Origin of the sequence: Cupriavidus sp. KB_39 (genome assembly GCF_052114485.1) — a bacterium.
In the GTDB taxonomy this organism is placed as follows: Bacteria; Pseudomonadota; Gammaproteobacteria; order Burkholderiales; family Burkholderiaceae; genus Cupriavidus.
The window spans coordinates 57,672-115,342 of sequence record NZ_JBFREV010000016.1 but is presented as its reverse complement, the minus strand read 5'-3'; the positions used below and the strand labels follow the sequence as shown (position 1 = coordinate 115,342).

Below are 57,671 nucleotides of genomic sequence, written 5' to 3'. Positions count from 1 at the left end.
CACCACATCGGGCTGCGCGACCCAATGCGCCACCCGCGCGGCAAGCGTCGCCCACAGGCTGAAGGCCATGTCCTTGCTGTCGATCTGGGCCACCTGCTCCGTCTCCACACGGGCCACCTCGCCCAGCGCAGGCACGGCCTGGATCAGCGACGAGACCGGCACGGTGGCCGCGCGGTACTGCGCACTGCTGGCGGGGCTGGCGGACGAGCCTGCGATGGTGCCGCCGGTGGCGAGCACGACGATGCGGGGCAATGACGTAGACATATAGCGAGAAAATCGAGCGAGTGAGCGGGTGGTGCAGGCGATTGTAACTGTGGCACGCCGAGGGCCGCCGCTCTCGCAAACCCGTGTCGCCGGGCGCACTGGAGTCCGCCTGGTGTCGCGCATGCCCCACATTGCCACTGCAAATTGTGCTTGCACTTCACTYGATACTGTATAAAATCACAGCATACTGTTTAAACATACAGTGCTTCGGCACCACGAGAGACCGGCGACCCATGGCGACCCTGACACCCCGGCAACAGCAGATCTTCGACCTGATCCGCAACACGATCCGGCACACCGGCATTCCGCCGACCCGTGCCGAGATCGCGTCCGAATTCGGTTTCTCCTCGCCCAACTCTGCCGAGGAACACCTGCGAGCGCTGGCCCGCAAGGGCGTGATCGAGCTGACGCCAGGCGCGTCGCGCGGCATCCGCCTCAAGGTGGCACGTAGCGATTCGGAGATGACGGACCAGTTCTCGCTGCCGATGGCCGGCGTGATGCAGCTGACGCTGCCGCTCGTGGGCCGCGTGGCCGCAGGCAGCCCGATCCTTGCCGCAGAGCACATCGACCGTCAGTACCAGGTAGACGCCTCGGTATTTGATGATCGACCTGATTACCTGCTGCGCGTGCGGGGCCTGAGCATGCGCGATGCCGGCATCCTCGACGGCGACCTGCTCGCCGTCAGGAAAGCCAGCGAAGCCGCCAACGGCAAGATCGTCGTCGCGCGGATCGGCGACGATGTGACCGTCAAACGCCTGAAGCGGCGCGGCGACATGATCGAGCTGATCGCCGAAAACCCGGATTTCGAGAATATCGTGGTGCAGGCCGGCCGCGAGGAATTTTCGCTGGAAGGCATCGCCGTCGGGCTAATCCGCTCCTCGGGCTTCTGACTTCCGAGACCGGACGGGCGGCCGCCTGTCCTGGTCCCCAGTTTTGCAGTGCCAACGCCGCCCCGTTCTCTCCGGACGACGGGCGTGGACTCCTGCTGTCGCAAACTTCGAGGTGCCGCCATGCTGCCAGTCAACCACACCGCTTCCCGCCGCCCGGTCAAGCCCGTGCCGTTCCGCCAAACCAAGGGCGTGCGCGTCTACCAGGGCGCCCAGCGTCGTACGATGGTCGGCAGCATGGCTGCAATCTGCCGGATGCTGGAACTTGCGGATATGCCCGACAAACTGGACGCATGAACCGCTAGCGGCGGATCCGCGTCGCCCAAATCATTGTAAATAGTGCAGTTGCGAGCCCACCACGTGAAATTAAGAGAACGTTTAATTCGTCGTGAGAGGTGCTTTACACTCGATGGCGCGCATCCGTAGTACTGGCGCATTGGCGCCGATGCGCGAAACCGGAACTTGTCGACCCCGCCGAGTGCCGGTTTTTTTTCGCCCTCCCCGGCTGGATCAGGTACCAGGATACATGCCAGTCATGTTCTTGCGCAGACGGTCCCACAGCATACGCACGCCCCGCACGGTCCCGCTCAGACCCGCCGAGTAGCCAGGGTCGTAGTAGTGAATCAGCAACGACCGGCGCTCGCCAACTTCCACATCAAGGTTGGCATGCTGGAGCACAAAGCCGTTGAAGACATAGACGCTGCCCGGCTCCACCGGCACGCGGTTGCAGCGGCCACGGCGCAGATCCCGTAGCGTCAKCCATTTTCTGATGGGAAACGGCAGATTGCGCTGAATGCCATGACGAAGCTTGCAAAAAACATTGGCCACAGTGGATACCGCCAGCCGTGGCGGGTGATAAACCAGCAGATCACCGTTGCAAACGCCATCGGGGGCGAGCTTCAGCGGAATCAGCAGCGTCAGCAGATGCGAATCGTAGTGGCGGCAATGGCTCTCGTTGCGCGTATACGTGCTGGCACAACGAATCACGTGGAACGCTTCCCAACGCAGCGACTTCTTCAGGAGCGTGGTGGCCATGGCCCGAGTCTCGGCGCACACCGTCTCCTCGAGCTTGCGGAAGGCTTCATTGCGACGTAGTAACTCAGCCATTGCGAATGGCTCGGCACGCTCGGGCTGTTCGCCGAAGGATCGATCGATAGCCGCGTTAATGGCAGCCAAGGTCGGCATCGGRATCACACTGGAAAATGCCGCCAGTGCTACATCAGGGTTGAATCGAATTCGCTCCGCCACGGCATGACCTCGCGCTTCGTATAGGTGATTTGCCTAGATGATATGGATTAGACCATTTGGCCCGCCGTGAAGCGTAGCGAAAATCATTCTCGAAAACTTGTCACTATGTGGGCTGTCGCACATGATCCGGGAACAAAGCCCAGTGCATCCACGCCCCCGACGGTTTTCCGGCACATGGGCCGATCAACGATTATTCTTTGGGTGAAGGATCGACGGACACTGGCTGACGATATAAGGGACGCAATGAGGACAAGCCTGGCGGCATGGCTCCTGGTCATCGCCGCACTGATTTCGGGGCCGGGGGTTGCTGCTGAGTTCGGTAGCAAGGGTGGCCCCGAGCCCGCCAATATCGATCAGATTACCGACCTACTTCGCGAAGAGCCCTACGACCTGGAGCTACTGATCAGCTTTGGGACATCGAAGGGCGGATCGGCTGGCCATATCGCCCTGGGCGTCCGTGACGACACGCTCGGCGACGACATTGTCTACTCGGCAAATTTCTACGCCGACCGCACGCCCAAGCACGAGAATGATTTTTACACCGCCAATCTGATGGCGGGCATCCCAAAGAAGGAATATCTGTTCAAGACGGCCTCCTCCATCGCGGAAACGACGATGTTTGGCCTCGACTATGGCGAGATTTACAAGCGGTCGGTGATCGGTGTGCGGGTCTACGGCGTGCCCACGCAGGAAAAACAGTCGCTGGTCGATTACTTCCGCCGCATCAACGACGAYTACCATCGGCGGGCAACGGACACCGAATATCACAGCGGYACAATCCAATACGATTATTTGCGCCTGAACTGCGCCAAGACCATCGGCGCCGCCTTCAAGTACGGCGCCGGCTACAAGGATTTGACGATAAAGAGCCCCAAAGTCCTATCCGGGCGACGCGTGGTGGCCGCCGCGACCGCGAATATTCCCACGGAGATGGCGATGAAGCTGATCAAGGAATGGGGCAAGCGCGGATACGGTATGGACGTAGTGCTGTACAAGAAGTACGGCAGCTCCACCTATGTGGAACCTCGCGAAGAGGAGAAGGTGGCATTCAAGGACCTGCCCAACCGCTTCCCCTCCGTCCTGTCGCTCGATTTCCGCAGGGAGCAAGGGGCCTATCGCGACTTCGACAATCTCTACGCCATGTACCTGTTCTACAACCTGGGCCGGTTCAGCGTGCGCGTGAATGAGCAGACGCGGTTGCTGGAGGTCGAGAAGGACAAGGAGCCGATGCCCTATCGACAAGCCGCGGAACTGGCCAAGGCCAGCGCCGAATCGGACAGCGAAAAATTTCGTCGCCACGCCGAAGCGCCGGACAACACCCATCTCTACTATTTCTCGGAGGGGAATCAGGACGGGAGTGCTCGCTGAGCGGGTAGCAACGGCSCGCAGAAAAGCAAACGGCCACTTGAGTAAGTGGCCGTTTTGTTAAGCAATTTGGGGTGGCTGATGGGACTCGAACCCACGACGACAGGAATCACAATCCTGGACTCTACCAACTGAGCTACAGCCACCGTAGAGGTTTTGCCAGCTTGCCGCTGGCGCTTCCGCTAACCGGCGTTGCCGTTCAACGAAAAACAAGATTCTACAAGGATCTTCAGAGGATGGCTAGTATTCCGCACAAAAAATTTCAACCGGCCTCGCCTGCCTTATCGACTGCCATGCCACTTCGCTTCGAGCAGCACCGCCTCCTTGATTGCGGCAACAGTCTCGGCCTCGCTCGGGAACAAGCCGAGCAGTCGCCGGGACTTGCCATTGAGCACATCGCGCTGCAATGCTTTACCCGCTTCCACCGAGGTGCCGGCGTGCCAGCAGTACCGCGCAGTCCATTTGCCGTCCTGCAGACGCTCGGCCACCCAGATCAGGCGGAAGTCCTCGAAGACCTCGCCAAATGGCTCTTCCCCATCCACCATGTGCTATCCCCCAAGGCTCGCTTCCGATCCGTCGCGCCGGCCCATGCTCGTGCACGCGCTGCGACGCCGACTACCGGCCAGCCCACTTGCTTTTSCCCCACCGAAACCCTGGTTGCACAGGATTCACAGGCCACATGCCGACTGCCRCGGCATTGATGGCATCGTAACATGACGAAAACGCCGCTTACTACTTTCAGAAATCCAGATGTCTATAGCGTGGGACATCGAACGCCGTTTCGCCAAGTCAAAATGTCTATCGGCTACCGCACGAAAAACGCGGCGGGCCCCACGAACGCAGGGTTCTGGCGCAATTGGTGCTGATAGATACTCTTTCGCGAGGGACATTGACCCCCCTCGACATTCCCGTCAGGCGGCCTTGGTAACCAAGAGTCGCCTGCTTTTTTTGGGGACGCGCAGAATGTGAGGACGAAAAAAAAGAGCCCGCCGTAGCGGACTCTTAAATTAGCGATCTCAATGCCCTGAAGGCAGGATCAATGTAGTCGGCCCGGATCGTGAGCACTATTCGGGCAAACCCAAGGTACGGCGGACAAAAAAAGAGCCCGCACACGGCGGGCCCAATAATCAGTTGAAGAAAGCCCTGTATTCGAGGGCAAGCACAGTGTAAGAAGGTGCCCGCTAAGCGGCGAATTAGGGGAATCCCTTTGCTGGTGCGGGATTCGACGCCACCGACTGCCCAATACACCGCTGCACCCACCCGTCCGGGCACCCTGCATAGAACGATCGTTCGAAATTAGAGTTTTCCTTCGATTCCGGCGGGCGCTCAGGCTGCCTCAAGCAGGTCCGGACGCAGGTGGCTACGCGCTTCTTCGAAGAGCGCGTCCACGGCGATACGGCTACGCGCGGCGTGCATGCGACGTGCATCTGACAGCACACGCCGCCAACCCCGGCCACCGTGAATGCCACGATGCAAGCCCAGCATGTGCCGCGTGACGGCGCCCATGTAAGCGCCTTGCTCCACCAAAGCGCCGATGTAGTCCTGCATCGCCAACTCCACTTCCTGCCGCGCAGAAATAGGCGTGGTCGCGCCATAGAAGCGCGTATCCATTTCCGACAGGAAATACGGTTGGTGATACGCCTCGCGGCCAATCATGACGCCATCCACGTGTTGCAGATGCTCGGCGATCTCGTCGTAGGTCACGATGCCACCATTGATCAGAATCTCGAGTTTCGGAAACTCGCGTTTTAGCTGATAAGCGACCTCATAACGGAGCGGCGGGATTTCGCGATTTTCTTTTGGGCTCAGGCCCTTCAATATCGCGTTGCGCGCATGGACGATAAACGTCTCGCATCCCGCATCAGCGATCGTGCCAACAAAATCGCGGACAAAATCGTAATGCTCGATCGTGTCGATACCGATCCGGTGCTTGACCGTCACCGGAATGGACACCGCATCGCGCATCGCTTTCACGCAATCCGCCACCAGAGTCGGCTCCGCCATCAGGCAAGCGCCAAACGCGCCACGCTGCACGCGCTCCGACGGGCAGCCGCAGTTGAGGTTGATTTCCTTGTAACCCCATTGTTCGCCGAGTTTTGCCGCCTGGGCGAGGTCGGCAGGCTCGCTGCCGCCCAGTTGAAGCGCTACGGGCTGCTCGGCGGCGTCGAAATCCAGGTGGCGCGCCACATCGCCATGAAGAAGCGCGCCCGTCGTCACCATTTCGGTATAGAGCCAGGTGTCCCGGCTCAACGCGCGGTGAAACGTGCGGCAATGGCGATCAGTCCAATCCATCATCGGGGCCACMGAGATGCGGCGGGGATTTACGGTCATGCGGGTCGTGGGATAGCGGATGTAGCCTGGGACGAACCCGGCTATTGGGAGACCCGCAGTATACGTGAGCTGGGCGTGCGTTGCAGGGCGTGGTAAGGGATGCGCCGGCTGCACTCGGCGGGGTGCTGCGTCAAAGAAAACGGCGCCCGAAAGCGCCGTTTGGCTCTTGCTCGTGATGCGGGGGCATCAATGCATGAACAGCCAGATCAGAACCAGCACGAAGGCCGGGACGCCGAGTAGCCACGCGACGATGTACGGCATGGTTTTCCTCCTGAATATCTGTAGTGGGCTTGACTCCACTATAGAAACAGGCACCTGCCGGCGATGTCGGGGCCGCCCCGCTTCGCACTGTAGGACTGGGCTGACCCTGCCTTCCCCACCTGGATCAGCGAGCGGCGTTCTTGTCGATCCAACTGGCAAACGTCGTCAGGTACTTGCTCAGGAAGCCGCGCGTCGATTCGTTCGCAATCCCGCCCTGCGCGTCGAACAGCTTGTCTGCACCGCTGATATAGGCTTCGGGCTGCTGCAAGACCGGGATATTGAGGAATACCAGCGACTGGCGCAGGTGGTGATTGGCGCCGAAGCCACCAATGGCACCCGGCGATGCGCTGATCACGCCGCCCGGCTTGCCGTCCCAGGCGCTCTGCCCATAGGGGCGCGAGCCGACGTCGATGGCGTTCTTGAGGACGCCGGGCACCGAGCGGTTGTACTCGGGCGTGATGAACAGCACCGCATCTGCGCGGCGGATGCGGTCGCGGAACGCCACCCACTCGGCCGGTGGATTGTCGTCGTCGTCCTGGTTGTACATCTGCAGCTGCCGGATATCCACGATATCCAGTTTCAGCTGCGGCGGCGCCAGCGCTGCCAGCGCTTTGGCCAGCTTCAGGTTCAGGGATTCCTTGCGCAGGCTTCCCACCACTACGGCGACATCACGAGGATTGCTCATCACGGGTTCCTTTCACTGTTGACGGTTGAAGTACAACGGATTGCAACGGATGCAGCGAAAATCCGGGCGGGGCATGTTGCCCTGCCCGAGTTGTCTATCGATTCAGTCTATCGACCCAGACCGGCCAGCGGATGTTCCTCGCGCCGCCACGGGCTATCGAAGAATGATCGCACACGTGCCGTGGTCACGTCGTCAAGCCGCRCCGGCTGCCATTTGGGCTGATGGTCCTTGTCCACGGCGAGCGCGCGGATGCCTTCCACCTTCTCGCCAATGCGGAACACGTGGTACATCATGTCCAGTTCCATGCGCAGCTCGTCGTCCAGCGCCATCGACCGCGCACGGCGAATCTGCTCGAGCGTCACGCATAGCATCAGCGGCGAACGGCTGCGCAGCATCGCGGCGGTCTGGGCGGCCCAATCGCCTTCGGCATCGCTGATGGTGGCGAGGATGGCCGGCACCGTCGCGCCCGCGAACGCGGTGTCGATCTGGTCCGACAGCCGCGCGAGGGTGCTGTCGGCCGGCTGGCAGGCCGCTGCGTGCTGGTCCGTGAACCTGGCGATATGTGCCAGCACCGACTCGGGGCTGCTGAACCGGGCCGCCTGCAGCGCCGCTACCATCTCGGCCAGCGCATTGGCGGGCAGGTAGGCATCCGCCAGACGCGCGTACAGCGCATCGGCGGCGTGGATGACCGTGCCGGTCAAGCCCAGGTATTCGCCCAGCCGGCCCGGCGTGCGGGCGAGGAACCAGCCGCCGCCCACGTCTGGGAACAGGCCGATATTGGTCTCGGGCATCGCCATCTTCGTGCGATCCGTGACGATGCGCAGGCGGGCACCTTGCGAAATGCCCATTCCACCGCCCATGACCACGCCGTCCATCAGCGCGATATAGGGCTTCGTGTAGCGGTGAATCAAGTGGTTGAGCGCGTATTCCTCGACGAAGAACTGGTCGAGCAGCGGGTCCTGCGCGTGCCATGCCTTGTGGAACCAGCGGATGTCTCCGCCAGCGCAGAACGCCTTGCCGCCTGCGCCCGCCACCACCACCGCGTGCACCGCCGGATCGGCCTCCCAGCGCGTCAGCGCGTCCGTGATCGCGCGAATCATCTCCAGCGACAGCGCGTTCAGCGCSTGCGGGCGGTTCAGCGTCAGATACGCCACCCCGCCACGCTCCTCGGTCGTCACTTCCACCACTGCCTGCGTCGATCCAAACTCCGTCATGTGTCTCTGCTCCTTTCTTGTTGCCAGCGATTTTACGCCAGCCACATGACGATGCCGGGCCACTTTGCGATTTTCAGAATCGTCTCAACGGACTCGGCTCAGGCCAGCCGGAAGGCGGCCATGAGACCCGTCAGCCGCTGGGCCTGGTCCTGGAGCGACGCCGCCGCGGCAGCCGCTTCCTCGACCAGCGCCGCGTTCTGCTGCGTCATGCCGTCCATATGGGACACCGCCACGTTCACCTGTTCGATGCCGCGCGACTGCTCGTCCGATGCCGCGCTGATGCCGCCGATGATGTCGCTCACGCGTCGTACTTCGTCCACGATGTCCTGCATCGCCCTGCCCGCCCCGTCCACGAGGGAGGTGCCCTCGCGCACGCTGGACACCGACGCGCCGATCAGCCCCCGGATCTCCTTMGACGCCGCCGCGCARCGTTGAGACAAATCTCGAACATCGCCCGCCACGACGGCAAACCCGCGTCCGTGCTCGCCCGCGCGAGCGGCTTCCACAGCGGCATTGAGCGCCAGGATGTTGGTCTGGAACGCGATTTTCTCGATCACCTCGATGATGTCGACGATCTTGTTGGCGCCGGCGTCGATGGCGCGCATGGTGTCCACTACGCGCGAAACCGCCGTGCTGCCGCGCTCGGCCAGCGTCTGGGCGTTGGTCGCCAGCGAGGTGGCGTCGCGTGCGCTATCGGCGTTGTGGCGYACGGTGCTGGTCAGTTGCTCCATGCTCGATGCGGTTTCCTCGAGCGACGCGGCCTGCTGCTCGGTGCGCTGCGACAGGTTGGCGTTGCCGCTGGCGATCTGCGCGCTGGCAGCGGCGATCGAGTCGGCGCCGCCGCGCACCTCGCCCACCATCTCGCGCAACCGCGCCTGCATGCGGCCGAGCATCCCCAGCATGCGACTCGTCTCATTCCTGGCGTGCTCGTCGACCATTACGCCGGCGTCCTCCCGATGCGCGGTGCCGAGATCCCCGTCGGCAATGCGGGCGAAGCGGGCGATGGCCACGTCGAGCGGCCGGACAATGGAGACCCGCAGGCGCCAGGCCACCACGGTGCTGAACACCAGACCCACGGCCAGCACGACGAGCGAGAGCGTCAGCAGCCGACCGTAACGATCTTGAGAACTTTCGTACACGGCCTTGGCGCTCGCCACCTGTAGACGGGCCAGTTCCGTGTTGACGGCCGTGAACTGGATGTCGAGCTTGGGAATCGTGTCCATGACCGCCGTCATCATCGCGTCGCGGTTACCGGCATGGAGCGCGGCAATCATTGGCGCCACGCCCTGCGTGAACAGCGCCTGGCGACGGGCCGACACGGCCTCGGTGGCGCGCGTCTGCTCCTCATTGCGAGGAATCTCAAGATACGATTTCCAGGCCGCGTCCGACTGGCGCGCGAAGTCCTGTGCCGTGGCGGCGCGCGCCTTGGCGTCGGCCGGATCGGTGGCGAACGCGGCCTGGTCCAGCAGCACGCGCACCAGCAACTGGTTGGAGCGCGCTTCGGCCAGATACGTCGCGGCGGCAAGCTGCTGTTGATAGACCTGACGCGTGGCGTCGTTGCTGCGCGACATGCCCAGCCAACCGACGCCGCCGACAATCAGCAGCAACAAATTCGTGACAATCGTGAGGAGCCACAGCCTGGCTCCGATCGTAGTGTTGCGAAACATGGGGGCGACTCTCCGTAACGTGAAAAGCGGCCACTCCTCTCTGGCCGTTCACGCAATGACGGCGCGCCCGCACGAACCTTGATGCATCGCGATGGATAGTCTGTGTTGCAGATTTGTGATGATGTGCGATAGACGACGCGCGCGCGCACGATCGAGCACATGGTGCGTATGGAGGAAGCCCTCCACGCAAAAACCTTGAGAATGTGCACACTTGCGCCATGCACGTCACGCCCCCGCAATCCGCCGGCTTCGATCCCGGCCTGATCCTGATGGCCTTCGCGCCGGTCTTCCTGCTGACTATCGGCTGGGAGRCCTGGTACTGGGCGCGCCGCGACCCCGCCGTCTATAGCTGGCGGGACACGCTATCCAACGCCAGCCTCGCGCTGATGCATCAGGCGTCGGACGCCTTCTTCCTCTGGCTGCTGATCCGCACGGTCTACACGTGGTGCTACGCGCACGGTCTGCGCGCGGTGCCGGAGACCTGGTGGTCGTTCGCGCTGCTGCTGTTACTACAGGATTTTCTTTATTACTGGTTCCACCGGGCCAGCCATCGGGTGCGCTGGCTGTGGGCGTCGCACGTGGCGCACCACTCATCGGAAGGCATGAATTTCTCGACGGCGTTCCGGCAGAGCCTGACCTATCCGATCTCGGGCATGTGGCTGTTCTGGATTCCGCTCGCGTTCATCGGATTTACGCCAGATTGGGTGATYCTGGCCGTCGGCCTGAACCTCGCGTTCCAGTTCTTCGTCCATACGCGGCTGGGCCGGCGCTGGCCGCTCGTTGAGATGGTTCTCAATACGCCGTCGGTACATCGGGTCCACCATGCGAAGAATCCGCAGTACATCGACCGTAACTACGCGGGCGTGCTGACCCTCTGGGATCGCCTGTTCGGCAGCTTCGTGCCCGAGGAGGCCGCGCCYGAATACGGCATCACGCGGCAGATACGCACGCACAACCCGCTGACACTCACCTTCCACGAATGGCGTGACATGTTCCGCGACGCCTGGCACGCCCGAGACCCGCGCTACTTCTGGAAGCCGCCCGAGTGGCGCAGCCCCAAACACGTTGAACCATGAAAAAACCGCGCTCGAGGGCGCGGTTTTTTCTGGGGCAAACCGGTGTTACACGGTGTCGCGCGAAGCACGCTTACGCTCGTGCTCCTTCAGGTGGCGCTTGCGCAGACGAATGCTCTTGGGGGTGATTTCCACGAGTTCGTCATCGGCGATGAATTCCACCGCGTATTCAAGCGACATCTGGATCGGCGGCACCAGGCGCACGGCTTCGTCAGTACCCGAGGCGCGCACGTTGGTCAGCTGCTTGCCCTTGATCGGGTTCACGACGAGGTCGTTGTCCCGGCTATGGATGCCGATGATCATGCCTTCGTACAGCGCATCGCCCGGCTTCACGAACATGCGACCGCGATCCTGCAGCTTCCACAGTGCGTACGCCACGGCGTCGCCGTCGTCCTGCGAGATCAGCACGCCATTGTGACGCTCGCCCAGGCCGCCTTCGCGCACCGGTGCATAGTCGTCGAAAATGTGGCTGATCAGGCCCGTGCCGCGCGTCAGCGTCAGGAACTCGCCCTGGAAGCCGATCAGGCCACGCGCCGGAATACGGTACTCCAGGCGGGTACGGCCCTTGCCGTCCGATGCCATGTCGAGCAGTTCGCCCTTGCGGCGGCCCAGCTCTTCCATGACGCTGCCCTGGTGGCCGTCTTCCACATCCACGGTCAGCAGTTCGTACGGCTCATGCTTCACGCCATCGATTTCCTTGAACACCACGCGCGGGCGCGACACGGCCAGCTCGTAGCCTTCGCGGCGCATGTTTTCCAGCAGGATGGTCAAGTGCAGTTCGCCACGGCCCGACACTTCGAAAATCGTGTCGTCGCCGGTCTCGGCCACGCGCAGGGCCACGTTCGACTTCAGTTCGCGGTCCAGGCGTTCGCGCAACTGGCGGCTGGTCACGAACTTGCCTTCACGGCCGGCCAGCGGCGACGTGTTCACGCAGAAGTTCATGGTCAGCGTGGGCTCGTCCACCTTCAGCATCGGCAGGGCGTCCTGGGCGTCCGGCGCGCACACGGTGCAGCCGATACCCAGTTCCTCAATACCGTTGATCAGCACGATGTCGCCGGCTTCCGCCTCGGGCACGATTTCGCGCTCCAGGCCACGGAACTTCAGCACCTGGTTGATACGACCCTTGATCGGGTTGCCTTCCGGGCCGAACTTGACCACCACGTCCTGCAGCGACTTGGCGCGGCCACGCGAAATGCGGCCCACGCCGATCTTGCCGACGTAGCTCGAGTAGTCGAGCGAGATGATCTGCATCTGCAGCGGACCGTCCGGGTCGTCGTTACGAACCGGCACCTTGGTCAGCACGGTCTCGAACAGCGGCTTCATGTCACCATCGCGCACGTCTTCGGTCAGACCGGCATAGCCGTTCAGCCCCGAGGCGAAGATCACCGGGAAGTCGAGCTGCTCGTCGTTGGCGCCGAGCTTGTCGAACAGGTCGAAGGTCTGGTTGATCACCCAGTCAGGGCGTGCGCCCGGACGGTCGATCTTGTTGATCACGACGATCGGCTTCAGGCCGAGCGCGAGTGCCTTGCGCGTCACGAAACGCGTTTGCGGCATCGGGCCTTCCACGGCATCGACGAGCAGCAGCACGCCGTCGACCATCGACAGCACGCGCTCCACTTCACCGCCGAAGTCGGCGTGGCCCGGGGTGTCCACGATGTTGATGTGCGTGCCGTTGTACTCGACGGCACAGTTCTTCGCGAGGATCGTGATCCCGCGTTCCTTTTCCAGGTCGTTCGAGTCCATCACGCGTTCAACCATTTGCTGGTTTTCACGGAAGGTACCTGCCTGGCGCAGGAGCTGGTCGACCAGGGTGGTCTTGCCATGATCGACGTGGGCGATGATGGCGATGTTACGGATGGCGCGGGTCATTGCGGCGTCCCCTTGACGCGGAGCGTTCGAAAAATTAACCCGACATTCTAGCATGCTGCGGCGCAAAACGCTCTGCTGCGGATCGACCTTCTATGTTAGGCGTCGTTGCGGTTTCTGCAATGACGAATTTCCGTTCTTGCGGATCGTGCGTCACATGCATATATTTGTCACAGCAAAGATTGCGGCGACAAACAATGAGTGAATCTAACACCACTTTTACGACCACTTCCGGCGCAGGGCCTGCCGAGCCGGATCTTTTCGATCCGGCCGTCTACGAGCTTGGCTCCAGCGTTGGTTACCTGCTGGCCCGGGCCAAGAACCTGCTAACGCTCGGCATCGAGCAGGAAGTGAGTGGCCTGGACATCACGCACGCCCAGGCGAGCTGCCTGATCATGTTGTCGATGGGTGGCGCCAGTACCGTCACCGACATCGGCCGCAGCCTGAACACCGATGCCGGATCGATCACCCGCATGTTGAGCCGGCTTGAGAAACGGGGACTTATCGTGCGCACGCGCCGCGACGACGACCGCCGCGTGGTGGACCTGTCGCTGACGCCCGAGGGCACGGCCATCGCCGCCCAACTGCCTGCCGTCTACTGCAACGTGATGCGGCGCCATTTCGTCGGCTTCAGCCAGGCGGAAATCGACGTACTGCGCGGCATGCTGCATCGGGTCATCGACAACGGTGGCGGGCAGGCCGTCGGCACCTGCTGGACTGAGCGCGATGGCGGCTAGCGCACCCCTGCCCCGCCCTTTGCACGTTTTCTCATCACCCGGCGCCACCATCCTGGCGACAGGCTAAATAAGAAGTCAGATCGATATGCAACCCGTTATCTCCTCCGCATCGCGCCGTCTGGGCGCCCTGGCCCTCACGGTCATGGCCGCGGCCGTGCTGGCCGGCTGCGCGGCGTTGGGTGACTCGCACAGCACCCAAAACCTGGCCGAGCCGCAGGCGCTGGCGTCGCCGCAGACCTTTACCAACGATCACGGCCAGTGGCCGTCGCAGGACTGGGTCGACCAGTTCCACGATGCGCAACTCCGCGCGCTGGCCGACGAGGCCGTCAAGGACAATCCGAGCCTGCAGGCCGCGATTGGCCGCGTGGCGGCATCGCGTGCACTGGCCGAAGCCACGCGCGGCGCGCTGTATCCGAGCGTGGACTTCGAAGGCAGCATCGTGCGCCAGCGGTTYTCCGAAACCGACCTGTTCGAAGGCACGCCGCTGGCCGGCTCCTGGCAGAACCAGTCGCGGCTGCAGATGGGCCTGTCGTGGGACCTCGACTTCTGGGGCAAGAACCGCGATGCGCTGGAAGCTGCGCTCTCCGACGACCGCGCCATGGAGGCCGAGAGTCAGGCCGCGCGCCTGATCCTGACCACCTCCATCGCCCGCAACTACAACCGGCTGGCCGCGCTGTATGCGCAGCGCGATGTGGCCGAGCGCGCCATCGCCCAGCGTCGCGACCTGACCGACCTCTCGCGCCAGCGTCTGGCCGCCGGGCTCGATACCCAGGTCGAGACCACGCAGGCACGCGGCACCGTGGCCGCCGCGCAGACCGACCTGCAACGCGTGGAAGAGGAAATCGCCCTCGCCCGCAACCAGATCGCCGCGCTGCTGGGCAAGGGCCCGGATCGTGGACTGCAGATCGCCCGCCCCACCCTGCTCGCCAACGCCACGCCGCTGCTGCCCGATGACCTGACCATCGGCCTCATCGGCCGTCGCCCGGATGTGGTGGCGGCGCGCTGGCGCGTGGAGGCGGCGTCGAAGGACATCAGCGTGGCAAAGAAGGAGTTCCTGCCCGACGTGACGCTGACCGCGTTCGCCGGCGTGGCCTCGCTCGATCCGTCGAACCTGCTGATGGGCATCAGCCGCACCTTCGGCATCGGTCCTTCGGTGCGGCTGCCGGTATTCGAAGGCGGCCGGCTGCGCGCCAACCTCAAGGGCAAGAACGCGCAATACGACATCGCCGTGGCGAACTACAACCAGACGCTGGTCGACGCGCTGCGCGAAACCGCCGACACCGTGACCAGCATTCGCAGCGTGGACACCCAGATCAAGACCCAGCGCGAGGCGCTGGACCTGGCCGAGCACGCCTACGCGCTGGCCACCACGCGCTACAAGGCCGGTCTCGGCACGCAGTTGACCGTGCTCAACGCCGAAAGCAATGTGCTCCAGCAGCGTCGGCTGGCCACCGACCTCCAGGCGCGGCGGCTCGATTTGCAGATGGGGCTGATGAAGGCCCTCGGCGGCGGCTACCAGGGCGAGACGCCGGATACCGCGCAAGCGCCGCACGCCGCCCAAGGCTGACCGGGCGCTCGCCCGCCGACACCAGACAATCCGTCAAAGACTACGCAAAAGACAGACATCATGAGCAACACTCCGCAATCTGCCGCGCCGCAAACCCCGACCCCCGCCGCCGACAACAATGGCAAGCGCCGCCGCCTGCTGGTGGCGCTGACCGCCGCCGTCGTTGTGGCCGGGCTTGGCTATGGCCTGTACTGGGGCGTCTACGCGCGCCATTTCGAGAATACCGACGATGCCTACGTCGCCGGCAATGTGGTGCAGGTGACGCCGCTGGTGGGTGGCACGGTGATCTCCATCACTGCCGACGACACGCAGCTCGTTACCGCCGGCCAGCCGCTGATCCAGCTCGACCGCGCCGACTCCCAGGTGGCCATGGAACAGGCCGAGGCCCAGCTCGCCCAGGCCGTGCGCGAGGTGCGCACGCTCTACGTGAACAACGGCTCGCTGTCCGCCAACGTGGCGATGCGCCAGGCCGACGTAGCCAAGGCGCGCGACGACCTGCGCCGCCGCCAGGCCATCGCCGGCTCGGGTGCCGTGTCGAACGAAGAAATTTCTCATGCGCAGACCGGGCTGAAGGCCGCCGAATCGGCGCTGCTGGCCGCGCAGGAGCAACTCGCTTCGAACAAGGTGCTGACCGACCAGACTACGGTTGAGAAACATCCCAATGTGCAGCGCGCTGCCGCGAACCTGCGTTCGGCCTACCTCGCCTTCGCCCGCTCGACGATGCCCGCGCCGGTCACCGGCTACGTGGCCAAGCGCTCGGTCCAGGTGGGCCAGCGCGTGAGCCCCGGCACGCCGCTGATGGCCGTGGTGCCGCTAGACCAAGTGTGGGTGGATGCCAACTTCAAGGAAGTGCAGATCACGCATATGCGGATCGGCCAGCCGGTGGAGCTGGAGGCCGATGTCTATGGCTCGAAGGTCAAGTACACGGGTCACGTGGCGGGCTTCTCGGCCGGCACGGGCTCCGCGTTCTCGCTGCTGCCGGCACAGAACGCCACGGGCAACTGGATCAAGGTGGTGCAGCGCCTGCCGGTGCGTATCGCGCTGGATCCGCAGCAGTTGAAGGACCATCCGCTGCGCGTGGGCCTGTCGATGAACGTCACCGTCGACGTGCGCAAGGAAGAAGGCGGCGCGATGCTCAGCGCCTCCGCCGCCAAGCCGCTCCAGACCGATGTCTACGACAAGGTGGCGCAGGACGCCGACGAACTGATCGCCAAGATCATCTCGCTGAACAACGGCGGCCGCACCTCGGCCGCGCCGCAGGCGGCACCGGCCGTGACCGGCAAGGCGGGCGCCGCGGCTCCCGTGGCCAAGCCGGCCAATACGTAATTGTCTGACTCCCTGATTCCGCACGGCTGACCGCTCATGGCTAATTCCACCACCGCCACGCCGGGCGCGGGCGCTTCGCCGGCACCGGCCAAGGCGCCCTCCGCCACGCCACCGCCGCTGACCGGCGGCAAGCTCGTGATCGGCACGATCGCGCTGTCGCTGGCCACGTTCATGAACGTGCTCGACTCGTCGATTGCCAATGTGTCGATCCCGGCCATCTCGGGCGATCTCGGCGTCTCGCCCAACCAGGGCACCTGGGTCATCACCTCGTTCGCGGTGGCCAACGCCATCTCGGTGCCGCTGACCGGCTGGCTGACCACGCGCTTCGGCGCGGTGCGGCTGTTCGTGCTGTCGATCCTGCTGTTCGTGGTCTCRTCGTGGCTATGCGGCGTGGCGCCGAACCTTGAGACGCTGCTGGCCGCCCGGATCCTCCAGGGTGCTGTGGCCGGGCCGATGATCCCGCTCTCCCAGTCGCTGCTGCTGGCCAGCTATCCACCAGCCAAGAGTTCGATGGCGCTGGCGCTGTGGGGCATGACCACGCTGGTCGCGCCGATCATGGGGCCGCTGCTGGGCGGCTGGATCTCGGACAACATGACCTGGCCGTGGATCTTCTATATCAATATCCCGGTTGGTCTGGGTGCCGCCTACGCCACCTGGGCGATCTATCGCGAGCGGGAAACGCCCACCAAGACGCTGCCGATCGACCGCATCGGGCTGGCGCTGCTGGTGATCTGGGTCGGCTCGATGCAGCTGATGCTCGACAAGGGCAAGGAACTCGACTGGTTCCATTCCAACGTGATCGTGGCGCTGACCGTGATTGCCGTGGTGGGCTTCCTGTTCTTTCTGATCTGGGAAAACTACGAGAAACATCCGGTGGTGGACATCCATCTGTTCAAGGGGCGCAACTTCGCCGCCGGCGTGGTGGCGATCTCGGTCGCGTACGGGCTGTTCTTCGGCAACCTGGTGATCCTGCCGCTGTGGCTGCAGACCATCGTCGGCTACACCGCCACGGACGCGGGCATCGTCATGGCGCCGGTGGGCATTTTCGCGATCATCCTGTCGCCGATCATCGGGCGCATCCTGCCCAAGGTGGACGCGCGCTGGGTGGCGACGGGCGCGTTCATCACGTTCGGCATCGTCAGTTTCATGCGGGCCGGCTTCACCACCGGGGTGGATACGCGCACGCTGATGATTCCCACGCTGATCCAGGGCGCGGCGATGGCGCTGTTCTTCATTCCGCTGACGTCGATCATCCTGTCCGGCCAGCCGCCTGAGAAGATTCCGGCGGCCTCYGGCTTGTCGAACTTCGTGCGGATTACGTTCGGGGCAATCGGGGCGTCGATCTCGACCACGATCTGGGAAAACCGCTCGGCGCTCCATCACGCGCAACTGGTGGAGCAGATCAACCCCTACAGCGCCACCTACACCGAGCAGTTGAACCATCTGATGCAGATGGGCATGACGCAGACGCAGGCCATCGGACTGATGGAGCGGAACATCTCGCTCCAGGCGTCGATGCTGGGCGCCAACGACATCTTCTGGATCTCGGGCGTGCTGTTCTTCGTGCTGATCGGCTTTGTCTGGCTGACCAAGCGCAGCCAGGGCGGCGGCGGCGCCGAGGCGGCCGGCGCGCACTGAGCGCGTCACAAAGCGCACCCGCCGCTATCGCCGCTCCGGCGGCGACGCGGCGCCAACGGGCGGCACCWTCCGCGTGCCGCCCTGCCAGGCAAACGCGGCCAGCAACACGGCGGCGCAGCCCCAGGCGAACACCGGCAGCCAGGGCAACCAGCCCGCCAGCGGCGCGGCGGCACCGGCGGCCAGCATGGCGATGCGCGCCAACGCCGCCAGCGCCGCGAGCGAGAACACCAGCCCGACGAAGCGCCCTTCCCGCCCCACATGGCCGGCATCGGTCGCCGCATTGACCACCGTGCCGAAGACCATCGCCCACAACACGCCCGCAACGCCCTGCGCGAGCAACACGCCGGGGAGCGTGGAGGCCGTGGCGAAACCGACCAGCGTGAGCGCCCCCAGCAGGGCTGCAGCCAGCAGCAGCACGGCGGCCGGCACGCGCTTCAGCAAAGGCGCCTGCGGCAGCAACACCCCAAGGACGAAGCCCACCCAGAAGGCCGGCATGTAGCGCACCAGCTCTGTGGCGGGCGCAAAGCGGAGATAGGCGGGACCGGAATTGATCGCGATGTGGATCTGGAAGCCGAACGCCAGCAGCCACGTCGCGGCGAAGAACAGCCAGAGCGCCGGCATCGGCGCGGGCGGGGCGCGGCGGGGCGGGAGAGCTTCGCGCGGCGGCAACTCGATCCAGCGCAGTGCGACCACTGCCACCACGAGGCCGGCGCTCGCCAGCACGAACGGCACTACGGGCGACGACTGGCGCAGCGCCGCCGTCAGCATCGGGGCCAGCGCCCCGGCCAGCCCGATGCCCAGTATCGACCATGCAATCAGAAGCGGCGTGGCGGAGCGTTCAAGACGACGCGCGATGATGACCATCGGCGGTGCACGCAGCGCGGACGAGCTGGCGGCCCAGAGCGCGGTCAGGCCCACCAGCAGCGCCGGCGACGTGGCGGCCGGCAGCAGCACGAAAGCGACGCCGGAGACGACCGAAATCGCCAGGATCCAGACGCCCAGACGGTGCATGGCGTTGGCCATGCGGTCGGCGGCGATGCCCATGGCACTGTCGGCGATGACGAAGATCGCCTGATCCATCAACAAGATCCACGCGACCTGCGCCTTGCCAATGCCGACCTGCGCGGCGAGTTGCGGCAGGAAGGCCGCGTAGAGCGTCCACGTCACGGCCAGCAGGCACTGCACCGCGCAAAAAATCAGGCAACGCATGGCTCCCACCGCTGATTCGTGGCTGGTGGGTCAAGGATAGGTCATGGGAGCCTCGGCCCGGGGCCGCTCGGTCAGGGGCCGGGGGCGTAGCCGAAGCCTAGCTGCCTCGCGCCACAATCGAGATCTGCACCTGCCCCTGCGTGCTGCCTCCAGCATTGCGGGCCGTGACCGTGTAGACCGCCTGCGACTGCACGACCGCTGGCGTGCCGGAGATCACGCCGGTTTGCGTGTTCATGCTCAGGCCCACCGGCAAAGGCGGGCTGACCGTATAGGCGATGACCGCGCCGCCAGTCACCACAGGGGTATTGGGTACGATGGCTTCCGCCACGACGTAGCGGGCCGTGGGCGTGCTGAACGCCAGGCTGGCCGGTGCCACGACGCCCGCCTGCACGGCGATACGCAGCGTGGCGGTGGTCTCGCCCGCCCCGTTGTTGCCCGTGACGGTATAGCTCGACTCGGCCGACACGACGGTCGGCGTGCCAGTGATGGCGTCCGTCTGGGTATTGAATGCCATCCCGGCCGGCAGTGCGGGCGCGATGCGGAATGTGGAAATGGGGCCGCCGGTGCTGGTGGCCGTATTGGCCGTGATGGCTGTGCCGACGGTGTAGATGACGGCCGACTCCCGGTAAGTCAGCCCCGAAGGCGCCGCCCCGGTATTGCGCACCTCGATTTGCACCCGGGCGGTAGCGCTGCCGCCGGCGTTCTCGGCGGTCACTACGTATACAGTGGCGGCGCTGACCGAGGCGGGCGTACCGGCAATCACCCCACTGGCCGCGTCGATCGTCAGCCCGGCCGGCAAGACCGGTGCCACGGAATAGCGCGTCACAGGGTCGCCACTGACGCTGGGTCGATTCGGCGCGATGGGCTGGCCGGCTACGTAGATCGCCGATGTCATGGCGTAGCTCAGCCCCGCCGGTGCCTGGACTTTCCCGTCGTCTTCATCGGTGACACATCCCGACAGCAACGCCCCACCACACAGAAAGAGAATCGCCAGCCACGACCGGGCCGACGACAGACCAGCATGCGGCGCGCGCAGCGCGGCACCGAAGGATCGGAAAGACATCGTCAGCCCCGTAAGTGGTTGTTTTTATTGCGGCCCTGCCCGCTGGCCGCGCCGATGCCTATGGCATCACGCGTGAATATACAACACGTCCGTCGGGGACTGGCTGGCCGCTGCCCGGCCAGATTTCAGATCTTTACGAGCCGCTCCGGGCGCAGTGCGCCCTCTCGCATCCGGGCCACGCCCAGCAGGCGGGACGGCTCGCCGCCGTACACGCGCGCCAGGRTTTCCTCTTCCAGCGCGGTGCCCTCGGGCAGGTCGCGCCGKGCGATGCGCTGGCCCTGGAGGAATCGCGCCATCGCGGCGTCGTCGAGCTGCACGAGCACGCAGCGTTGCAGCAAGGCGTCCACGGGCGCGAGCATGGTCGGGCGAATATCGTCGGATTGCTGGTCGATTTGTTCCAGCGTGACCGCGCCATCGAGCGTGAGGTCGCCCACGGCCGTGCGGCGCAAGGCGGTCAGGTGGCCGCCGCAACCGAGCGCTTCGCCAATGTCCTCGCCCAGCGTGCGGATGTAGGTGCCCTTGCTGCAGCGCACGCGCATCGTGAATTGCGGCGGACTGGCGTCGAGGGCCACGTCGAGCAGTTCGATCGCATGGATCGTCACCGCCCGCGCCGCGCGTTCGATGGTCTGGCCGGCGCGCGCGTATTCATATAGCGGCTTGCCGTCCTTCTTCAGGGCCGAATACATCGGCGGCACCTGTTCGATTGGGCCCGTAAATCGTAATACCGCCAGATCCAGCGCGGCGCGGTCGCAGGTGACCGGGCGTTCGGCAACGACTTCGCCCTCGGCATCGCCGGTGGTCGTCGTCACGCCGAGCCGCACCACGGCCTCATAGGTCTTGTCGGCCTCGAGTAGATCCTGGGAGAACTTGGTCGCCTCGCCGAAACACAGCGGCAACAGGCCGGTGGCGAGCGGGTCCAGCGTGCCCGTGTGGCCAGCCTTGTTGGCGCGCAGCATGCGCTTGGCGCGCACCAGCGCGTCGTTGGACGACAGGCCCAGTGGCTTGTCGAGCAGCAGCACGCCATGCACGTCGCGGCGCGGCAGCCGGGGCGGACGGGTTGCGGAGGAATCGGTCATTGCGGCGGGGAGAGAAGCGCGGCGCCGGAGCGGGTCCGGCGCGCGTCACAAAGGCRGAACGGCGCGACGGACTTACTCGTCGTCCTTGGCGCGCGTCGAATTGGCTTCGTTGATCAGCTTCGACATTTCGATGGCATGTTCCACCGAGGTGTCGTGATGGAAATGCAGCGTCGGCACGGTGTGGATGTGCAGGCGCTTGAATAGCAGCGAGTGCAGGTAACCGGCCTTCTCGCGCAGGATACCGGCGGCCACCTCAGGCTCGGCGCCCAGCACCGTGAAGTAGACCTTGGCGTGCGCGTAATCGGGCGTCAGCGCCACCGATTGCAGCGTGACCAGGCCCAGGCGCGGGTCGCGCAGTTCGCGCTGGATCATCTCGGCCAGTTCCTTCTGGATCTGGTCGGAAAGCCGCAGATTGCGGGAAGAGATATTGCCTTTCTTGGCCATTCAAACCTGTCTTGTGCCCAAAGTGAAAACGGCAGGCCGGAGCCTGCCGTCTTGCGTATCGCCTTACAGCGTACGCGCCACTTCGGTAATTTCGTACACCTCGAGCTGGTCGCCTTCCTGAACGTCGTTGAAGTTCTTGATCGACAAACCGCACTCGAAGCCTTGCTTGACTTCCTTGACGTCGTCCTTGAACCGCTTGAGCGAGTCCAGTTCGCCGGTGTGCACCACCACGTTGTTGCGCAGCACGCGCACCAGCGAGTTGCGCTTGACCATGCCGTCGGTGACCATACAGCCGGCCACGGCGCCAATCTTCGGCACACGGAAGACCTGGCGGACTTCCACCTGGCCGATCGTGGTCTCGCGCTTCTCCGGCGCCAGCATGCCGGACATCGCCGCCTTGATCTCGTCTACCGCATCGTAAATGATGTTGTAGTAGCGGATGTCGATGCCGTTGTGCTCGGCCAGCTTGCGCGCGCCGGAATCAGCCCGCACGTTGAAGCCGATGATGACTGCCTTCGAGGCCACAGCCAGGTTGACGTCCGACTCCGAGATGCCGCCCACGCCGCCGTGCACRATCTGCACGCGCACTTCCTCGGTCGACAGCTTCTGCAGCGACTGCACCAGTGCTTCCTGCGAACCCTGCACGTCGGCCTTCACGATCAGCGGCAGCGATTGCACTTCGCCTTCGCTCATCTGCTCCAGCATCGTTTCCAGCTTGGCGGCCTGCTGCTTGGCGAGCTTCACGTCGCGGAACTTGCCCTGACGGAACAGGGCGATTTCACGCGCCTTGCGCTCGTCCGGGAGCACCAGCACTTCCTCGCCGGCGGCCGGCACTTCCGACAGACCCTGGATTTCCACCGGGATCGACGGACCAGCTTCCTTCGTCGGCTTGCCGTTTTCGTCCAGCATGGCGCGCACGCGGCCGTAGGCACTGCCTGCGAGCACCACGTCGCCACGCTTGAGCGTGCCGCTGCTGACCAGGATCGTCGCGATCGGGCCCTTGCCCTTGTCGAGCTGGGCTTCCACCACCAGACCCTTGGCCGGGGCGTCCACCGGTGCCGTCAACTCCAGCACTTCGGCTTGCAGCAGCACCTGCTCGAGCAGGTCGTCGATGCCCAGGCCGGTCTTGGCGGACACCGGCACGAACGGCGAATCGCCGCCGTACTCTTCCGGCAACACCTGCTCGGCCACCAGTTCCTGCTTCACGCGGTCCGGGTTGGCTTCGGGCTTGTCGATCTTGTTGATCGCCACCACGATGGGCACGCCGGCGGCCTTGGCGTGCGCAATCGCTTCCTTGGTCTGCGGCATCACGCCGTCGTCCGCCGCAACCACCAGGATCACGATGTCGGTGGCCTTGGCGCCACGGGCACGCATGGCCGTGAAGGCCTCGTGACCCGGGGTGTCCAGGAAGGTGATCACGCCACGTTCGGTTTCGACGTGGTACGCGCCAATGTGCTGCGTAATGCCCCCGGCTTCGCCCGCGGCAACCTTGGTGCGGCGGATGTAATCGAGCAGCGAGGTCTTGCCGTGGTCGACGTGACCCATCACGGTCACCACCGGCGGACGCGGCAGCAGTTCGGCGTCGGTATGGTCTTCGCCATCCACCACCAGCAGTGCTTCCGGATCGTCCAGCTTGGCGGCGAACGCCTTGTGGCCCATTTCTTCCACCACGATCATGGCGGTTTCCTGGTCCAGCACCTGGTTGATCGTGACCATCTGGCCGAGCTTCATCATCTGCTTGATGACCTCGGACGCCTTCACGGCCATCTTGTGCGCCAGATCGGCCACCGAGATGGTTTCCGGCACGTGCACTTCACGCACCACCGGCTCGGTCGGCGCCTGGAAGTTGCTGCGATCGTCGGCATGCTGCTTGCCGCCGCGGCCACGCGGGCCACCGCGCCAGCCACCCACACCGCCCGACGTATCGCCGCGCGTCTTCAGGCCGCTGCCCTTCTTGCGCGAGCTATCGTCCTGCCACGTACCGGTCTTGACCGGCTTGCCGGTCTTCTTGTCGACGGTGGTCGTGGCCGTGGTGGTCGTGGCCGGTTTCTTGTCGTCCTTCTTGGCTTCGGTCGTCGTGCCAGGCGGCTTCACCGGCTTGTGCAGCGTACCGGTCTGCTCGGCCTTCTTTTCCTCGGCCTTGCGTTCCGACGGCGCCTTCAGCACGCGGGCCGGGGCGTTCAGCATCTGCTGGATCGCACGGGCCTCGGCCTCGGCAGCCTCGCGGCGGCGGCGGGCGGCGTCCTGCTCGGCACGGGCCTTGTCGGCCGCTGCCTTCGCGTCATCCGCATCCTTCTGCACCTGCACGCGCTCGGCGGCCACGCGGGCCTGGTCGTCCTCGGCCTTCTTGCGCACGGCAGCGTCCTCGACGGCGTTGTTCACCGCCTGGGCAGCCACGGCCTCTTCCTCGGCCTTGCGGGCGAGAAGTTCGGTCTGGCGGCGCTGCTCGGCCTCGAGGGCTTCCTGGCGCGCACGGCGCTCGGCTTCCTCGCGCTCGGCGGCTTCCTGGCGTGCCTTCAGTTCGGCTTCCTGGCGCGCGAGCGCCTCGGCCTGCTGACGGCTTTCCTCTTCCTCGCGGCGTGCCTGTTCGGCGGCGGCCTCGGCCGCTTCCGCGGCGTCCACGCCATCGGCGTGTGCATCCCCGGCGACCTCGTCACGCTTGATCAGGACGCGCTTCTTGCGCACCTCGACCTGAACGGTACGGGTCTTGCCGGTGGAATCGGCCTGACGGATTTCGGACGTTTCGCGCTTGGTCAGCGTGATCTTTTTGCGTGCGCTGTCGTCGGCCTGACCGTGCGACCGCTTGAGATAATCAAGGAGTCGGGTCTTGTCCGATTCGGTGATGATGTCTTCCGGCGTCGCTTTGCCCACCCCAGCTGCCTGCAATTGTTCCAGCAGGGCAGCTGCGCTGCGGCTCAGTTCTGCGGCCAGTTGGGCAACTGTTGTGCTTGCCATTCAAACCCTTTCAATGCTCGGTTTCTACGTCGGGACAAATCGTATGCGGAAAGCGCCGGGGCCCCTGGCCCCGTACGTGTCCCTCAGTTAAACCAATGTTCCCGTGCTTTCATGATCAGCGCCTTGGCTTCCTCATCCGCCACGCCGGCCAGCTCGACCAGTTCGTCCACAGCCAGTTCGGCCAGGTCGTCACGCGTGTGGATATTGCCTTCGGCCAGCTTGCCGATCAGCTCGGGGGTCAGGCCGTCGAGCGAGCGCAGATCCTGCGACACCTCTTCCACCTTTTCTTCCCGGGCCAGTTCCATCGTCAGCAGCGCATCGCGTGCGCGGTTGCGCAGCTCAGTGACGGTGTCCTCATCGAAGGCCTCGATTTCCATCATTTCACTGATGGGCACGTAGGCAACTTCTTCCAGCGTGGAGAACCCTTCCTCRATCAGGATGTCCGCCACTTCCTCGTCCACGTCCAGCTTGGCCATGAACAGCTTGCGTACCACTTCGCTTTCCTCGGCCTGCTTCTGCGCCGATTCTTCCTGCGTCATGATGTTGATCTGCCAGCCGGTCAGTTCGGACGCCAGGCGTACGTTCTGGCCGCTGCGGCCGATGGCGACGGCGAGGTTTTCCTCGTCCACCACCACATCCATGCAGTGCTTTTCCTCGTCCACGACGATGGACTGCACCTGCGCCGGCGCCAGTGCGCCGATCACGAACTGCGCCGGGTCTTCCGACCACAGCACGATATCCACGGCCTCGCCGCCGATCTCGTTGCGCACRGCCGTCACGCGGGTACCGCGCACGCCCACGCAAGTGCCGATCGGGTCGATGCGCTTGTCATGGGCCACCACGGCGATCTTGGCGCGCACGCCGGGGTCGCGGGCGGCCGCCTTGATCTCGAGCAGGCCCTGTTCCATCTCCGGCACTTCGTTCTCGAACAGCTTGATCAGGAACTCGGGTGCCGTACGCGACAGTTCGATCTGCGGGCCGCGCGCGGCGCGATCCACATTGAGGATATACGCCCGTACGCGGTCACCGGTACGGAGATTTTCCTTCGGAATGATCTGGTCGCGGGCCAGCAGCGCTTCCACGCGGCCGGACTCCACGATCAGACCCTTCTTGTCGGCACGCTTGACCGTGCCGGTCATGACCTTTTCGCCACGATCCAGGTAATCGTTCAGGATCTGCTCGCGCTCGGCGTCGCGGATCCGCTGCAAAATCACCTGCTTGGCCGCCTGGGCGCCAATCCGGCCGAATTCCACGGACTCGATCTGCTCTTCGACAAACTCCTCGAGCTCGATCTCCGGATCCTGATCGCGGGCTTCGAACAGCAGGATCTGCTTGTCCGGCTCCTGCAGGCCCTGCTCGTCGGGGACGACAAGCCAGCGGCGGAACGTTTCGTGCTCACCGGATTCGCGGTCGATGGCGACGCGGATATCCACGTCTTCCTCGAAGCGTTTCTTGGTGGCCGAAGCGAGTGCTGCTTCGAGCGCACCGAATACCACATCCTTGTCGACGTTCTTTTCACGCGCAAGCGCATCGACGAGCAACAGAACTTCGCGGCTCATTGCTTGTTCCCTTTTCTTTGATTTCCCTTGAAGTCGATCACTGGCACGAGCCGTGCCTTGTCGACGTCGGATATGGCGAATTCCAGCAGTGCCGGGCCGTCGCGTCCTTCGAATTCCAGGCCGATTTTCTCGGCTCCGTCATCGCCAGTGGGTGCCTGGATGATGCCGACGAAATTCTTCTGGCCATTCACCGGGAGGCGCAGCGTGATTCTGGCCTCGACGCCGGCAAAACGGACGTAATCGGCCAGCTTCTTCAGCGGCCGGTCCAGACCGGGCGAGGACACCTCGAGGCGCTCGTAGTCGACATTTTCGACCGTAAGCACATGGGTAAGCTGGCGGCTTACTTTCTCGCAATCCTCAATGACGATGCCGGTTTCAGGCTGATCGATATAGACACGCAGCAGTCCGACGGGGGCACGCTCAAGCTCAACCAACTCGTAGCCCATGCCGTTAAGGGTGGTTTCGATCAAATCTGCCAGATGCACTGTATTCCCGAATAGTGGCCTTCAACACCATGGCAGACACCGGACAACGACTTCCGTTCTGAAACTAGGTCCTGAAACGAGGTTCTGGAACGAACCGCTGCCTTGCCTGCCCCGTCATCCCCGGCGCCGGCGTGGCGCAGTCGCGGCCACAAGCACAAAACGGGCGAACCAAAAAAAAATGGGCGCAATGCCCATCATTCGCCCACCCTCGCTAAGGATGACACTTTTGAATAGACTTGGATTATACGCGGATTATGTCCAAAAGGCAAAAGCCGGACAGGATCCGCGGGCAGCGTGCGGCCAGGGCGAGCCCCGGCCGGCATGCCGCCTGCCTGGGTTAGCGGTGACCGCCACCCCCCTGGTTGCCGCCACGACCGCGCGGACGACGCGGGCCGCTGGCATTGCCGCCGCCCTTGGYTGCCTTCGGCATCACATTGCCGTTGGCCTCGCCACCACCGCCGCGACGCTGCTGGCCGCGCTGGCCACCCATGCCTCCGCCGCCCAGGCCACCACCGCCGCCAAGGCCGCCGCGATTGCCACCGCGCCCACCGGCACCGCCGCCACGCAGGCCGCCGGCCGCGCCACCACTGAACTTGGTGGTATGCGACGTCAGCGGCGCCGGGCCGGTCGGGATGTAACCCATCGAGGTCTGCATCGGATCGGGCTGGCCACCACGGCCGGCACCGCCGCCGTTACCGCGCGCGCCACCCTTTTCGTAGCGCGGCAGGCCGTCCATGCCGGTGTGCATCGGCATGCCCGCAATGGCCGCCTCGGTACGCGCCTTGCGGCCGCCCACCTTGGTGGCACCCTTGCCGCCCTGCTCGCCCTTCGCCGGCGCTTTCAGGCCGATATTGGCCATCAGCGCGCGCACGTCGGTCGGGTCCAGCTCTTGCCAGCGGCCACGCTTGAGGCCGCGCGGCAGCAGGAACTGGCCGTAGCGCGTACGGATCAGGCGCGACACGGTCAGGCCAACGGCCTCGAACATGCGGCGCACCTCGCGATTACGGCCTTCGGTCAGCGCCACGTGATACCACTGGTTCACGCCTTCGCCACCGCCATCAGCGATGCGCAGGAAGTTCGCTTCGCCATCGTCCAATTGGATACCGTGCAGCAGCGCCTGGCGGTCGGCCTCGGCCAGCTCGCCCAGCGTGCGCACCGCGTATTCGCGCTCCACGCCGTAGCGCGGGTGCATGAAGCGGTTGGCGATATCGCCCGAGGTCGTGAAGATCAGCAAGCCTTCGGTATTGAAGTCGAGACGACCCACCGCCACCCACTTGCCGGCCTTGATGCGCGGCAGGCTGTCGAACACGGTCGGACGGCCTTCCGGATCGCTCTGGCTCACGATTTCGCCGGACGGCTTGTGATACAGCAGCACGCGCGGTGGCTTGCTCGACACCTTGCGATGGATCAGCTTGCCGTTCACGCGCACCTGGTCGGTCGGCAAGATCCGCTGGCCGATGTGGGCCGGCAGACCGTTAACCGAGACACGACCCTCGAGGATCAGCTGTTCCATTTCGCGGCGTGAGCCGAGGCCGCCTTCGGCCAGCACCTTGTGCAGCTTGGGCGCGTCATCGTCGGCGGACAGTTCGCGCACCGGCTTGGCCTTGGTGCGCGGCAGCGCCATCTCTTCCTGATCGAATTGTTCCGAGATCACGAATTTGAAGACGTCCTCGGCACCGCCAGCAGGCTTGCCGGCCTTCGCGCCGCGAGCCGGCTTGTCACCGGCGCGCTGCTCGAATTTTTCCGAAGGCTTGCCGCCTGCGGCGCCCGCCTGMCCCTTGCGCTGACCCTGGCCGCCTTGGCCACCCTGACCGCCTTGGCCGCGCTTGTCGCGCCGGCCCGGCTGCTGGGCTGCCGGCTTGTTGTCGCCATCGACCAGCGCAGCCTTGCGCTGGGGCTGCTGGCGGCGCTTGCGCACGCCGGCACCCTGTGGCTGCGCAGGCTGGCCGTCGGCGTCACTCGCCTCGGCGCGCGGTTCGCGGACGTCACGGGCATCACGATCGGCTGCCGGCTTGCGGCGGCCACGGGCGCGCGGCTCGCGACCGGCCGGTGCGGCGGCGTCGGGCTGCGGCGCGTCGGCTTGCGCCGGTGCGGCGGCATCGCCCTCGGCACGGCCACCCTCGCGGTCCTGTGCGGACTGGCGGCGCGACGCCACCAGATTGCGCAGGCCACGGCGCAGGCCCTTGCGGCGCGGCGCGCCGTCGGTGCCATTGCCCGCGTCGGGCGCAGCGCCGGTATCGCCCGGCGCGTCCGGTTGCCGGACGTCTTGCTCAGCGGAATCAGACAAAGTATTCACTATCGATGTTGCGTGTTATTCAGTTGGACACGCGTTCGTCGTCCTCAGCAGGATGCGGCGCGTTGCCGTCCCGGACCGAATCGTCGGCCGCTTCCGGGGAGGAAGCAGCTGTGTCCACGTGGAAACCGTTGGCGTGGGCCAGCGGCGCGTCGTCGTCATGCCCGCCATCGGCGGACCACTGCGCAACGCTGTTGTCTTGCGGGTGCGGCGTGTCGTTCTGTTCGGTATCGGCGCCGTGGGCTTCCGTCTCCACCGGCTCCGCATGGTCGCTCTCCGCCACGGCCACGACTTCCGCTTCCACCGCATCGGTAGCGGTCTCGGCGGCCTGGGGCTCGGCAAAGGTCTCTTCATCGCCAGCCGGCGGGTTGGCCGTGGCAACTTCTTCAAAATCTATCGCCTGCTGGTCCAGCAGGGCTGCCTGGACCTGGGCCTGGGCATCCTCGAGCGGCGGCAGCTCATCCAGCGTGCGCAGCCCCAGATCGTCCAGAAACGCCTTGGTCGTGGCATAGAGCGCGGGACGGCCCGGTACGTCGCGATGCCCGATCACCTCGATCCAGCTGCGGTCCTCGAGCTTCTTGACCACGTCGGTGCTGACCGTCACGCCGCGAATTTCCTCGATATCGCCGCGCGTCACGGGCTGGCGATAGGCGATGATGGCCAGCGTCTCCATCACCGCGCGCGAATACTTGGGCGGCTTTTCCGGGTTGAGCCGGTCGAGGAACTCGCGCATCTCGGGCCGGCTCTGGAAACGCCAACCGCTGGCCAGGGCCACGAGTTCCACACCGCGTTGCTGCCAGTCCTGTCGCAATTCGTCCAACAGGGCGCGGATGGTGTCGGCGCCGACATCGTCGGCGAAAAGACGGCGGAGATCGTTGACGCGCAGGGGCTCCTGCGCACAAATCAGCGCGGTCTCGAGGACGATCTTCGCCTCTTGGGTATTCATGTGATTGTGTGCAGCCTGTCTTTGCACCTGCTCCCGGACGAATCCCGGAGCACTGGAGATTTCGGATACAGCGGTACCGATGCCACCGCCATCTCATTGCGCAGCCAACTCGCAGCCTGTCGCAGCCCAGGCAGCCAAGCGGTGCACTTCGTTCTTTTGCATCGATTTGCCGGGTCGTTCCGGCAGGAGATCGTCCGCATCCGGCTGGCTTCGCCGGGAGTCGAACCTCTTGCGTCGCGCTCTCGCCTTTACCCTCGCAGGCGGAACCCTTCCCCTTGGAGCGGACATTCGCCAGGACAATCAGATTGCCAAGGCGGCAAGAAAAAACGGATATCGGCCCGGACAAGCTTCGTCCTGCGCCTGCACCACCACTCCACAAGGCCGACCGGCCTTTTAAACCAGATCTTTTGAACCGGATGCACTGTGGGGACGGATCCGGCAAGCCAATGCTGCCTCGGACCCATGGACACGCATCCCAGATCAGGGATGCCGGCCCGGCGACGCCAGGGAATTACGTGGCGCGATACCGTGGTTCTCGCGATTGTATGGCATTCCCGCCCCCCTCCGCAACCCGCCCGCCGCCCGGCGTGGCGAATGGCACGAACCGGGGCGGCCTGTCCGCCGCCCGGAATCGTCCTAGAACACCACGCAGAACCCATGCGCAGCCAGCGTCTCCGGGAGCCAGACCGCCCGCGCCACGCCCACGATGCCGAAGCCGATGATCAGCACGCCCGCCACGGTCCGGACCGCCGGCCGGCGCGACACATGGCGCACATAGCCCGACAACCCCGAAATCACCAGTAGGTTTGGCAGCGTTCCCAACCCAAAGGCGAACAGGACCAGCGCGCCCGACGCCGCATTGCCGGCCAGCAACGCCATTGCGAGTGCCCCATAGACCATCCCGCACGGCACGATCCCCCAGGCGAGTCCCAGACCGAAGCGCCGCAGCAGCGGCGCATGCCGGGCCAGGCCGGCAGGCAGCCTGATACCGAGCGCGCCCATGCGACCCACCACCCCTTGGGCCATGCGCACCGCGAACGCCTCCAGGCGCGTCGCACGCATGGTGCGCCCACGCAACAGCCAGAAGCCCGACATCACCAGCATCGCTCCGCCTGCGCCATAGAGCCATCGCTGCACAGGCAGATAGTCCTGCTTCCATACGGTGGCGCCGACGGCACCCACCACCGCCCCCAGCAACGCGTAGGTGGTCAGGCGGCCGGCGTGCATCGCCAGCAATTCCACGAGCCAGCCGCGCGGCGAGCGATGGATCGTCACCGGCACGCGCACCGCCGCGCGCTGCTCGGCCGCCATCGCAATGCCGCCACACATCGCAGCACAGTGGACGCCACCAAACAACGCAACGATAAAAACGCTGAAAAGCACACCAAATGGCAACGGTCCCTCGCTTCCGCGTCACTTCACGCGGTAAAATTGATCTGTCGCGCCCTCGCTGCAATGCGCATCACCAAGAGCCCTCAATTGCTTACCTCCATACCCGTCACCGAGATCTCGCCCCGCTGCTCTACGTGCGGGATGGGCCAGCTTTGTCTGCCGGTAGGCATGTCGCACCAGGACCTCCTGAAGATGGACACGCTCGTGCAGGAACGCGTGCGCGTGCACAAGGGCGAAACGCTTTACCGCATGGGCGATCCGCTCACCGCCGTCTATGCCGTGCGTTTCGGCACGCTCAAGACGCACGTGACGCTCGAAGACGGCCGCTCGCAGATCACCGGCTTCCATCTGCCCGGCGAGATGGTCGGTATGGATGGCCTCGGCGAAATGCAGCATGCTTCCGATGCCACGGCCCTCGAGGATGCCGAAGTCTGCGTCGTACGCTTCAACGACTTGCAGGCGCTCTCGTCTGACCTGCCCTCGCTGCAAACCCAGTTCCTGCGCTTGATGAGCAAGGAGATTTCGCAGGACCAGGTGATGCTGATGACGTTGGGTTCGATGCGGGCCGAGGAGCGGCTTGCCGCGTTCCTCGTCAATCTTTCCGATCGCCTGTCGGCGCGTGGCTACTCGTCGAGCGAGTTCGTATTGCGCATGAGTCGCGAGGAGATCGGCAGTTATCTTGGCCTGAAACTCGAAACCGTCAGCCGCCTGTTCTCTCGTTTTGCCGAGGCGGGCCTGATCCAGATCCGCCAGCGCCACGTCAAGCTCATCGACATGGCCGGCATCAAGCAGATCTACAACCGCTCCTGCTAAGGCCGGCTCGCCGGCGGCGGTGCACTCGCTACTCGAGTTCATCGGTATCGCTGAGCGGCGTTGGCATGGTGTAGAGCGTCAGGCCGCTCGACAAGGCGCAGAACAGCCACGCCAGCAGGAATCCCACGGTATAGATCGCCTCACGCGACGCGTCGACCGGATGACCGAAGAAGCTCAGGTCACTGGGATCGACAATCGAGAACACCGTTGCCGTGGCCACGCCGCCCATCAGGAACGCTGGCCACATCACCCACATCAGCCAGCGTAGTCTCATGGCCGCCTCGCCGTGTCATTGACATGAGCGTCGGCACGCACGGCGGACCCATCCAGCTTCTCCACCACCAGCCCATGCCGCGCGGCATCGCGCACCGGCACGTCGGCGTGGGTATTGGCGAGCCAGATCGTCACACCACAGCCGATCATCGCCAGCAGCGGTCCGCTCATCAGCAGCCACGGCCACGGTTCCTTCCACCACGGCTTGACTTGTTGCGCTGTCATTGCCTACTCCTTGCGTCGAATATTTCCTGAATGACCTGTCCTACAGGCCGCGCGGCACGATGAAACTGGTCGCTTCCTGGATCTGCGCGCGTCCGCGTGCGTCGTCCATACCCTCCCCCGTGACCGTGATACGGATCTTGTGCGTGCCCTGCGGCGCGTGGTCGAGCGGGATACGGATCCGCACCGGCAACAGCCGGTTCGACGTAGGCGGCAGCGTTTCTGCCGACTTGTCATACTCGATGGTCAACCCTTGCAGCTCCGCGCTCGTCGCCTGTACCCGGACGCGCATCGGCGTCTCGGTCGTATTGATCAGTTGCAGCCGGTACACGTTCTCGATCCAGCGACCTTCGACCTCGCGGCCCAACGCGCCACGGTCGCGGATGACATCGACCTTGAGCGGCGTGCGCATCGCCAGCGACCCGATGAAGCCCCCCACCAGCGCCGACCAGATCACCGCGTAGACAATCGTCCGCGTGCGGAACAAGCGCTTGCGCGCGGCGACTGCCGACAGGCCCTTGCGCATCGCGTTCTCAGAGGTGTAGCGGATCAGGCCACGCGGATAGGCCATCTTGTCCATGACCTGGTTACAGGCGTCGATGCAGGCACCGCAGCCRATGCACTCGTATTGCAATCCGTCACGGATGTCGATCCCGGTCGGGCAGACCTGCACGCAGATGCTGCAATTGACGCAATCGCCAATGCCGGCGGTGTGCCGGTCCGTCTTGCGCGAGCGGCTGCCGCGCGGCTCGCCACGGCCTACGTCATAGGTCACCACGAAGGTATCGCGGTCGACCATCACGCTCTGGAAACGCGCATATGGGCACATGTACTTGCACACCTGCTCGCGCATGAAGCCGGCGTTGCCCCAGGTGGCGAAGGCATAGAACAGCATCCAGAACGACTGCCACGGCCCCAGCGAGAGGTCGATCACCTGCCCGCCCAGCTCGCGGATCGGCGAGAAATAGCCGACGAACGTGAAGCCGGTCCACAGGGCGATCACCACCCAGAGCGTGTGCTTGGTCGCCTTGAGCCGCAGCTTGCGCAGGCTCCACGGGTCGCCGTCCAGCCGGATGCGGGCGATGCGATCGCCTTCCACGCGTCGCTCGATCCACATGAAGATTTCTGTGTAGACGGTCTGTGGACACGCGTAGCCACAGAACAGCCGGCCCGCGATGGCGGTGAACAGGAACAGGGCGAGCGCCGAGATGACAAGCAGGACCGCGAGGTAGATCACGTCCTGCGGCCACAGCACGAGGCCGAAGATATAGAACTTGCGCGCGCCGAGGTCAAACAGCACCGCCTGGCGGTCGTTCCATTGCAGCCACGGGGCGCCGTAGTAGACCAGCTGGGTGAGGATGACGAGCCAGACGCGCCAGYTCGAGAAGGCGCCCGTGACCGAGCGCGGATAGATCTTGCGCCGGACCTCGTAGAGTGTTTCTTCCGAAGATTCAGCCGATTGGGCAGATTGCCCGGATMGCGGCGTGGCAGCCGGGCGCCATGGCGGGCTGTCGTCGGGCCGTGAGGGCTCCGACGTAGCGGGGTCGTCCGCTACGGGCTGTGCAGCATTGGGGGGCGCGTTCATCTTGTGTTCCTCGCGCCCCGGCAGGCGGCTGGCCGCCCTRCCCGGGGGCTGTTGATCATTGTCCGGCCGCTCCTGTATTGGAGAGACCCCACACGTAGGCGGTCAGCATGCGGATGCGCTCGGGCGTCAGGATTTCCTCATGCGCGGGCATGTGCCCGTTATGACCCTTCTGGATCGCCTCGACGATGGCATTTTCCGAACTGCCGTAGAGCCAGACGCTGTCCGACAGGTTCGGCGCGCCGAGCGCCTGGTTGCCCTTGCCGCTGGCCCCATGGCAGGCCGCACACGTGGTCTTGAAGGTGCCCTCGCCCCGCGACGCGCGGATCGGGTCAGACGCCAGGCCCGACAGCGAGCGCACATACTGGGCCGTGTCSCCGGCGAGCTTGGCGTCGATGACGCCCGCGAACGGCGGCATCATGCCGTTGCGACCCTTGGTGATCGTCTGACGGATCGTTTCGGGGTCGCCGCCATAGAGCCAGTCGTTGTCGGCCAGGTTCGGAAAGCCGCGGCTGCCGCGCGCGTCGGAGCCATGGCACTGCGCGCAGTAGTTCAGGAACAGGCGCTGGCCAATTTCACGGGCGTCGGGATCGGCGGCGACCTTCGTCACGTCCATCGACATGTACTTCCCGTAGATCTCGTTCTGCATCTTCTCGGCGGCCTGTCGATGCGCCGCCAGTTCGCCCTGCGAGGAGAACCCCAGCACGCCGGCGTAGGAACCCAGGCCCGGATACAGCACCAGGTAGCACACGCTGAAGATGCAGGCCAGCAGGAACATCCACATCCACCAGCGCGGCAGCGGGTTGTTCAACTCGCGCAGGTCACCATCCCAGACATGGCCGGTATCCTCGGTCGCACCCTGGCTTTTTGGCGCCCGGCGCTGCGAGAACAGCAGCCACACGCACCACGCGATGCCGACCAGCGAGATGGCCGTAATGTAGTAACTCCAGTAATCGGAAAAGAAATCGCTCATGACTGTGGGTTCCGGCTTGTCGTTATCGTGGTCTCGTCGGGCAACGCGAAGGGCAGCATGGCTGACTCCTCGTTGGCGGCCTGGCGCCGCGACGACCAGGCCCACCAGCAGATGGCGAGGAAGGCCAGCATCGACAGCACGGTGGCAGCGGAGGTCAGGATGGCCATGGCGGTTACTCCTTCGGTGCCGCGGCCGCCGTGGCGGCGTCCAGGCGCACGTTGCGGCGGTTCAGGCCGAGGCCTTGCAGGTAGGCCACCATCGCGTCCTCTTCGGTCTTGCCGGCGAGTTCCTCAGGGGCATGGGCGATTTGCTCCTCGGTGTACGGCACACCCAACCGCTTCAGGGCGCGCATCCGGCCCTGGATATCGCCCGTCGGCAGCGCGGTCTTCTCGAGCCACGGATACGACGGCATCACCGATTCCGGCACCACATCGCGCGGATTGCGCAGGTGGATGCGCTGCCAGTCATCCGAATACCGGCCGCCCACGCGGGCGAGGTCTGGACCGGTACGCTTGGAACCCCACAGGAACGGATGGTCATACACCGACTCGCCGGCCGTCGAGAAATGGCCATAGCGCTCCGTCTCGGCCTGCAGCGTGCGCACCTGCTGCGAATGGCAGCCGACGCAGCCTTCGCGGATATAGATATCGCGGCCCATCAGGCGCAGCGGCGTGTAGGGCACGATGCCCGCGTCGGGCTTGGTCGTGGAATGCTGGAAGAACAGCGGCACGATCTGCACCAGACCCGCAATGCTCACCACGATGATCGTGGCGATGATCAGCCAGCCAACGTTCTTTTCCAGTGTTTCGTGGGTGAAGAATCCTTGTTTTTGTGACATCTCAGCAATCCTCGGCGGTCAGTGTGCGGGAGCCTGGGCGGAAGCCGGCAGGCTGGCCGGGATCGGCGCGTCCGTGGCCGTCTTGCCGGCGATCGTGCGCACCACGTTGTAGGCCATGACCAGCATGCCGGTCAGGAAACACAGGCCACCGAGCAGGCGGATCAGGTAGAACGGATACTTCGCCTTGACCGCTTCGACGAACGCGTAGGTCAGCGTGCCGTCCGGCTGCGTGGCGCGCCACATCAGCCCTTCCATCACGCCGGCGATCCACATCGAGGCGATGTAGAGCACCACGCCGATCGTCGCGATCCAGAAGTGCCACTCGATCAGCTTGACGCTGAACATCTCCTTTTGCCCGAACAGGCGTGGAATCAGGTAGTACAGCGAGCCGATCGAGATCATCGCGACCCAGCCGAGCGCGCCCGAGTGGACATGGCCGATCGTCCAGTCCGTGTAGTGCGACAGCGCATTCACGGTCTTGATGGACATCATCGATCCTTCAAACGTGGCCATGCCGTAGAACGACAGCGCAACCACCATGAACTTGAGGATCGGGTCCGTGCGAAGCTTGTGCCAGGCGCCGGACATGGTCATGATCCCGTTGATCATCCCGCCCCAGGACGGCGCGAGCAGGATCAGCGAAAACGCCATGCCGAGCGACTGCGCCCAGTCCGGCAGCGCGGTGTATTGCAGATGGTGGGGGCCGGCCCACATATAGGTGAAGTTCAGCGCCCAGAAGTGGACGATGGAGAGCCGGTACGAGTAGATCGGCCGTCCGGCCTGCTTCGGGATGAAGTAGTACATCATCCCGAGGAAGCTGGTGGTCAGGAAGAAGCCCACGGCGTTATGGCCGTACCACCACTGGATCATCGCGTCCTGCACGCCCGCATAGGCGGAATACGACTTCCACATCGACGCCGGCATCTCGATGTTGTTCACGATATGCAGGATGGCGATGGTCAGGATGTACGCGCCGAAGAACCAGTTGGCCACGTAGATATGGCGCGTCTTGCGCTTGATGATGGTGCCGAAGAACACCACCGCGTAGGCGACCCAGACCAGCGTAATCAGGATGTCGATTGGCCATTCGAGTTCCGCATATTCCTTGGAAGTCGTGATGCCGAGCGGTAGCGTGATGGCAGCCGCCACGATGACGATCTGCCAGCCCCAGAACGTGAACGCTGCCAGCGGCCCGCAGAACAGGCGCGCCTGGCAGGTGCGCTGCACCACGTAGTACGACGTGGCGAACAGCGCGCTGCCGCCGAAGGCGAAGATCACCGCGTTGGTGTGCAGCGGACGCAGGCGCCCGAAGGACAGCCACGGGGTATTGAAATTGAGATCTGGCCAGATCAGTTGCGCCGCCARCAGAACGCCGACGGCCATGCCGACGATCCCCCAAACCACGGTCATCACGGCAAACTGCCGTACGACGCCGTAGTTAAAGGTGTCGACGCGTGGAGACGCGGTAGAGACATCCATTCAGACCCCCAAATACAGAAGTAAAGATCGTTTAACCCTAGTGTTGGTGTGACTTTAGAAAGTCGCCGCCGCCCGCGCGTTGATCCCGGTCAAGTCGCAATTCAACGAAGGGAACTGTTGCTGCCGCGCGCCACTCGGGCTCGTAAAAAGCTTGCAATTCATGGCTTGTCGTTATCGAGCAGGATGGCTTCGCCGGGTCGGTCGAGGTCGTCGTACTGGCCCGCGTTGAGCGCCCACCAGAGCGCGCCAGCKATCAGCGCCACGAGCACCAGGCTCATTGGCACGAGCAGGTAAAGGGTTTCCATGGTCAGCGCTCCTTGTTCGGTGCACGCAGCAGGCGCCAGGCATTGGCCACCACAAGCAGCGACGACACGGACATGCCGATGCCTGCCATCCAGGCCGTGACCAGCCCTGTGGCGGCCAGCGGAATGGCCACAATGTTGTAGAAGAAGGCCCAGCCGAGGTTCTGCCGCACCACGCGGCGCGTACGGCGCGCGGCGGCGATGGTGTTGGCAATCTCGGCCACGCCGCCATGCGTGAGGACCGCGTCGGCGCCTGCCTGGGCCAGCGGTGCGCCGCTCCCGATTGCGATGGAGACCTGTGCCTGGGCCAGCACCGGCGCGTCATTGATGCCGTCGCCCACGGCCAGCACCACAGCGCCCTGCTCTTGCAGCGCGGCCACATAGGCGCGTTTGCCYTCGGGCGTCACGGCGCCATGGGCGGTTTCCATGCCGAAATGGTCGGCCCACCAGCGCACCGCTTCGACGTTGTCGCCAGAAATCAGATGAGTACGAATGCCAAGCAGGTCGAGCGCATCGATCAGCGCCGGCGTCTGCGGGCGTGCAATATCGGACAGGAAAAACCGTGCCAGCAGGCCCTCGGCAGCGCCCAACCAGACCTCGGTAGCGCCGCGATGGGCGTTGCCAGAGGCGCCGATGGCCGCGTCATCGCCGACCCAGACGCCCGGCTCCAGCGCCAACGCCGCCGCGAAGTCGCGCCGGCCAAGCCGCACGCGCCGCCCGTCGACACAGGCTTCGACTCCCTGCCCCGGCACATTGCACAGATCGTCCACCGAGGGCTGCTCCCGCCCGGTCGATGGTGCGCGGGCATCGAGGAACGCCCGGGCTATCGGATGCTCGCCGCCCTGCTCCATCGCCGCGGCAATCGCCAGGCAGATGTCCGCTTCGAGGCGGCCTGTGGCTTCGGTCAGYACCACCGCGAAGCGCCCCTCGGTCAGCGTGCCGGTCTTGTCGAGCACGATGTCGGTGACGCGCGCGAGGGTTTCGATGGCGTGAGACCGCGTCAGCAGCACSCCGCGCCGCGACAGTGCCGCACCGGCGGCCGCCAGCGCCGCAGGCGTAGCCAGCGACAGCGCGCAGGGACAGCTCACCACGAGCACCGCCACCGTCACCAACAACGCGCGCGACGGATCGATCCAGACGGCCCAGACGATACCGGTGACCGCCGCCATCCCAAGCAGCGCGCCGACAAACCAGCCTGCGACGCGGTCGGCCAGCATCGCCAGTCGTGGCTTTTCCGCAAGGGCACGGTCCAGCACCGCCACGATCTCGGCCAGCCGCGTATTGGCGCCGATGCGCCCGACGCGCACCTCGAGCGGGCTGGCCGTGTTGAAACACCCGGCGAGTACCGCATCGCCGATACCCCGCCGCACCGGTCGTGCCTCGCCGGTCAGCATCGATTCGTCGAGTTCGCTGATGCCAGCCAGCACCACGCCGTCCACGGGCATGATTTCACCGGCCTTGACCCGGATACGGTCGCCCGCGCCGAGGCGGGCCACCGGCACGCGCTCGGCGGTGCCGCCCTCCGTCAGGCGCTCGCAGGTGGCCGGRAGCTGACGCGCGAGCATCTCGGCGCCGCTTCGGGACGCCTGACGCACGCGCAGTTCCAGATAGCGGGCCAGCAGCAGGAAGGCCACGAACATCGTCACGGAATCGAAGTAGACCTCACCCACGCCGCGCACCGTGGCGGCTGCGCTGGCCAGAAAGCCGGCGGCCACGCCGATGGCCACGGGCACGTCCATGCCCATCGCGCGCTGGCGCAGGCTGCGCCAGGCGCCGGTGAAAATCGGGGAGGCAGAATAAAAGACGACCGGAAGCGTCAGCGCGAAGCTGGCCCAGCGCATCAGTTGCAACTGGCCAGCATCGATCGTGGCTTCATGGGTGTAGATCGGCCACGCGTACATCATGACCTGCATCATGCCGAGCATCGCCACGGCCATCCGCATCAGCAGCCCGCGCCGTTCGCGGCGGTCCTGGCGGTCGCTGCGGGACACCTCGAATGGCCACGCCATATAGCCGATGTCCGCTAGGGCGCCGAGCAAGGCTGACACGGTTTGTTGCGATTCCCGCCAGCGCACCACCACGCGGCGCGTTGCCACGTTGGCCACCGCCAGTTCCACACCCGGCAGCTGGCCCAGGCGCTGCTCGATCAGCCACGCGCAGGCAGCGCAGCGGATACCTTCCGGCGCCAGAGTGACCTCAGCCTTGYCATCGCCTAGCGGGCGGACGAACTGCTGGCGCAGCTCGGGCGTGTCGTAGGCAGCCCAGACCGGCTCGGCTTCCCGGCGCGCGGCGTCGTCGATAGGACGCGCGAAGCGAGAGGTATCGCCATACAGATGGCCGAAACCGGCCGCGTGGAGCATCTGCGCCAGCGTCTGGCAGCCGCCGCAGCAGAAACTGCGCGCGCTGCCTTCGACATCGGCAATGAATACCGGCTCCGCTGGCGTCAGCGGCTGGCCGCAGTGAAAGCAATGGCCGTCTACGTGCGTGGAAGTCGATGGGGATGGCGAAGCGCCCGCCATCGTGGGGGCCGCAGGCGTCGCGGGAATCGCGCGCCGGGCGGCGGATGGGGGCGGTAAGGTCGTCGTTGTCGCTGGCAGCACCCCAAGGGGGCCGCCGGCTGGTGCGAGCGATGGGGTAGGTAGGGACGGGGACGGCATGGCGCGCTTTTAATACCCACGGATAGTAGGTAGCACGCACACCATACGCCTTGATGCAGATCAAATAGGTCGGATTCGTACCAGTCCGACAACAGCTTCCAGCCCGCTCAGGTCAGCGAGGTATCCATGGTCCGTCGCTCGGACTCCAGGTACTCCCGTGACTGCATTTCGATGATCCGCGACACCGTGCGATGGAACTCGCCAGCCATCTGCCCTTCGGTATACAACTCGTCGGCAGGCACCTCGGCGGACATCAGCAGCTTGACCTTGTGGTCGTAGAACACGTCGATCAGCCAGGTGAAGCGGCGCGCCTCCGACGACATCCGCGGCGTCATCTTCGGCACATCCGACAGGATCACCGTATGGAACTGCGACGCCAGCTCCAGATAGTCGTTTTGCGAGCGCGGGCCGCCGCAGAGCGTGGCGAAGTCGAACCAGACCACACCGTTCGCCTTACGCAGCGCCTTGAGTTCACGGTGCTCGATATGGAGGATCGGCGATTCGTCGGCCGTGCCGGCGATACCCACGAAGGCATCGCGCAGCGCCGCGCTGGCCTCGCGGTTCAGCGGCGTGTGGTACGCCTCGACCTGCTCCAGGGCGCGCTTGCGGTAGTCGATACCCGCGTCCACGTTGAGCACGTCGAGCTTCTCCTGGAGGAGGTCGATCGCGGGCAGCACGCGTTCGCGGTGCAGACCATCCGGGTACAGCAGGTCCGGGCGATAGTTCGACGTCATCACGAATTGCACGCCATTCGCGAACATCTGGTCCAGCAGGCGGTGCAGCATCATGGCGTCCGCCACGTCGCTGACGTGGAATTCGTCGAAGCAGATCAGCCGGTATTTGCGCGCGATGCGCTTGGCCAGTTCGTCGAGGGGGTCGGGCCGACCTCGCAATTCCTCCAACTGGCGATGCACTTCGCGCATGAACTCGTGGAAATGGAGCCGCGTCTTCCGAACCACGGGCACGCAAGAGTAGAAGCTGTCCATCAGGAACGACTTGCCGCGCCCCACTCCACCCCACAGGTAGACGCCCTTGGGCACATCGGGGTGCACCAGAAGCTTCTTCAGCGCGTTGCTGCGCCGGTTCTTGTAGGCCACCCATTCGTCGTAGCACTGCTGCAGCCGTGCCACGGCGCGCAGTTGCGCCTCGTCCGACTGGTAGCCGCGCTGTTGCAGTTCTTTCTCGTAAAACTCGGTGACGTTCATGCTGGGTTCACGCTGGGGGCGTCCGGCGCAAGATGCGCGGGCGCTGCAAGTGAAAACGGCGCGCCGCTGGTTGCGGCGCGCCGGTGCTCACGCAATGGCAGGCATCAGCCTTACATGTTGAGCTGGCGCTTGTCCACGGCCAGCGCGGCTTCGCGCATGACTTCGGACATCGACGGGTGCGGATGGCAGACGCGACCGATATCCTCGCTGGCGGCCTTGAACTCCATCGCCACGACGGCTTCGGCGATCAGGTCCGACGCGTTGGCGGCCACGATGTGCACGCCCAGGATCTCGTCGGTCTTGGCATCGGCCAGCATCTTGACGAAGCCGTCCGAGGCGCCCATGCCCAGCGCACGGCCGTTGGCCATGAACGGGAACTGGCCCGATTTGTACTGGCGGCCTTCGGCCTTCAGCTGCTGCTCGGTCTTGCCGACCCACGCGATTTCCGGGAAGGTGTAGATCACCCAAGGAACCGTGTTGAAGTCGATGTGCGGCTTCTGGCCGACGATGCGCTCGGCCACGGCCACGCCTTCGTCTTCCGCCTTATGGGCGAGCATCGGACCACGCACCACGTCGCCGATGGCCCACAGGCCCGGCACCTTGGTCTGGCAGTGGTCGTCCACCTCGATGAAGCCGCGCGCGTCCGCGCCCAGGCCCACCGCTTCCAGGTTCAGGTTGTCGGTGTTCGGCACGCGGCCGACGGACACGATCAGGCGRTCCACTTCCAGCGTCTGGGCCTTGCCGTCCTTGTCGTCATAGCTGACGGTGACGCTGTCCTTGCCGGTCTTGACCTCGTTGACCTTCACGCCGAGGCTGAACTGCAGGCCCTGCTTGGTCAGCAGCTTCTGCGCTTCCTTGGCCACGCCTTCATCGGCGGCGCCCAGGAACGCAGGCAGCGCTTCCAGCACGGTCACTTCGGCACCCAGGCGGCGCCACACCGAGCCCAGTTCCAGGCCGATCACGCCGGCGCCAATCACGCCCAGTTTCTTCGGCACGGTCGGGAACTTCAGCGCGCCCTCGTTATCGCTGACGAGGTTGTTGTCCACGGTGATGCCCGGCAGGTGACGGGCCTTCGAACCGGTAGCGATAATGACCTGCTTCGCGGTCACGACCTCACCGGCCACTTCCACCTGGAAGCCTTCGGCAGCCTTGCCGGCGAACTTGCCGTAGCCCTTGAGCAGCGTCACCTTGTTCTTGCGGAACAGGAACTCGATGCCCTTGGTCATCTTGCCGACGATGTCGTCCTTGCGCTTGAGCATCTTGGGCACGTCCACCTTGACGTCACCCACGGTGATGCCGTGGTCGGCYAGGTGGTGCGAGGCGTTCTCGAACTCTTCCGAGGAAGCCAGCAATGCCTTGGAGGGGATGCAGCCCACGTTCAGGCAGGTGCCGCCCAGGCGCGGCTCGCCCTTGGGGTCGTCATAGGCGTTGCCTTCGCAGCAGGCCACGTTCAGGCCCAGCTGGGCTGCGCGGATGGCGGCGATATAGCCGCCGGGGCCGGCGCCGATCACCAGCACGTCGAATTGTTTGCTCATGGAGTTTCCTTCTGGACGGCCTGCTCCCACGCGCCCGATTCAACGGGCGGCGGGGAGCGGGTGTCCTTCAATTCAGAGGGAGGAGACGGACGCTTACAGGTCCAGCAGCAGGCGGGCCGGATCTTCCAGCGCTTCCTTCATCGCCACCAGGCCCAGCACAGCCTCGCGACCATCGATGATCCGGTGGTCGTAGGACATGGCCAGGTAGTTCATCGGGCGAATCACGATCTGGCCGTCTTCCACCACGGCACGATCCTTGGTGGCGTGCACGCCCAGGATGGCCGATTGCGGCGGGTTGATAATCGGCGTCGACAGCATCGAACCGAACGTACCGCCGTTCGAGATCGAGAACGTGCCGCCCGTCAGTTCTTCCAGCGACAGCTTGCCGTCACGGGCCTTGGCGCCGAACTCGGCGATCTTCTTCTCGATGTCGGCCAGGCTCATCTGGTCGGCGTTGCGCAGGATCGGCACCACCAGGCCACGCGGCGAACCCACCGCGATACCGATGTCGAAGTAGCCGTGGTAGACGATATCGTTGCCATCCACCGAGGCGTTGATGATCGGGTACTTCTTCAGGGCGTGCACGGCAGCCTTGACGAAGAACGACATGAAGCCCAGCTTCACGCCGTGCTCCTTCTCGAAGCGGTCCTTGTACTTGTTGCGCAGGTCCATCACCGGCTTCATGTTCACTTCGTTGAACGTAGTGAGGATGGCGTTGGTGGACTGYGACTGCACCAGGCGCTCGGCGATACGGGCGCGCAGGCGGCTCATCGGCACGCGCTCTTCCGGGCGGTCGCCCAGCGCGGCGAAGTCCACCTGGGCGGACACTTGCTGCAGGGCCGGCTTGGCCGGAGCCGGTGCCGGGGCGGCCTTGGCGGCCGGTGCGGGCGCCGAGCCGGCGGCCAGCACGTCACCCTTGGTGATGCGGCCATCCTTGCCGGTGCCGGCAACCTGACCGGCGGACAGGCCGCCTTCGGCCATCAGCTTGGCAGCCGACGGCATGGCGATGCCGCTGGCGCCGGTGGCGGCAGCGGGAGCCGGGGCGGCGGCGGCAGGTGCAGCGGCCGGAGCCGGGGCGGCGGCAGCCGGAGCGGCGGCGCCAGCGGTGGCTTCGGTATCAATCTTGGCGATCAGTTCATCGGCCACGACGGTATCGCCGTCGTTCTTGATGATCTGCGACAGCACGCCGGCGGCGGGCGCCGGCACTTCCAGCACGACCTTGTCGGTCTCGATCTCGATCAGGATCTCGTCCTGGGCAACAGCTTCGCCCGGCTTCTTCTTCCAGTTCAGCATGGTCGCTTCGGCGACCGATTCAGACAGTTGCGGAACCTTGACGTCAACAATAGCCATGGTGAGAAATTTTCCTCGATGTATGCGTGTATGTTCAAACAGGCCGAAGCCCGGCGCGCACCACTGCGCGCCGGGCCGGCCGTCTTATTACTTGGTCAGCACAAAGCCCTTGAGCTTGGAGAACGCAGCGTCCAGCAGCGCCTTCTGTTGCTCGTTGTGCTTTGCGTAGTAGCCCACCGCCGGCGAAGCCGAGGCAGGACGACCGGCATAACCGAGCTTCTGGCCTTCCGTCATGTTTTCCATGATGTAGTGCTGCACGAAGAACCAGGCACCCTGGTTCTGYGGCTCGTCCTGGCACCACAGGATTTCGGTCACGCCCGGGTACTTCTTGAGCTCGGCGGCCACAGCCTTGTGCGGGAACGGGTACAGCTGTTCCAGGCGGATGATCGCCGTGTCGGTGGCACCACGCTCCTTGCGGGTGTTGACCAGGTCGTAGTAGACCTTGCCCGAGCACATGATCACGCGCTTGACCTTGCTGGCGTTCAGTTCTTCGTGATCGGGGATGACCGTCTCGAAGTGACCCTTGGCCAGGTCGGACAGCGGCGACACCGCATCCTTGTTACGCAGCAGCGACTTCGGCGTCATGATCACCAGCGGCTTGCGGAACAGCCGGATCATCTGGCGACGCAGCAGGTGGAAGATCTGTGCCGGCGTGGTCGGCTGCACAACCTGAATGTTGTGGTCTGCGCAGAGCTGCAGGAAACGCTCGATACGGGCCGAGCTGTGTTCCGGACCCTGGCCCTCATAGCCGTGCGGCAGCATCATCGTCAGGCCCGAGGCGCGGCCCCACTTCACTTCACCCGACGAGATGAACTGGTCGATCACCACCTGGGCGCCATTCACGAAGTCGCCGAACTGGGCTTCCCAGATCACCAGCGCATTCGGTTCCGCAGTCGAGTAGCCGTATTCGAAGCCGAGCACGGCTTCTTCGGACAGCACCGAGTCGATCACGGTGAACGGGGCCTGATTCTCGGACACGTTCTGCAGCGGCACGTAGCTGCCGGCATCCCAGCGCTCGCGACCCTGGTCGTGCAGTACCGAGTGACGGTGSGTGAAGGTGCCACGGCCAGCATCCTGGCCGGTGATACGCACCGGGTAGCCCGAGGCCACCAGCGATGCGAACGCCAGGTGCTCGCCCATGCCCCAGTCCAGAGGCTGGTCGCCACGGCCCATGTTGGCGCGGTCCTTRATGACCTTTTCCACCAGCGGGTGCAGCTTCAGGTGCTCGGGGATGGTCGTGATCCGCTCGGCCAGGCGCTTCAGCTCGGTCACCGGCACGGCGGTGTCGGCTGCGTCGGTCCACTTGCGGTTCAGGAACGGCATCCAGTCCACGGCGAACTTGTTCTTGAAGTTCGACAGGACCGGGTCCACCGTGTGCTTGCCCGCGTCCATCGCGGCACGGTATTCCTTGACCAGCTGGTCGCCAAAGTCGGCGGGCACCAGGTTCTGCGCGGCCAGCTTGTCGGCGTACAACTTGCGCGTGCCCGGGTGTTGCGAGATCTTCTTGTACATCAGCGGCTGCGTTACAGCCGGCGTGTCCTGCTCGTTGTGGCCCAGCTTCCGGAAGCAGATGATGTCAACCACGACATCCTTCTTGAATTCCATGCGGAAGTCGGTGGCCAGTTGCATGGCGTACACCACGGCTTCGGGATCGTCGCCGTTCACGTGCAGCACCGGAGCCTCGATCATCTTGACCACGTCCGTGCAGTACAGCGTGGAACGCGCGTCGCGCGGGTCAGACGTCGTGAAGCCGATCTGGTTGTTGATGACGATGTGCATGGTGCCGCCCGTGCCGTAGCCGCGGGTCTGCGCCAGGTTCAGCGTCTCCATGACCACGCCCTGGCCAGCGAAGGCGGCGTCGCCGTGCACCTGCACCGGCAGCACTTCCTTGTGGCCGGCTTCGCCACGGCGTTCCTGGCGGGCCTTCGACGAACCCTCGACCACCGGGTTGACGATTTCCAGGTGCGACGGGTTGAACGCGAGCGACAGGTGAACCGGGCCGCCTTCGGTCGAGACATCGCTCGAGAAGCCCTTGTGGTACTTGACGTCGCCGGCGGGCAGGTCATCGACGTGCTTGCCTTCGAATTCGGCGAACAGGTCGGCCGGCATCTTGCCCAGCGTATTGACCAGCACGTTCAGACGGCCACGGTGGGCCATGCCGATCACGATTTCCTGCACACCCTTCGAACCGGAGTGCTGGATCAGCTCGTCCATCGCGGCGATAAAGCTCTCGCCGCCTTCGAGCGAGAAGCGCTTCTGGCCGACGTACTTCGTGTGGAGGAAGCGCTCAAGGCCCTCGGACGCGGTCAGGCGGTCCAGGATGTGCTTCTTCTTTTCCAGCGTGAACACGGGCTTGGAACGCGTGGTTTCCAGGCGCTCCTGCCACCAGCGCTTCTGCGCCTGGTCGCTCACGTACATGAACTCGGCGCCGATGGTGCCGCAGTAGGTCTCACGGAGGTTGTTGAGCAACTCGCGCAGGCTCATCGATTCCTTGCCGAAATACGTGTTGCTGGCATTGAAGACGATGTCGAGGTCGGCCTCGGAGAAACCGTAGAACGCCGGATCCAGATCAGGCAGGGGCGGACGCTCCTGGCGCTTCAGCGGATCGAGGTCGGCCCAGTGGGTACCGATGTTGCGGTAGGCAGCGATCAGCTGGGTCGCRGCAACGCGCTTGCGGCCCATGTCGGAATCGGCCGAGGCAACGATGGTCTTGATGGGGCCCTGCTTGGCGCGCTCGGCGAACGAGGCAACGATCGGTGCGTGGGGGATATCGCGGGAGTTGGACCCATCCACAGCCGGGACATTCTGCATCGCGTCGAAATACGCGCGCCAGTTGTCGGGAACCGAGCTGGGATTCTGGAGATAGGCCTCGTACAGCTCTTCCACATAGGGGGCGTTGCCGCCGAAGAGGTACGAATTGCTCTGATACTGCTGCATCATGGGGCGCTCACTATTCTCCGGGAATGCCGGAGTTAAGCGGGTTCATCAACCTTCCGCGACACGGCTTGACCGGTTAGCGGATTGCAAACAACTCTTGGGAGCCAGACAGCGCTACCTTGAACGAACGGCACCGCGAAGGTGCCGTCTGTCTGGGGTCTCACCGACAGCCCGAAAGGGCAAGTTGTGCGGGGAAGGACCTTAGTCTTCACTCGCAAAAGCATAGCACGTTTGCCCAACGACAGTGGGGACTTTTCGTGATGCAAAATCATGACCGTTGCCGCCACACATCGGTGCTACGCCATCAGGCGGCCGGCTCGATCCGATCGACCGCGTCCGTGATCAGTCCGTCCAGCCCCCARGACAATAGCTCGGCGGCCCGGGACGCGTCGTTCACCGTGTAGCACAACACTTGAAAACCGTCCGCATGGGCGCGGGCGATGACGGCCGCGTCCAGCTCGCGATGGTTGGCGTCCAAGGCTACGCAGCCCAGCCGGCGCAGGCGTTCGGGCCAGTCGGCGGGCAGCTTGTCGAGCAGTAGCGCGCGCGGCAGGCCGGGCGCCACCTGGCGGGCGGCATCGAGCGCCTCCTCGGAAAACGACGAAAGCAGCGGCGGCACGTCGGCGCCCTGCCAGAGCGAAAGCGCATCAATCGCCACTGCTGCGCCGGTCCGCCATTCCGTGCCAGGCACCGGCTTGATCTCGATATTGACGTGGAAGCCATTGGCGCGCGTGTAGCGGGCGATCGTCGCCAGGGTCGGCACCGGTTCGCCGGCATAGGCCGGGCTATGCCAGCTTCCGGCGTCCAGCGCGGCCAGTTCGCCCAGCGTCATAGCGTCGACGCGGCCCTTGCCGGACGTGGTGCGGTCCAGCGTGGCATCGTGCATCAGCACCGGCTTGCCGTCGGCCGACAACTTCACGTCGAACTCGAACATCCGGTAGCCGAACGACGCCCCGTGCCGGAACGCGGCCAGCGTGTTCTCGGGTGCGAGCTTGCCGGCACCCCGGTGCGCGATATGGCGCGGATACGGCCAGTTGGCTGCATCGACCACAGGAAACGTGACGATTGACGCACTCATGCCAGTGCCTCGATACGCTTGCCCGACGTCGCGTCGAAGAAGTGCAGATGATCAGCCGAAGCCGTGATCGGCAGACGGTCACCGGCACGCACTGGCATGTGGCTGTCCAGCCGGACCACGATCAACTGGCCGCCCAGCGAACCATAGGCGAATGAATCGGCGCCGAGCGCCTCGACCACGCGCACATCGACATGCGCGATGGCGTCGTGGGCCGCGCACGGCTCGATATGCTCGGGGCGCAGCCCCATCAACGCCTGCTCGGGCAGGTGCAGGCCCATCGGCAGATGGCCGAGCGTGGCCGGCGCACCCTGCCCTTCGCCGGCACCATTCGCCTTCGGCACCACGCGCATCTGCGCCTCGCCCTGGGCGGCGTTGGTACGCACCACGGGCACGAGGTTCATCGGCGGCGAGCCGATAAAGCCGGCCACGAAGGTGCTGGCCGGACGCGAGTAGACCTCGAGCGGCGTACCGATCTGCTCCACCCGGCCTCCGTTCAGCACCATCATGCGGTCGGCCAGCGTCATGGCCTCGACCTGATCRTGGGTGACGTACAGGCTGGTGGTGCCCAGGCGGCGATGCAGGTCCTTCAGCTCGAGCCGCATCTGCACGCGCAGCTTGGCATCGAGGTTGGACAGCGGCTCGTCGAACAGGAACACGGCCGGCTCGCGCACGATGGCGCGCCCCATCGCCACGCGCTGGCGCTGACCGCCCGAGAGCGCGCGCGGCTTGCGTTCGAGCAGCGCGCCCAGCTCCAGGATGCCCGCCGCGTGCTTCACGCGCTGGTCGATCTCGGCCTTGGACATGCCGCGAATCCGCAGGCCGTAGGCCATGTTGTCGTACACGGTCATGTGCGGGTAGAGCGCGTAGTTCTGGAACACCATCGCGATGTCGCGCTCGGCCGGCTCGAAGTCGTTGACTACCTTGTCGCCAATATGGATCTCGCCGCCGGTAACGGTTTCCAGCCCGGCGACCATGCGCAGCAGCGTGGACTTGCCGCAGCCCGAGGGGCCGACGATGACGATGAACTCGCCGTCGGCGATTTCCATGTCGATGCCGTGCACGACCTGCGTGCCGCCGGCGTAGGTTTTCTGAACGTTGCGAAGTGACAGTTTTGCCATGGCTTTCTCGTAATCCGCTTGTTTCGCTTACTTTTCTGTTTCGACCAGGCCCTTGACGAACCACCTCTGCATCAGCACCACCACCACGGCAGGCGGGATCATCGCCAGCATCACAGTGGCCATCACGAGATTCCAGTCCGTCGCGGCATCGCCCGAGCGCGAAATCATCTGCGTCACGCCAACCACCACCGGCGTCATCGATTTTTGCGTAGTAATCAGCAGCGGCCACAGGTACTGATTCCAGCCATAGATGAACTGGATTACGAACAGCGCCGCGATGCTGGTGCGCGAGAGCGGCAGCACCACGTCCCAGAAGAAGCGCAGCGGACCGGCGCCATCGATGCGCGCGGCCTCGGCCAGTTCATCGGGAATGGTCAGGAAGAACTGGCGGAACAGGAACGTGGCCGTGGCCGATGCGATGATCGGAATGGTCAGGCCGAAGTAGCTGTCCAGCAGGCCGAGGTCCGACACCACCTTGTAGGTCGGCAGGATCCGCACTTCCACAGGCAGCATCAGCGTGATGAAGATGAGCCAGAAGAAGGTCTTGCGCAGCGGAAATCGGAAATAAACGATGGCGAAGGCCGAGATGATCGAGATCGCGATCTTCCCGAGCGCGATGCCCAGCGCCATGATCAGGCTGTTCTTCATCATGGTGGCGACCGGCGAGGCSGCCTCCCCCACGCCCTTGAACAGCACGGTGCGAAAGTTCTCAACCATGTGGCTGCCGGGGATCAGCGTCATGGGCGAATCGAGCACCTGTTCGGCCGTCAGCGTGGACGCCACGAAGGTCAGGTACACCGGAAACGCCACGACGATGATGCCGAGGATCAGCACCACGTGGGTGATGACATCAAGAATTGGACGACGTTCTACCATTTTTGRGCGCCTTTCGTGTCAGTACTGGACCTTGCGTTCCACGAACCGGAACTGCACCACGGTCAGCGCAATCACGATCACCATCAGCACCACGGACTGCGCGGCCGAGCCGCCGATGTCCATGCCGCGGAAGCCGTCGTGGAACACCTTGTACACAAGCGTGTTCGTCGAATTGAAYGGGCCGCCATGCGTCACGGCATCGATGATGGCGAAGGTATCGAAGAATGCGTAGACCACGTTGATGACCAGCAGGAAGAACGTGGTCGGCGAAAGTAGCGGAAATATGATGGACCAGAAGCGCCGCCACGGTCCGGCGCCATCGATGGCGGCCGCCTCGATCAGCGAGCGTGGAATGCTCTGCAACCCGGCCAGGAAGAACAGGAAGTTGTAGCTGATCTGCTTCCACGCGGCGGCCAGCACCACCAGCGTCAGCGCCTGATTGCCATTGAGCAGGAAGTTCCAGTCCACGCCGCCCTTGCGCAGCGCGTACGACACCACGCCCAGCGTCGGGTTGAACATGAACATCCAGAGCACGCCCGCCACGGCCGGGGCCACGGCATACGGCCAGATCAGCAGGGTCTTGTAGCCCGTGGCCACGCGCACCACGCGGTCGGCGAAGTAGGCAAGCAGCAGCGCCACCGACAGGCCGACCACCGTCACACCAATGGCGAAGATGGCCGTGACCTCGAACGACTCCACATACTGCGGGTCTGCCCACAGCGTCCTGAAGTTGTCGAGCCCTACGAATTCGAGATTGATGCCGAAGGCATCCTGCTGGAGCAGCGACTGCCACAGCGCCTGGCCGGCCGGCCAGAAAAAGAAGATCATCGTGATGGCGATCTGCGGCAACACCAGCAGATACGGCAGCCACGGCGACCGGAAAACGACGCGTTTTTCCATCGTCAAACCTTTTCATAACGCAAGCGGGCGACGGTTTCGCCGCCGCCCACTTGCCGCACGTCTGGCGCCCTCAGCCCGGACCGGTCATACCGGCCAGGCCGCGCGACGCCCCTGACTTACTCTTTCGCAGTCTTCTGGAAGCGCTCCAGCAGGTCGTTGCCGCGCGCCACCGCCGTGTCCAGCGCAGCCTTCGGCTCCTTCTTGCCGGCCCAGACGGCTTCCAGTTCCTCGTCCACCACGGTACGGATCTGCACCAGGTTGCCCAGGCGCACACCGCGCGACTTGTCCGTGGTCTTCACGACCATTTGCTGCACGGACACATCGGCGCCCGGGTTCTTGTCGTAGTAACCCGATTTCCTGGTCAGATCGTAGGCGGCCATCGTCACCGGCAGGTAGCCGGTGGCCTGGTGCCAGTCCGACTGGATCTCAGGCTGCGACAGGAACGTGAAGAACTTGGCTACGCCCTTGTATTCCTCGGCCTTCTTGCCACCCATCACCCACAGCGACGCGCCGCCGATGATCGTGTTCTGCGGGGCGCCCTGCACGTCCGGGTAGTACGGCAACTGCGACACGCCGAACTGGAACTTGGCGTTCTTGCGAATGTTGGCCAGCGATGCCGACGAGCCCGTGAACATCGCGCACTCGCCGTTGAAGAACTTGGCTTGCGACTCTGCCTTGCGGCCGCCGTAGCTGAAGTAGCCCTTCTTCACCATCTCCTGGAGATTGGTGATGTGCTTCACGTGCAGCGGGCTGTTGAAGACCAGGCGGGCGTCGGTGCCGCCGAAGCCGTTGTTCTTGGTCGCGAACAGCGTGTTATGCCAGGCCGAGAAGCTTTCCAGGTGCACCCAGCCCTGCCAGTCGGTGGTATAGGCGCAGTTCGTGCCCGATGCCTTCAGCTTGGCCGAATATTGCATCACTTCGGGCCAGGTCTTGGGCGGCTCGGAGAGGCCCGCCTTCTTGAAGGCGTCCTTGTTGTAATAGAAGACGGTGGTCGAGCTGTTGAACGGGAACGACAGCATCTCGCCCTTCGACGAGGTGTAGTAACCGGCCACGGCGGGGATGTAGGCCTTCTGGTCGAACTTCTCGCCCGCATCCTTCATCACCGTGGAGACCGGCTTGATCGCGCCTTTGGCACTCATCATCGTGGCCGTGCCCACTTCGAACACCTGCAGGATCGCCGGAGCGCCGCCCGCGCGGAAGGCGGCAATGCCGGCCGCCATGGTTTCGTCGTAGTTGCCCTTGTTAACAGGCACGATCTTGTAGTCGGTCTGGCTCGCGTTGAACTTGTTGGCGATCTCGTTGACCTTGTCGTTCAGCGCGCCCTGCATGGCGTGCCACCACTGGATCTCGACCGCGGCGTGGGCGGTGCCGGCCATGGCCAGGGCGGCGACGGCAGCGAATTTTAGGGCGGTGCGTGGAAAGGACATGGACTTCTCTCCTGAGGCTGTTATCAGTCGGGCAAATCGGGCAAGAAACAAGAAAAAGCGCCCGACTGTATGCATTTTTTGTGACAGCGGGATGTTACGCCCGTCGCACCTCGCCGCAAACCGGGCAAACCCGCCTTGCGGTGAGAATATTGCTGCATTTTGACGACACATTGATGTCACACAACCGGGCGCGCCGCACCGGCGGACGTTTGCGTACAATCCTCGCCCATGAGCACGATGAAACCCTTCGCCACCTTGCCGGACGCCGCCCTCCGGCGCGTGCGCGGCATCCTGACCGACATCGACGGCACCCTGACGACCGATGGCCGGCTGCCTGCCCCCACCTATCTCGCACTGGACCGGCTGGCCCGGGCTGGGCTGCATGTCGTACCCGTCACAGGACGCTGCATCGCCTGGGCGGAGATCCTCGTCAGACTCTGGCCGGTAGATGCCATCATCGGCGAAAATGGCGCCTTCTTCTCACATTTGCGCGACAACAAGCTGATCACACGCTTCCTCGACGATGCGCCGACGCGCGCCGGGAATCTTGAGAAGATCCACGCGCTGGGCGAGCGGATCGTGCGCGAGGTGCCTGGCTGCGCGCTGGCATCGGACCAGGCATGGCATGCGGCCGACCTTGCCATCGACCATGCCGAGGACGTGGCACCCCTGCCCCAGCCGGCGGTGGACCGCATTGCCGCGATGATGCGCGAGGCCGGCATGACGGCGACGGTCAGCTCGATCCACGTTAACGGCTGGTTCGGCGACCATGACAAGCTGTCGATGAGCCGGCTTTGCGTGCAGGAGTTGCTGGGGGATGACATCGACGCCGCGCGCGACGAATGGCTGTTCATCGGCGACTCGGCCAATGACGCGGCGATGTTCGGCCACTTCCCGTTGTCGGTGGGCGTGGCGAACGTGCGGGAGATTCTGGATCAGTTGCCGGTGGCGCCCGCCTACGTCACGGAGGCGGCCGGCGGTGAAGGCTTCGCCGAGATGGCGGAGCGACTGCTGGCGGTACGTAGCAACGGCTGAGACGATTCTTGTTCTCTGCTCCCCCGCAGCGGGAGAGCAGAGAATCGTCTCAACCCCTGGACATCAATCGAATCCCAGCTCCTGCAGCTTGCGGGTAATCGTATTGCGTCCAATCCCAAGCCGGGTGGCGGCTTCCACGCGGCGCCCGCGCGTGACGCCCAGCGCGGCTTCGAGCACAGCTTTTTCGAAGCGCCGCGTCAGCACATCCATCACCTCGGGCTGGCCCGCTTCCAGCATCGACTTGGCCTCGCCGGCCAGCAGCGACTCCCAGCTTGCCGACACCGCATTGCCCGCGAAGGCCGGTGCGGACGCCATGCCTGGCGCCGTGGCGGTCATCGGTGGGCGCGTGGCGACCATCGTGTCACCCTCGCCTGCCGCGGTGTTCATGCCGTAGTCGGATGTCTCGATCGCATCGTAGTCGCCACCTGTCATGCGCGACTCGCTGCCCGGCGCGCGCATCGGCGAACCGGTGCTTTCCGACTGGGGCGTGCCGATCATCTCGCGTGGCATATCCTTGACTTCGATGGTCTGCGCCGGCGCCATCACGGTCAGCCAGTTACACAGATTCTCAAGCTGTCTCACGTTGCCAGGGAACGGCAGCGTGCTGACGTAGGCCAGCGCCTCGTCGGACATGCGCTTGGGTTCCACGCCAAGCTCCTTGGCGCTCTTCTGCAGGAAGTGGCGCGCCAGCAGCGTGATGTCCTCGGGCCGCTCGCGCAGCGGCGGCAGCCGCAGACGAATCACGTTCAGGCGGTGGAACAAGTCCTCGCGGAACAGCCCCTCTTTCACGCGCGTCTCGAGGTTCTGGTGCGTGGCCGCAATCACGCGCACATTGGCGCGCAACGGGTTGTGGCCACCCACGCGATAGAAGTTGCCGTCCGACAGCACGCGCAACAGCCGCGTTTGCAGATCGAATGGCATATCGCCGATTTCATCGAGGAACAGCGTGCCGCCCTCGGCCTGCTCGAAGCGGCCACGCCGCATCGTCTGCGCACCCGTGAACGCGCCGCGCTCATGTCCGAACAGCTCGGATTCGAGCAGATCCTTCGGAATCGCCGCCGTGTTGAGCGCGATAAATGGCCCGTTGGCGCGCGGGCTGTGCTTGTGCAGCGCCCGTGCGACGAGTTCCTTGCCGGTGCCGGACTCGCCGGTAATCATCACCGTCACGTTCGACTGCGACAGGCGGCCGATGGCGCGGAACACGTCCTGCATCGCCGGTGCCTGACCCAGGATCTCAGGCGCGTCGACTAGCCGATCGTCCATTTCCTCCTCGCGCAGGCTCTCTTCGAGCGCGCGCCGGATCAGCTCGACGGCCTTGTCGACATCGAACGGCTTGGCCAGGTATTCGAAGGCGCCGCCCTGGAACGCCGCCACGGCGCTGTCCAGGTCGGAATACGCGGTCATGACGATGACCGGCAGGCCCGGGTGCCGCGCCTTGATGGCCTGCAGCAGGTCCAGGCCCGAGCCGCCAGGCATGCGGATATCGGAAATCAGGACCTGCGGCTCGTCATCCTCCAGCGCCGCGAGCACGTCGCGAACATTGGTAAAACTGCGAGAGAGCAGGCTTTCACGGGCAAGGGCCTTCTCGAGGACCCAGCGGATTGATTGATCGTCGTCGACTATCCAGATCGGCTTCATGTGCGTCGCTTGTCTGCTCGGTGTCATGTGGTCTCCCGTTGTCCCGCCATCTTCCCTCTCAGGCAGGTCCCGCGCCGCTCGCACATCCGGGCCGGTCAGAGGCGCGGGAGGTCAGTGCAGCGGCAGCAGGATACGGAAGTCGGTACAGCCCGGCCGGCTCTCGCATTCGATCAAGCCCTCGTGCTGCTGCACGAAGGTTTGAGCGAGTGTGAGACCGAGTCCGCTGCCGCCGTCCCTGCCCGATACCAATGGATAGAAGATGCGTTCGCGGATGTCCTCGGGGATGCCCGGGCCGTTATCGATGACATGCAAGTCCAATGCCAGCTTGAACAAGCGCTTGGCAATCGTCACCTGCCGTGCCACCCGCGTCCGCAATACGATCTGCGCATCGCCGCGCGCGATGCGCTCGTGCAACGCCTGGGCAGCGTTGTGCACGATGTTCAGCACGGCCTGGATCAGTTGCTCCATGTCGCCGCGCAGGTCGGGCAGGCTCGCGTCGTAGTCGCGCACAATCTCCAGCCCGTTCGGGAATTCGGCCAGCACCACCGAGCGCACGCGCTCCAGCACCTCGTGGATATTGAGGTCCGAGACGATGTGCGGGTGCCGGTGCGGCTCCAGCAGCCGGTCCACCAGCGTCTGCAGGCGGTCCGACTCCTTGATGATGACTTGGGTGTACTCGCGCAAGGACCGTTCGGGCAGCTCGAACTCAAGCAACTGGGCCGCGCCACGGATGCCCCCGAGCGGATTCTTGATCTCGTGGGCCAGGTTGCGGATCAGTTCCTTGTTGGCCGACGTCAGGTCGAGGATGCGCTCCTCGCGGTCGCTGCGTACCTTCTGCTCGTTCAGAAGGATCTCAACCAGGACCGTATTGGCATGGCCTTCGATCGCCCCGATTACGACATGGGCATGCATCGGCTCCTGCAGCGGCGGGCGCAGCACGAGATCCTGGCGCCGCACATCGATCTGCCGCGCGATCACCGTCTCGATCATGCTGTCCAGCTCGTCGATCTGGCCGAACAAGTCCGGCAGCGTCAGTTCCACCATCGCCCGGCGGGACAGCGCGAAGCTGGCCTCGGCGGCCGGATTCGCGTARACCACCTGCAGCCCGGGCTGGCGCACCAGCAGCACMGGGTTGGCCACCACGTCCAGGCCGGGGTGGAACGCCGCGTCGCCCAACGGCAGGACCTCGGCTTCCGCCTTGCGGTCTGCTCCGGTGACTTTGCGCGACACTCCGCGAATCAGGCGACCCATGGCCATTTCACTATTCCTTAAGGTTCGATAGCTCACGGCGCAAGGAGGCGGCGTTAGCTTCGCTACGTGCGACGTCGTCGCGCAGGCGTGCCGTGCGATCGAGATATTTCTGATAGTTGCGCTCGTTGCCCTGGCGCTCGGGCTCGCCATTGTTGTACTCGGCGCGCAGCCCGGCCAGCTTGGCTTCTTCGCTCTGGAGTTCCTGCTCCAGCACCGCGCGGCGCTCGCTGTCGCGGTTCTTCTGGGTGGCGCTGTCCACGCGCGGGAAAGCCGCCGGGGACGCCGAAGGCGCCGCCGCCTTGCCACCGCCCGAGCTGGCAGTGCGCGAACCCGGCACCGTGATCACGTCAGGCAGGTTCAGCTTCTTGCAGTCCTTGCTGCCGCCYGGATTGCCGTTGCGGTACTCGGGCACGCCGTTGGGGCCCTTGCACATATAGACATCCGACGACTGCGCCGGCGCGGGCCGGCTCCAGGCGCCGAGCCCCAGCGCCATGGCCATCACCAGAATGGGGAAACCCACCCGGATCTGGTGCGTCATCCGGTATGAACCCTGGTGCGACAGTCCGCCTTGGCGGCTGCGCGTGACCTTATTTGACATCGCGTTCATGAACATCGGCATGAAGGTTAGGGA

49 protein-coding genes and 1 tRNA gene (1 of these 50 only partly in view) are annotated in these 57,671 nt (G+C 64.7%); 10 read left to right on the top strand and 40 right to left on the bottom strand.

Annotated features, from left to right (window positions below):
* A protein-coding gene (locus AB4Z27_RS14455; RefSeq protein WP_369823371.1) for an asparaginase crosses the window boundary here: on the bottom strand, positions 1 to 306 show its 5' portion. Its footprint begins 738 nt before the window's first position; only the first 306 of its 1,044 coding nucleotides appear in the window; the start codon lies at positions 304 to 306; its stop codon lies off the left edge, out of view.
* A gap of 191 nt (positions 307 to 497) precedes the next feature.
* Between AB4Z27_RS14455 and lexA the strand changes: the two genes are divergently transcribed.
* Together lexA and AB4Z27_RS14445 are read left to right on the top strand one after the other, a co-directional pair.
* Positions 498 to 1,154: a transcriptional repressor LexA gene (gene lexA / locus AB4Z27_RS14450; protein WP_092289457.1), complete on the top strand. Its 657-nt coding sequence runs from the start codon at positions 498 to 500 to the stop codon at positions 1,152 to 1,154.
* A gap of 120 nt (positions 1,155 to 1,274) precedes the next feature.
* Positions 1,275 to 1,448, top strand: a complete 174-nt coding sequence (locus AB4Z27_RS14445) for a hypothetical protein (protein WP_177219820.1) — start codon at positions 1,275 to 1,277, stop codon at positions 1,446 to 1,448.
* Between the two features lie 213 nt (positions 1,449 to 1,661).
* Here AB4Z27_RS14445 and AB4Z27_RS14440 read toward each other — a convergent pair whose 3' ends face one another.
* A complete protein-coding gene (locus AB4Z27_RS14440) occupies positions 1,662 to 2,399 on the bottom strand; it encodes a hypothetical protein (protein ID WP_441644661.1) in 738 nt (245 codons plus the stop codon).
* A 243-nt stretch (positions 2,400 to 2,642) separates the two neighbouring features.
* Here AB4Z27_RS14440 and AB4Z27_RS14435 point away from each other — a divergent pair, with 243 nt between their 5' ends.
* A complete protein-coding gene (locus tag AB4Z27_RS14435; RefSeq protein ID WP_092289461.1) occupies positions 2,643 to 3,767 on the top strand; it encodes a hypothetical protein in 1,125 nt (374 codons plus the stop codon).
* 67 nt (positions 3,768 to 3,834) lie between these two features.
* On the opposite strand, the gene AB4Z27_RS14430 is transcribed toward AB4Z27_RS14435, so the two are convergent.
* From AB4Z27_RS14430 to AB4Z27_RS14405, 6 genes are all read right to left on the bottom strand, one after another.
* Positions 3,835 to 3,910, bottom strand: a tRNA-His gene (locus AB4Z27_RS14430).
* Between the two features lie 135 nt (positions 3,911 to 4,045).
* On the bottom strand, positions 4,046 to 4,309 hold the full coding sequence (locus tag AB4Z27_RS14425; RefSeq protein ID WP_369823365.1) for a hypothetical protein: 264 nt from the start codon (positions 4,307 to 4,309) through the stop codon (positions 4,046 to 4,048).
* 781 nt (positions 4,310 to 5,090) lie between these two features.
* On the bottom strand, positions 5,091 to 6,095 hold the full coding sequence (gene dusA, locus AB4Z27_RS14420) for a tRNA dihydrouridine(20/20a) synthase DusA (RefSeq protein ID WP_441644660.1): 1,005 nt from the start codon (positions 6,093 to 6,095) through the stop codon (positions 5,091 to 5,093).
* A gap of 385 nt (positions 6,096 to 6,480) precedes the next feature.
* The gene (locus AB4Z27_RS14415; protein ID WP_092289568.1) at positions 6,481 to 7,041 is read right to left on the bottom strand and encodes an NADPH-dependent FMN reductase; all 561 of its coding nucleotides are present in this window, start codon (positions 7,039 to 7,041) and stop codon (positions 6,481 to 6,483) included.
* Between the two features lie 107 nt (positions 7,042 to 7,148).
* Complete coding sequence (locus AB4Z27_RS14410) at positions 7,149 to 8,255, bottom strand: enoyl-CoA hydratase/isomerase family protein (protein ID WP_441644659.1); 1,107 nt, start codon at positions 8,253 to 8,255, stop codon at positions 7,149 to 7,151.
* A gap of 98 nt (positions 8,256 to 8,353) precedes the next feature.
* Positions 8,354 to 9,922 carry a methyl-accepting chemotaxis protein gene (locus AB4Z27_RS14405; RefSeq protein WP_092289571.1) on the bottom strand — a complete coding sequence of 523 codons (1,569 nt, stop codon included), beginning with the start codon at positions 9,920 to 9,922 and terminating at the stop codon, positions 8,354 to 8,356.
* A 218-nt stretch (positions 9,923 to 10,140) separates the two neighbouring features.
* Here AB4Z27_RS14405 and AB4Z27_RS14400 point away from each other — a divergent pair, with 218 nt between their 5' ends.
* On the top strand, positions 10,141 to 10,998 hold the full coding sequence (locus AB4Z27_RS14400) for a sterol desaturase family protein (protein ID WP_441644658.1): 858 nt from the start codon (positions 10,141 to 10,143) through the stop codon (positions 10,996 to 10,998).
* A gap of 45 nt (positions 10,999 to 11,043) precedes the next feature.
* Here the strand turns inward: AB4Z27_RS14400 and typA are convergent, their stop codons facing one another.
* The gene (gene typA, locus AB4Z27_RS14395) at positions 11,044 to 12,864 is read right to left on the bottom strand and encodes a translational GTPase TypA (protein WP_092289575.1); all 1,821 of its coding nucleotides are present in this window, start codon (positions 12,862 to 12,864) and stop codon (positions 11,044 to 11,046) included.
* A 194-nt stretch (positions 12,865 to 13,058) separates the two neighbouring features.
* On the opposite strand from typA, the gene AB4Z27_RS14390 reads away from it, so the two are divergent.
* The 4 genes from AB4Z27_RS14390 to AB4Z27_RS14375 all read left to right on the top strand — a co-directional run bounded on the left by AB4Z27_RS14390 (position 13,059) and on the right by AB4Z27_RS14375 (position 18,129).
* Positions 13,059 to 13,598 carry a MarR family winged helix-turn-helix transcriptional regulator gene (locus AB4Z27_RS14390; RefSeq protein ID WP_441644657.1) on the top strand — a complete coding sequence of 180 codons (540 nt, stop codon included), beginning with the start codon at positions 13,059 to 13,061 and terminating at the stop codon, positions 13,596 to 13,598.
* A gap of 85 nt (positions 13,599 to 13,683) precedes the next feature.
* On the top strand, positions 13,684 to 15,165 hold the full coding sequence (locus AB4Z27_RS14385) for an AdeC/AdeK/OprM family multidrug efflux complex outer membrane factor (RefSeq protein WP_441593568.1): 1,482 nt from the start codon (positions 13,684 to 13,686) through the stop codon (positions 15,163 to 15,165).
* Positions 15,166 to 15,225: 60 nt separating this feature from the next.
* The gene (locus AB4Z27_RS14380; protein ID WP_092289579.1) at positions 15,226 to 16,491 is read left to right on the top strand and encodes an HlyD family secretion protein; all 1,266 of its coding nucleotides are present in this window, start codon (positions 15,226 to 15,228) and stop codon (positions 16,489 to 16,491) included.
* A 36-nt stretch (positions 16,492 to 16,527) separates the two neighbouring features.
* Positions 16,528 to 18,129, top strand: coding sequence for a DHA2 family efflux MFS transporter permease subunit (locus AB4Z27_RS14375; RefSeq protein WP_441593566.1), 1,602 nt, complete (start codon positions 16,528 to 16,530; stop codon positions 18,127 to 18,129).
* A 24-nt stretch (positions 18,130 to 18,153) separates the two neighbouring features.
* On the opposite strand, the gene AB4Z27_RS14370 is transcribed toward AB4Z27_RS14375, so the two are convergent.
* From AB4Z27_RS14370 to AB4Z27_RS14325, 10 genes are all read right to left on the bottom strand, one after another.
* Positions 18,154 to 19,338 carry an MFS transporter gene (locus AB4Z27_RS14370; protein WP_441644656.1) on the bottom strand — a complete coding sequence of 395 codons (1,185 nt, stop codon included), beginning with the start codon at positions 19,336 to 19,338 and terminating at the stop codon, positions 18,154 to 18,156.
* Between the two features lie 97 nt (positions 19,339 to 19,435).
* Entirely contained in the window at positions 19,436 to 20,401 is a 966-nt protein-coding gene (locus tag AB4Z27_RS14365; protein WP_441644655.1) for a putative Ig domain-containing protein, read from the bottom strand.
* A gap of 125 nt (positions 20,402 to 20,526) precedes the next feature.
* Positions 20,527 to 21,477 (bottom strand): tRNA pseudouridine(55) synthase TruB, encoded by a 951-nt coding sequence (gene truB, locus AB4Z27_RS14360; RefSeq protein WP_441644654.1) that lies wholly within the window; start codon positions 21,475 to 21,477, stop codon positions 20,527 to 20,529.
* Between the two features lie 72 nt (positions 21,478 to 21,549).
* On the bottom strand, positions 21,550 to 21,921 hold the full coding sequence (gene rbfA, locus AB4Z27_RS14355; protein WP_092289589.1) for a 30S ribosome-binding factor RbfA: 372 nt from the start codon (positions 21,919 to 21,921) through the stop codon (positions 21,550 to 21,552).
* 63 nt (positions 21,922 to 21,984) lie between these two features.
* Positions 21,985 to 24,876, bottom strand: a complete 2,892-nt coding sequence (gene infB / locus AB4Z27_RS14350) for a translation initiation factor IF-2 (protein ID WP_092289591.1) — start codon at positions 24,874 to 24,876, stop codon at positions 21,985 to 21,987.
* Positions 24,877 to 24,959: 83 nt separating this feature from the next.
* The gene (nusA, locus tag AB4Z27_RS14345) at positions 24,960 to 26,435 is read right to left on the bottom strand and encodes a transcription termination factor NusA (RefSeq protein WP_092289593.1); all 1,476 of its coding nucleotides are present in this window, start codon (positions 26,433 to 26,435) and stop codon (positions 24,960 to 24,962) included.
* Positions 26,432 to 26,920, bottom strand: coding sequence for a ribosome maturation factor RimP (gene rimP / locus AB4Z27_RS14340; RefSeq protein WP_092289595.1), 489 nt, complete (start codon positions 26,918 to 26,920; stop codon positions 26,432 to 26,434). Before rimP ends, nusA begins: the two co-directional genes overlap by 4 nt.
* A 337-nt stretch (positions 26,921 to 27,257) precedes the next feature.
* On the bottom strand, positions 27,258 to 29,207 hold the full coding sequence (gene rluB / locus AB4Z27_RS14335; protein WP_441644653.1) for a 23S rRNA pseudouridine(2605) synthase RluB: 1,950 nt from the start codon (positions 29,205 to 29,207) through the stop codon (positions 27,258 to 27,260).
* A 28-nt stretch (positions 29,208 to 29,235) separates the two neighbouring features.
* Positions 29,236 to 30,159 (bottom strand): SMC-Scp complex subunit ScpB, encoded by a 924-nt coding sequence (gene scpB / locus AB4Z27_RS14330; protein ID WP_441593561.1) that lies wholly within the window; start codon positions 30,157 to 30,159, stop codon positions 29,236 to 29,238.
* 636 nt (positions 30,160 to 30,795) lie between these two features.
* On the bottom strand, positions 30,796 to 31,554 hold the full coding sequence (locus AB4Z27_RS14325) for a sulfite exporter TauE/SafE family protein (protein ID WP_441644652.1): 759 nt from the start codon (positions 31,552 to 31,554) through the stop codon (positions 30,796 to 30,798).
* 84 nt (positions 31,555 to 31,638) lie between these two features.
* Here AB4Z27_RS14325 and fnr point away from each other — a divergent pair, with 84 nt between their 5' ends.
* On the top strand, positions 31,639 to 32,364 hold the full coding sequence (fnr, locus tag AB4Z27_RS14320; protein WP_092290819.1) for a fumarate/nitrate reduction transcriptional regulator Fnr: 726 nt from the start codon (positions 31,639 to 31,641) through the stop codon (positions 32,362 to 32,364).
* Between the two features lie 28 nt (positions 32,365 to 32,392).
* Here the strand turns inward: fnr and AB4Z27_RS14315 are convergent, their stop codons facing one another.
* The 18 genes from AB4Z27_RS14315 to ugpB form a co-directional block, all read right to left on the bottom strand.
* The gene (locus AB4Z27_RS14315; RefSeq protein WP_092289602.1) at positions 32,393 to 32,638 is read right to left on the bottom strand and encodes a hypothetical protein; all 246 of its coding nucleotides are present in this window, start codon (positions 32,636 to 32,638) and stop codon (positions 32,393 to 32,395) included.
* The gene (locus tag AB4Z27_RS14310; protein ID WP_092289604.1) at positions 32,635 to 32,862 is read right to left on the bottom strand and encodes a hypothetical protein; all 228 of its coding nucleotides are present in this window, start codon (positions 32,860 to 32,862) and stop codon (positions 32,635 to 32,637) included. Before AB4Z27_RS14310 ends, AB4Z27_RS14315 begins: the two co-directional genes overlap by 4 nt.
* Before the next feature lie 40 nt (positions 32,863 to 32,902).
* Positions 32,903 to 34,444 carry a cytochrome c oxidase accessory protein CcoG gene (gene ccoG, locus AB4Z27_RS14305; RefSeq protein ID WP_441644651.1) on the bottom strand — a complete coding sequence of 514 codons (1,542 nt, stop codon included), beginning with the start codon at positions 34,442 to 34,444 and terminating at the stop codon, positions 32,903 to 32,905.
* Positions 34,445 to 34,499: 55 nt separating this feature from the next.
* The gene (gene ccoP, locus AB4Z27_RS14300) at positions 34,500 to 35,414 is read right to left on the bottom strand and encodes a cytochrome-c oxidase, cbb3-type subunit III (protein WP_092289608.1); all 915 of its coding nucleotides are present in this window, start codon (positions 35,412 to 35,414) and stop codon (positions 34,500 to 34,502) included.
* Positions 35,411 to 35,581 (bottom strand): cbb3-type cytochrome oxidase subunit 3, encoded by a 171-nt coding sequence (locus AB4Z27_RS14295; protein ID WP_092289610.1) that lies wholly within the window; start codon positions 35,579 to 35,581, stop codon positions 35,411 to 35,413. Before AB4Z27_RS14295 ends, ccoP begins: the two co-directional genes overlap by 4 nt.
* A gap of 5 nt (positions 35,582 to 35,586) precedes the next feature.
* Positions 35,587 to 36,252: a cytochrome-c oxidase, cbb3-type subunit II gene (ccoO, locus tag AB4Z27_RS14290; RefSeq protein ID WP_092289612.1), complete on the bottom strand. Its 666-nt coding sequence runs from the start codon at positions 36,250 to 36,252 to the stop codon at positions 35,587 to 35,589.
* An 18-nt stretch (positions 36,253 to 36,270) separates the two neighbouring features.
* The gene (ccoN, locus tag AB4Z27_RS14285; protein ID WP_092289613.1) at positions 36,271 to 37,731 is read right to left on the bottom strand and encodes a cytochrome-c oxidase, cbb3-type subunit I; all 1,461 of its coding nucleotides are present in this window, start codon (positions 37,729 to 37,731) and stop codon (positions 36,271 to 36,273) included.
* Positions 37,732 to 37,889: 158 nt separating this feature from the next.
* Entirely contained in the window at positions 37,890 to 38,036 is a 147-nt protein-coding gene (gene ccoS / locus AB4Z27_RS14280; protein ID WP_092289615.1) for a cbb3-type cytochrome oxidase assembly protein CcoS, read from the bottom strand.
* Between the two features lie 2 nt (positions 38,037 to 38,038).
* Positions 38,039 to 40,552 (bottom strand): heavy metal translocating P-type ATPase, encoded by a 2,514-nt coding sequence (locus AB4Z27_RS14275; protein WP_441644650.1) that lies wholly within the window; start codon positions 40,550 to 40,552, stop codon positions 38,039 to 38,041.
* Between the two features lie 245 nt (positions 40,553 to 40,797).
* Positions 40,798 to 41,895, bottom strand: coding sequence for a cell division protein ZapE (zapE, locus tag AB4Z27_RS14270; RefSeq protein ID WP_092289619.1), 1,098 nt, complete (start codon positions 41,893 to 41,895; stop codon positions 40,798 to 40,800).
* A 110-nt stretch (positions 41,896 to 42,005) separates the two neighbouring features.
* Complete coding sequence (gene lpdA, locus AB4Z27_RS14265) at positions 42,006 to 43,430, bottom strand: dihydrolipoyl dehydrogenase (protein WP_092289621.1); 1,425 nt, start codon at positions 43,428 to 43,430, stop codon at positions 42,006 to 42,008.
* A 93-nt stretch (positions 43,431 to 43,523) separates the two neighbouring features.
* Entirely contained in the window at positions 43,524 to 44,780 is a 1,257-nt protein-coding gene (gene odhB / locus AB4Z27_RS14260) for a 2-oxoglutarate dehydrogenase complex dihydrolipoyllysine-residue succinyltransferase (protein WP_092289624.1), read from the bottom strand.
* Positions 44,781 to 44,867: 87 nt separating this feature from the next.
* Positions 44,868 to 47,720: a 2-oxoglutarate dehydrogenase E1 component gene (locus AB4Z27_RS14255; RefSeq protein WP_092289626.1), complete on the bottom strand. Its 2,853-nt coding sequence runs from the start codon at positions 47,718 to 47,720 to the stop codon at positions 44,868 to 44,870.
* Between the two features lie 301 nt (positions 47,721 to 48,021).
* Complete coding sequence (gene ugpQ, locus AB4Z27_RS14250) at positions 48,022 to 48,795, bottom strand: glycerophosphodiester phosphodiesterase (protein WP_092289628.1); 774 nt, start codon at positions 48,793 to 48,795, stop codon at positions 48,022 to 48,024.
* The gene (locus AB4Z27_RS14245) at positions 48,792 to 49,913 is read right to left on the bottom strand and encodes a sn-glycerol-3-phosphate import ATP-binding protein UgpC (protein ID WP_092289630.1); all 1,122 of its coding nucleotides are present in this window, start codon (positions 49,911 to 49,913) and stop codon (positions 48,792 to 48,794) included. The genes ugpQ and AB4Z27_RS14245 overlap by 4 nt, the downstream gene beginning before the upstream one ends.
* Before the next feature lie 27 nt (positions 49,914 to 49,940).
* A complete protein-coding gene (gene ugpE, locus AB4Z27_RS14240) occupies positions 49,941 to 50,789 on the bottom strand; it encodes a sn-glycerol-3-phosphate ABC transporter permease UgpE (protein WP_092289632.1) in 849 nt (282 codons plus the stop codon).
* A gap of 18 nt (positions 50,790 to 50,807) precedes the next feature.
* Complete coding sequence (gene ugpA / locus AB4Z27_RS14235; RefSeq protein WP_092289634.1) at positions 50,808 to 51,689, bottom strand: sn-glycerol-3-phosphate ABC transporter permease UgpA; 882 nt, start codon at positions 51,687 to 51,689, stop codon at positions 50,808 to 50,810.
* Positions 51,690 to 51,805: 116 nt separating this feature from the next.
* A complete protein-coding gene (ugpB, locus tag AB4Z27_RS14230; RefSeq protein ID WP_092289636.1) occupies positions 51,806 to 53,116 on the bottom strand; it encodes a sn-glycerol-3-phosphate ABC transporter substrate-binding protein UgpB in 1,311 nt (436 codons plus the stop codon).
* Between the two features lie 237 nt (positions 53,117 to 53,353).
* Here ugpB and AB4Z27_RS14225 point away from each other — a divergent pair, with 237 nt between their 5' ends.
* Positions 53,354 to 54,151 (top strand): HAD-IIB family hydrolase, encoded by a 798-nt coding sequence (locus AB4Z27_RS14225; RefSeq protein WP_092290821.1) that lies wholly within the window; start codon positions 53,354 to 53,356, stop codon positions 54,149 to 54,151.
* 63 nt (positions 54,152 to 54,214) lie between these two features.
* On the opposite strand, the gene ntrC is transcribed toward AB4Z27_RS14225, so the two are convergent.
* From ntrC to AB4Z27_RS14210, 3 genes are all read right to left on the bottom strand, one after another.
* Positions 54,215 to 55,789 carry a nitrogen regulation protein NR(I) gene (ntrC, locus tag AB4Z27_RS14220; protein ID WP_441644649.1) on the bottom strand — a complete coding sequence of 525 codons (1,575 nt, stop codon included), beginning with the start codon at positions 55,787 to 55,789 and terminating at the stop codon, positions 54,215 to 54,217.
* Positions 55,790 to 55,900: 111 nt separating this feature from the next.
* On the bottom strand, positions 55,901 to 57,040 hold the full coding sequence (gene glnL, locus AB4Z27_RS14215) for a nitrogen regulation protein NR(II) (RefSeq protein ID WP_092290823.1): 1,140 nt from the start codon (positions 57,038 to 57,040) through the stop codon (positions 55,901 to 55,903).
* Between the two features lie 10 nt (positions 57,041 to 57,050).
* Positions 57,051 to 57,578 carry a DUF4124 domain-containing protein gene (locus AB4Z27_RS14210; protein ID WP_092290825.1) on the bottom strand — a complete coding sequence of 176 codons (528 nt, stop codon included), beginning with the start codon at positions 57,576 to 57,578 and terminating at the stop codon, positions 57,051 to 57,053.
* Positions 57,579 to 57,671 lie beyond the last annotated feature (93 nt).

Coding starts and splice junctions, on each gene's coding strand:
- lexA (WP_092289457.1), top strand. CDS start 498: ATGGCGACCCTGACACCCCGGCAACAGCAGATCTTCGACCTGATCCGC.
- AB4Z27_RS14445 (WP_177219820.1), top strand. CDS start 1,275: ATGCTGCCAGTCAACCACACCGCTTCCCGCCGCCCGGTCAAGCCCGTG.
- AB4Z27_RS14425 (WP_369823365.1), bottom strand. CDS start 4,309: ATGGTGGATGGGGAAGAGCCATTTGGCGAGGTCTTCGAGGACTTCCGC.
- AB4Z27_RS14415 (WP_092289568.1), bottom strand. CDS start 7,041: ATGAGCAATCCTCGTGATGTCGCCGTAGTGGTGGGAAGCCTGCGCAAG.
- typA (WP_092289575.1), bottom strand. CDS start 12,864: ATGACCCGCGCCATCCGTAACATCGCCATCATCGCCCACGTCGATCAT.
- AB4Z27_RS14390 (WP_441644657.1), top strand. CDS start 13,059: ATGAGTGAATCTAACACCACTTTTACGACCACTTCCGGCGCAGGGCCT.
- AB4Z27_RS14380 (WP_092289579.1), top strand. CDS start 15,226: ATGAGCAACACTCCGCAATCTGCCGCGCCGCAAACCCCGACCCCCGCC.
- AB4Z27_RS14365 (WP_441644655.1), bottom strand. CDS start 20,401: ATGTCTTTCCGATCCTTCGGTGCCGCGCTGCGCGCGCCGCATGCTGGT.
- rbfA (WP_092289589.1), bottom strand. CDS start 21,921: ATGGCCAAGAAAGGCAATATCTCTTCCCGCAATCTGCGGCTTTCCGAC.
- scpB (WP_441593561.1), bottom strand. CDS start 30,159: ATGAATACCCAAGAGGCGAAGATCGTCCTCGAGACCGCGCTGATTTGT.
- AB4Z27_RS14315 (WP_092289602.1), bottom strand. CDS start 32,638: ATGAGACTACGCTGGCTGATGTGGGTGATGTGGCCAGCGTTCCTGATG.
- AB4Z27_RS14310 (WP_092289604.1), bottom strand. CDS start 32,862: ATGACAGCGCAACAAGTCAAGCCGTGGTGGAAGGAACCGTGGCCGTGG.
- AB4Z27_RS14295 (WP_092289610.1), bottom strand. CDS start 35,581: ATGGCCATCCTGACCTCCGCTGCCACCGTGCTGTCGATGCTGGCCTTC.
- ccoO (WP_092289612.1), bottom strand. CDS start 36,252: ATGTCACAAAAACAAGGATTCTTCACCCACGAAACACTGGAAAAGAAC.
- zapE (WP_092289619.1), bottom strand. CDS start 41,895: ATGAACGTCACCGAGTTTTACGAGAAAGAACTGCAACAGCGCGGCTAC.
- ugpB (WP_092289636.1), bottom strand. CDS start 53,116: ATGTCCTTTCCACGCACCGCCCTAAAATTCGCTGCCGTCGCCGCCCTG.
- AB4Z27_RS14225 (WP_092290821.1), top strand. CDS start 53,354: ATGAAACCCTTCGCCACCTTGCCGGACGCCGCCCTCCGGCGCGTGCGC.
- ntrC (WP_441644649.1), bottom strand. CDS start 55,789: ATGAAGCCGATCTGGATAGTCGACGACGATCAATCAATCCGCTGGGTC.